This window comes from Dethiosulfovibrio russensis (assembly GCF_021568855.1).
Taxonomy (GTDB): Bacteria; Synergistota; Synergistia; order Synergistales; family Dethiosulfovibrionaceae; genus Dethiosulfovibrio; species Dethiosulfovibrio russensis.
In genome coordinates this window covers 1-57671 of sequence record NZ_JAKGUG010000006.1, presented here as the reverse complement: position 1 = coordinate 57671, position 57671 = coordinate 1, and the positions used below count along the sequence as shown (strand labels likewise).

Below are 57671 nucleotides of genomic sequence, written 5' to 3'. Positions count from 1 at the left end.
ACAGGGTCACCGAAGATGGAAGGCCCTCCAACCCCGTGAGGTTCTCCACTATCACCATACCGGCCCCTAGAAAGACCCTGTGGTTCGGAAGATCCAACGAATCCACGGGATCGACCGATATGGCGTCTACACCTATACCCTTTATCCCTTTATCCACAATCCATTCACAGGCCTCAGTGGACAAAACAGGAAATCCCTCGAAGTACCCCGCGTCCCCCCACATATCGGACCATCCGGTACGGTAGAGGAAAAAATCGCACCCCTCCAGATCATCGCCATAACGCTCTAGTTCGGAAAGCCCTATGGTCCCGGACAGTCCTGAAAAATCCGCCACCACGGCCCTTCCGACGAAGCGATCCGCCGAGATCTGGTCCAGGGTCGGCCCATCCTTCAGTATGTGGGCGGGAGCGTCCATATGGGTTCCGGTATGACTGAACATGGTTATGAGCTTCTCAGCGAACCCCTCCTTTTCCACCGTTGTAGCCTGGGCTATCTTTGGCGATTCGGTACCGGGATAGACCGGCATACCTTCCCTTATGACCTGAGTAAGATCCACGACGTTCAAAACGATCACTCCAATACAAAACTATATCAAGGGTTGAGGAGCTGCAAAACTTGTTCGGAAGAGACGTTGGCCTGTTGCAAAATCGACGTCGCTGCTTGAGTTAAGATATTCGCTCTGGAAAAAGAAAGCATCTCTTTGGCCATATCCAGATCTCTTATTTTAGATTCAGACGCCACCGTGTTTTCGTAGGAAACGGTAAGATTGGATATCGAATGTTCCAGGCGATTCTGATAGGCACCGAGCCGTCCTCTTTGCCTGGACACCAGGTCGATGGCCTGATCGACACGGCCTATCGTATCCACTGCCGCCTCTCTTGTAGCCAGAGACGGCTTAGGAGGAAAGAGATTAAGGCCCTTCGACCCCATATCGCCTAGGAAAATAGACATATCCTCCCCTTCGTTGGCGCCGTTTTGCAAAACCGTAGCGTTATCGGAAAGATGAACCATTACATCGGCTTCTTTCTCTTCGAAAATGAAAAGCTTGGACTGATCGTTCCACCGTCTGCCGATAGCGGTCGATGGATCTATAGAGATATCGATATTTGGATTAACCGCTCCTACAAGTAAATTGCCAGCGAACGAAAGCCCCGAATCTACGGTCTTGCCCGAATGAGCATCGGTGACGGACACAGTTCTCACCGGCTCTCTGGACTCCTGCAACCGGGAAAAACCCAGAGCCTGCAGGAGCTCCTCGCTTCCGGAAAACTCTATCTCGCCATCCTCACCAGGAACGGAAGACCTGAGTATCAAGGGAGCCGAAAGGGAGTAGTCATCGGAAAACTCCGGAGATTTTTTTATCTCCGTCCAGCTCCCGGTTATATTGAACGCTCCCGATCCCGTAACGAAGACCAATAAATCCTCCGGAGCCTCATCTATAGAAAAATATTCGTTAAGGTTGCCTCCTCCGGGATTGTCCGATCCCGAATAGGAAACGGTCGCACCGTCGTACACAACCTGGTTATACGGAGCAACGTCGGTATAAGGAGGATTCACCAAAGGGCCGGTAGGCTGAAAAACCGCTGTAGTCAGGAAACCGTTGGCCTCAGTCATGGGTATCGGAACCTCCGGAGGGTTGACTCCCGCTATCAAGACCCCATCCCTTGTGAAAACCTGTATCGAATCGGGCATGCCAATATCATTTATATGAAGGGATACATCCGTAGATCCCTCCGTTATGGAAGCAAAGGCGACAGCACCGGAACTGAATCCCTGGGGAACTCCGTTGGTCAATATCTCGTCTATAGGCTTAACACAAGACTTACAGCTTCCGGTCTCGGTATGGATCGACTCCACCGTCCCGGAAGCTCCGGAAGAAACGGTGGCGAGAAAATCCGCTACGCCAGAGGTATTTTCGACTCCTCCACTTTCGGCCATAGCCTGACCGAGCTTCTCCTTTAACCCCTCCACGGTATCCTGACCGTCTATCGATATATCGACGAAATCACCTCCGCCCTGTCGGATGCGCAACCTTTGAGCAGGATCCAGAATAGGCTTTCCACCATCTTGGAAATAGGAAATATCGTTCAACGTAAGTTCCTCGTTTCCAACCCGGATAGGAAATACATGTGACTTCAAAACTTCCGCTTGACCGGAATCCTTGGTGGATATGTGTACGTTGAAATTCCCCTCCCCTGAGATATCGTTGCCCATACAATCCAAAGACTTGAGTGGCCCCCTGACGATAACCTCCGCCCCGGGGGTATCTACCGACCAAAGCACGGAGGAGCTCCCATCTAGCAGTCTTTTACCGTTGAAGGTCGTCCCTGTGGCGATTCCGTCGATTTCATCCATAAGTTGATCTATCTCACCTTGGAGATGTTCTCTATCCTGTTGGGTCAATGTATCGTTAGCCGCCTGTATCGAAAGCTCCCTCATCCTCTGGAGAATAGAGTGAGACTCGTTCAGACCGCCCTCCGCGGTCTGAATCATGGAGATCCCGTCCTGCGAGTTACGCCTAGCCTGATCCAGCCCCTTGATCTGACCTCTCATTTTTTCCGATATGCTCAGCCCCGACGCATCGTCAGAAGCTCCGTTGATTCTAAGGCCGGACCCCAACCTCTTTAACGACTTAGACAAAATGCCGCTACTTCTAATTAGTGAATTTTTAGACAATAAAGCGGATAAATTATGATTTATGATCATACGCCAGCATAGATCTAAAGAAATCGAGATCTATGCATCTATCCTCCCTTTCTATCATGTAATATCTCTTCGACACTTCGATCTTATAGCTAAAACATACAGGATTCAACCTAAAGAGGGCCCCGCTTAAATCAGCAGGGCCCTCTTAGATATCGAGTTTACACGTATAAAATTCTTATCTTATTCTCCGATCACTCTGGGGTCGTCCATCTCGCAGTAGAAACGGAACTGACCGTCCTTGATTATCTGGGCGACTGGTGCCTTGATGACCTCGCCGGTCTCGGTGAATTTTGCAGTTCCCGTAAGTCCTTCCACCTCGGACTTGGCTATGGCATCTTTGACCTTGTCTCCGTCGGTGGTCCCGGCGGTCTTTATACCGTTGACCAGGACCATGAATGCATCGTAGGCAGAGGCTCCGACCATGCAGGTATCCACCTCGAAACGCTCCTTATACTCCTTGAGATACTTCTGAACGAAGGGACGAGGGTCGTCTCTGTTCAGATTGGTGGCTATTATGAAGCCCTCGGCGGCATCTCCGGCGATCTTGGGAGTTTCCGGCGAGTCTGCCCCTTCCTCTCCAACGAACTGGGCGGTGATGCCCATCTCCCTAGCCTGTTTGAGCATGGGCCCGGCCTGGAAGAAATATCCGCTGGCTATGACTACGTCGGGATTCTCCTCCTTGATCTTGGAGAGATAGGCCTTGTAGTCCTTCTCACCGAAGGGATATGCCTGATCGGACAGCACCTTCACGTCAGGAGCGTACTTCTCGAGATACTCCATGGTTCCGGTGGAAAGGGTCCTGCCGAAATCGTTGTCGGCATGGATCAACGACACCGTCTTGGCTCCCAGCTTCTCCACCGCAAGATAGGCGCATCCACGGCCCTCAAGCTCTCCGAGGAATCCTACCCGGAAGCAGTAATCGCCGGCGGCGGTAACGTCGGGATGAAGAGCATAGGCGGCTACGAAGGGGATCTCCTCCTCCTGAAAAATGGGAGCCACCGCTCTGGTCGGGAAACTATATGAACCTCCGACAACTCCGACGACCTCGTCTCTCTCGATCAGTTTGTAGGCCAATCCCACAGCCTCTTTGGGTTCGTTGCGATCGTCGTAGTAGACCAGCTCGACCTTCTTTCCGAGAAGTCCACCGGAGGCGTTCAGTTCCTCCACCGCCATGACGACGGAGTTCTTGACGTTTATCCCGTCATCGGCACCTTTTCCGGTCAGAGGAGCGAGAAGACCGATCTTTATGGTGTCCTCCGCAAAGACGGATCCCACTAACAGGGAAAGGACAAATACGACCGACAACCCCAATTTCAACAGCTTATTCATGGTACGCACCACCTCCAAGGTAGATATGACCGCTCCCAGGAGCAGCCTGACGCTTTATAGGTATCAGAGACCCAGATAGGCCTCTCGAACCCCGGAATCTTCCATCAGATCCTCGGCGGATCCCTCCATAACCAGGTTCCCCGCCTCCAGCACGTAGCCCCTGTGAGAGATCTCCAAAGAGGCCAGGGCGTTCTGTTCAACTATCAGGATGGTGAGGCCATATTCGCGATTGAGATGTTGTAAAACCTCGAAAACCTTGTCCACCAAGATAGGCATCAACCCCATGGACACCTCGTCCACGAGCAATATACGGGGCTCCGAGACCAGCGCCCTGGCGATGGAAAGCTGTTGCTGCTCCCCTCCGGACAGGGTAACAGCTGCCTGATCCCTTCGTTCCTCCAGGACGGGGAAGAAGCTGTATATCCAACTCAGCTTCTCCTCCAGGTTTATCTTATCCCTCATGCCGTATATGCCGGTCTGAAGATTCTCGTAGACCGAAAGCCAAGGAAAAACCCTCGCCCTCTCAGGAACGATCCTTATGCCCTCTCTGGCCCTCATGTGAGAGGGCATGGACGAAAGATCCCGATCTTCCAAGGACACCGCTCCGGACGAACTGGGTACAATACCCATCACTGCGTTAAGGATGGACGTCTTACCGGCGCCGTTGGCCCCTATTATGGAGACCAGCTCCCCCTCCTCCACGTGGAAGGAGACTCCGTGAACCGCCCGGACCTGACCGTAGGATATGTGAAGATCCTCAATTCGAAGCAACATCGCCGGATCCCCCCTTTCCCAGATAGGCCTCTATGACATTGGGATCTTTGACCACTTCCTGAGGCTCTCCCTCGGCCAGCTTTCTGCCATGATCGAGGATGACAATCCGTCGGCTCAGCTTCATGGCCACCTTCATGTTGTGCTCTATCAAGAGTATAGAGATGCCGTCGGAGGCGAGATCCATAACCAGATCCTCCATCCGTCCGATCTGTTCGTGTCGAAGTCCGGAAAAAGACTCGTCCAAGAGAAGCAACCGGGGCTCCAGGGCCAGAGCTCTGGCTATCTCCAGTCTACGATGGTCTCCGAGAGGCAGAACGGAGGCCTTTCTATCGGCATGACCTCCCAGGTTGACCCTCTCCAGAATCTCCATCGCTCTATCTCTCACCGACCTGCTACCCCATAGACCCAAGGTCTTGGATAGGCTACGATAACGTCTCATACCCAAGGCCACTACTACGTTTTCCAGCACTGTAAGGCCGGAAAAGGGCTTAACTATCTGAAAGGTCCGGCCTATTCCCAGACCTGCCATATCGTGAGGGGCCTTTCCGTCGGTACGCTCTCCGTCGAAGGTAATACTTCCTCCGGTGGGAGGGTACACCCCGGAAATCATGTTGAAACAGGTGGTCTTTCCCGCCCCGTTGGGCCCCAGCAGCCCTAGGATCTCCCCTTTTTCAAGCTCGAAGGAAACCTGATCCACCGCCTTCAACCCTCCGAAATGCTTGGAAAGTTCGGACACGGATAGAAGGACATCGCTCATGATCTGTCACCTCCGACATGTCTGCCGATTATCCTGGAGACCACGCTCTCCTCACCGAGCAATCCCTGAGGCTGAAAGCGGATCATCCCCAAAAGCAACAGACTGTAAATCAACATCCTGTACTCCATCAGAGGACGGGCCAGTTCAGGCAGGGACCCCAGTATGATCGCCCCTACCAGAGGTCCCCAGAAAGTACCCATACCTCCTAAGACGATGAGAGACAAAAGCATGACGGAAACGGGGAAACCGAAATCGGAGGGAGCGATAAATCTCATCTGATGAGCGTAGAGAGCCCCTCCTATGCCGGCTATCACCGACCCCAAAACGAAGGCCACCAGTTTGAACTTCACGGGAGAGACCCCCATGCTGGAAGCGGCGGTCTCCTCCTCCCTCAGTGAAATGCAGGCCAGCCCCATCCAGCTTCTGGAAAACCACCAGGACAGGAACATAACCGAAGCCAGGAAAAGCAGACAAAGGGTAAGGAACTCGCCTCCCTTGAGCTTATTGCCCAGAAAGACCACTCTGGGAATCCCTCCCAAACCGAGAGCTCCCCCGAAAAAGGGCACATAGAGAAACAACGACTCGACGATAAAGTTTATGCCTATGGTGGTTATGGCTAAAAAATCCGCCTTTAGACGAAGACTGGGAAGACCGCAGATTATCCCTATGACCGCACATATGGCCACCACAAGAGGCAAAGCGGCCCAAAAAGACAGACCGGCCTTCGTGGCCAACAATCCGGCGCTGTAGGCACCTATTCCGAAAAAGGCGGCGTGTCCCAGAGATATCTGTCCGGCGTATCCTACTATTATGTTCAATCCATAGGCCACTATGGCCTGAATGGAGATGAAAGTGGCGACGGTAATTATATAGCTCATGACGACACCCCCCTAACCCCGTTTTCCCAACAAACCCTGAGGACGCCACATAAGGACGACTATCATGGCTATGAAGGCAAGGGCATCTCTTGGAAGGGGAATACCGGCGTAGCCTATTAGAAGGGTCTCCGCCACTCCCAGGGAGAGGGAGGCCACCACCGCCCCTGGAACGGACCCGAGACCACCGACTACGATGAGGGCCAAAGCCTTGTATGCCGGTATGGCTCCCATATCAGGAGAGACGGTATTGTAATATATCCCCACCAAGATCCCCGCCAGGGCGGCCACGGCCGAACTGACGAAGAAACTGAAATCGACCATGAAACGGCTATCTATGCCCATCGCGCCGGCTATAGGCATATCCTGAGAGGCGGCCCTCATGGCCAGACCGGTCTCGGTCTTGGTGGTAATGAACCACAGAATAAAGAAGACTACTGCGGTTATGACATATATCCCCATAAGGTTGGACGAAACGTGAATTCCTCCCAGATCGAAACTCGGGAAGGGAAGCTCCAAAGAAAATGTCTGCACCGAAGGACCGGCTACCAGACGGACGAGCTCCTCCATGCCGGTAAATATAGCGATACTGCTGATGAGAGGAACATAAGGCGGGTATTTTAAAAGAGGAAAATAAACCAGCCGCTCTATAGCGACTCCGATGAAACCGCATACTATCATGCTGACGACCATCGCCAGCCATATGTTGCCCGTGACGGAATATACCCCTATTCCGATGTAGGCTCCAGCCATATAGACCCCGGCGTGGGCCACGTGAAGGACCCCTAAAACGCCGTAGACCAAAGCCAGGCCCAGTGAAATCAAGGCGTAAGTCGCCCCCGTAGCCAGGCCGTTCAATAATTGTTCCGCGAAAAGATACATTATCCCCCTCCTCAAGCTCACAAACCCCAATATTTTGACAAGCCGCAAAACCCCAATAAAACATATTATAGAGACATAGCCACTCTTCTTCAATAAACGCCGAGGCGTCCCATTAATGGGACGCCTCGGCGTTTATTGAACTAAAGATTCTCTAAGAAAGATATCGCTCCATAAATGAGGGATCCTCCATGAGCTCCAGACAGGCATCCACGACCTTTGGGTCGTAGCCGGACCCTCTGTTGAGCTTCAATTCCAGAACGGCCTCCTCTATGCCTAGGCCGGGCCTGTAAGGACGATGAGAGGATATCGCCTCCACAACGTCTGCGACGGCAAGACACCGGGCCCCCATCAATATCTCGTCTCCGGACAACCCCTTGGGATATCCCGAACCGTCCAACCTCTCGTGATGCTGCCTCACCATGTCGGCAACCGGCCAAGGGAAGACTATTGATCGAAGCATATCGAAACCTGCCTCGGGATGGGTTTGAACCATCTTGAACTCAAGTTTGTTCAACTTGGCCGGTTTCGTAAGGATCTCCGCAGGAATGGCGATCTTGCCTATATCGTGGACCAACCCGGCTATCCGGACACCCTCGGCCTCGTCCTCCGACATTCCGACCATCCCGGCCAAAGTGGAGGCGATGGAGGCAACCCGCCTCTGATGTCCCGCCGTATAGGGATCTCTGGACTCCACTATCTTTCCCATGGCGTCGACGACACCGATCACCGTATCCCCTAAACGAGCGTTGGCATCAGCCAGTTCGGAGGTTCGAAGCTGAACCAAACGTTCCAGATCTTCCTTGTAGAGGGTAAGCTCCCTCTCCGACTTGGTCAGTTCCTCGACCTTTAATTCCAGATCTTCATTTAGACCTCTGACCATGGAGAAAAGCTCCAGATATTGAAGAACGCTGGCGGCGGAATTCAACACGACCGTAACGAAATAAAGATGGGAATCCAGAAGAGCCCCTCTGTCGGAGTTCATGATTCCCAAAAACATCCCCATGGTCCTGGTGGAAGTCGACATAGCGTGAAGCAAAACGGTACTATCTCCGTCGGATGCCTTCAGTAAAACCGGTTTATTGCGGTTAAGGGCCCAGGCGAAACTGCCATCCTTTAACAGTATCTTCCTCTCCGCCTCCAGCCTTCCTCCGTCTCCCTCGAACCGAGCCAAAGAAAAAGCCGCCTCGTCGTCCACCAGATAGAACCCAGCGGAAGAACACTCGAAAAGCCTCTTCACTCTACGCAAAGTCTCGCCCAGGACTACCTCTCTGGAAACGGTAGATCCCGACACGAAGGAAAAATCGTTGAGCCTCAAAACTATGTCGAGCACCTTATCGACGAAACGATGACGTTCCTTCAACGAGGCCAGTTGATACTCAAGATCGTCGGAAACGCCTCTATACCTCATCCTCCGATTCCCCCTAGAAAAACGTCCACTATCTCGGATCTCTGCCTGTCGAACTGCTTCAGCACAAAAACGAGCTCGTTGTAGGACAGTCCAAGAGACTCCACCACACCATCGTCGAGGACGGGTACGAAATAATCACCGGCAAAACCGGAACCGAAAGCACAGGCCATGGCCTCGGCAAGACGAAAGACCGTGCTCTCCGACTCGCAGCAGTCGTGGAAAAGCCGCGACTCTGTCACCGACCAGGCCAGCTCGGGAGGCAAGCACCATCTGGACAGGAGAACGGCAGTCACCTGAGGAGAGCTGTAACCGAAAACCTCCCTCTCCGCATCTACGGTCGTCCTACCACCATAAGCGTAGGACAGGGCTCCACAAAAAGCCCCAGGCATCCGTTCCATCATCACCATCCGCCCCAGGTTCATCAACATACCGCCGATGAAATAGCGAGAATCGTCTCCTCTGAACCGACGACCGGCGAGCAACCTGGCGAAGATGGCACAGCAGATCGAATGCTCCCAAAAATGGGCCATGTCCAAAATGGGATAGTCTATACCTCTAAAATGAGTTATGGAGGCCACCTGTATAGCCAAAGACATGAGGTCACCGCTGCCTACTATGGCGACCGCCTGTTCTATCGACGTTATTGTTCTCGGAAATCCGTAGAGAGGGCTGTTGACGAGACGAAGCAATTTTGCGGAAAGGGCGGAATCCTGCTCCACCACGTAGGCCACGTGGGATGCGGAACTCCGGGGAGATTCTATGACGTCTATTATCTGTCCCAGGACAGGAGAATAAGAAACCAAACCGGGCTCCTGAGAGATAAGGGACTCCAGAGACAAGATATCCGACTCCCCTTCCATATCTATAGGAGGCGAGTTTTTCGGACTGGAAATTACATTTCGTTCACCGGCCAGATCGACGAACCAGCTTCTCAAAGCCCCAGGAGACAGATACCGAAAGGGACTCTCAAGACCGTCTTCCCCTGGCACAGGAACGGAAGGCATCTCTCCCGGAGGGACATGGTCGTCGCGAACATCGGCCTCGACGATACCCCAGGACCGGAGTATGTCCAGACATCTATCGTTCACGATCGTACCCTCGGCGAGAATGAAGCGGCCGTTAGGGGCAAAGAGATCTCTTTTAAGAACACGCCCTTCAAGGGCATCTATACCGATAATCGCCATTGACACCCCTCCATGTGAAACTCCTATTCCCCATGGAAAAGTTTACCACATAGGCGTTATCTTCACTAGCGTGGAAGCCCCAACTACAGCGTTACCGGGACCTCCTGGGACGAGGGCACCCTGACCCATCGTCCCGACTCATCCTTGTCCCACACGAGAGAATCAACGGACCGACAGGCCGAAAAGACCTTTGAACCGTCCATATACCAATTTCCGCAGCTGTCTTTTTCCCACATACAGGCCACCTCCAGGAAGTTCTTGCATTCGAGTGCATTATACAACCGGTTGCATAAACTTGCAACCATAAAAACACCTCCTGACGATGACCTCGAGTTGACATACGGACCCTACGGGTGTACAAGTTGTGTTGGAACTGGGGGAGTCGGTGTCCCGGCTGAGAGGAGGCGTTAAGCCTCGACCCCTGGAACCTGATCCGGATCATGCCGGCGCAGGGAAGTTGCTCCTTTCTATCACACCCCCTCTCAAAAGGCGGACCTTCCCTCCTCCGGCAACATAATCTAGAGGAGGACTCACCCATGAAAGGCAACACCCGAATACTCGTAGAAGGAGCCCTGGCGGCGTCTTTGGCCCTGGCTTTATCCTACGTGAAGCTCTTCCGAATGCCTCAAGGAGGTTCCATAACCCTCGAGAACGTTCCTCTCCTGATATTCGCCCTGCGATACGGCATCAAAGCCGGTTTCGGAGCCGGAGCTGTGGCCGGACTTCTTCAGCTCATACTGGGAGGCTACGTAGCCCATCCAATACAGGCCCTGCTGGACTACCCCATCGCTTTCGGCGCCCTTGCTCTGGCCGGAGCGACTCCCAGACGACACTGGATCGGCATAACCGCCGGAACCTTGGCCAGACTGGCCTGCCACGTCGCCTCCGGAGTTGTCTTCTTCGCCAGCTACGCGCCGGAAGGACAAAACCCTCTCCTATACTCACTGGTCTATAACGGCAGCTATATGGTCCCTAACCTCCTGATATCCATACTGCTCATAGAGGCCCTCTGGAAGAGGCTCTCAACTCCTGTCGGACGATGACTTTGCTCTCCGTCTCGAAACTGAGAAAAAGCTTCGAGGGACTGTTGGTGCTTTCCGATCTGGACCTCGAGGTAGAACCAGGAGAGTTCGTTTCCCTGATAGGTCCATCCGGCTGCGGCAAAAGCACCCTTTTCGACCTCCTAACCGGATCGGTATCACCCGACGAGGGAGCGATCACATGGAATGGAGCTCCGGTCGAAGACCTGTCTTCTCTGGCGGCCTGGATGTCCCAATCGGACCTCCTGCTTCCCTGGCTGACCCTGAGGGAAAACGCCATGCTCCCGATCCGGCACCCCACGGAAAAAGACAAAAAAAGGGGGGACTCCCTGCTGATAAGACTCGGACTCCGAGGTTTCGAAAACTATCTTCCGGGAAAAGTCTCGGGAGGAATGAGACAAAGATGCGCCCTGGCCAGGACCATACTCTTCGAAAGAGAGCTGATACTTTTAGACGAACCTCTGTCCGCCCTGGACGCCCTTACCAGACAGGGACTACAGGGAATGCTGGTTACCCTCCAGAAAGAGTTCGGCAAGACCATCGTCATGATCACCCACGACGTAGAGGAGGCATTGGTCACCTCGGACAGACTGGTCACACTGTCTCAAGCGCCGATGAAGATCACCGGCAACTATAACCTCCAAGGATATAAGCCCAGACACAGAGACGATCCTTACGTTGTGAAACTTCGAGGAGCCATCATGGACGTCCTACAGGGGAGGGCGTCATGAACCGATGGAGCTCCCTCCTGGCCGGGGCGGCCCTGGTCCTACTGTGGGAGATGGGTTGCGTGATCTCCGAAGTGCCTAGCTACATACTTCCCCGTCCCAGCTCGGTCGTACTGACGGCGGTAGTTCAGACTCCGATACTGGCTCGACACGGAGCGGTCACGGCATTGGAGATAATCCTGGGGCTGACCCTGGCACTGGCATTGGCGGTACCTCTCTCCACAGCCATGTTCGCCAAACCCTACCTTGAGAGGGCCCTCTCTCCTTTTCTGGTCGCCTCCCAAGCCATACCTGTCTTCGCTCTGGCCCCGGTACTGGTGGTATGGTTCGGCTACGGCATAACCAGCAAGGTGGTAATGGCCACGGTAATCATATTCTTTCCCGTCACGGTGAACCTGCTGGAGGGATTCAAGAGCTGCGACAGAAGATATCGTCAGATGTTCAGACTCATGGGATACCCCTTCAGAGACACCATGGTGAAGCTCTACTGGCCCTGGGCCCTGCCCTACTTCTTCGCAGGACTCAAGGTAGCAGTATCGGTCGCCACGATAGGAGCCGTGATAGGCGAATGGGTGGGAGCCCAGAGCGGGCTGGGTTATCTGATGATACAGTCCAACGCCAGGCTCAAAACCGACATGGTATTCGCGGCGATACTCTGGCTCTCAGTGATGGGACTGGCCCTCTGGTGGCTCGTGGGGAAACTGGCCGAAAGATACGCTCCGTGGAACGACGGAGACGAAAAAATCTGAACTTAAATAAAAAGGAGAAACAAGACATGAAAAAGACTCTGATATGTACGATCGCCTGTATAACGGTCATGACGGCGGTCCTCCAGGCTGGAGCGGCGGAGAAACTGACCTTGATGCTCGACTGGTTCCCCAACGTGGACCACCTGCCTATATACGTGGCGCAGGAGAAGGGATACTTCGAAGAAGCCGGGTTGGACGTGAAGATAATGAGCCCCTCCGACACCTCCGACTCCCTGAAGCTGGCGATGGCCCAAACGGTCGACCTGGCTGTGGGATACCAGCCTCAGACCGTCATGGCAGCGGCGGAAGGTCTGAATCCCAGGGTGGTAGGACGGCTGGTAGGACACCCTCTCACCACCCTGCTCTACATGAAGGACAAGGGTATATCATATCCAGAAGATCTAGAGGGCAAGAAGATCGGCTACACCGTCCCGGGAATGATGGACCTCCTCATGGCCGCCTTTGCGGAGAAAAACGGCATAGAAAGCTACGAGGCGATCAACATCGGCTTCACCATAATACCGGCACTGGTATCCGGAAAGGTCAACGCCGTCATGGGTCCCTTCAAGACCTACGAGGTAGTGGAGATGAAACACCAGGGAATCGAGGCCGAGTACTTCGAGCTGGAAAAACACGGCATACCGGACTACGACGAACTGATCTTCCTGGCATCCCCACAGACCGTTGAAAAACGCGAAGGAGCGATCACTGCCTTCTCCGATGCAGTTCAAAAAGGCATAGACTTCGCCAGGGCAAACCCGAAAGAGACGCTGGATCTCTACTTCAAGGCCCTGCCCGAGGCCGACAGGAGGATGGAGACCGACGCTTTCGAGGCAACCCTGCCCTACTTCGCGAAAAACCAGGAAAACGACCGGTCACGGTGGGAAACCTTCGCCGATTTCGCCTTGGAGGCGGGGCTCATAGAAAAAGCGGTAGACATTTCGCCACTGCTGACCAGATAAAAAAGAGGAGGACCTAAAAATGACCCACGAAAAGGCCTCAACCAGTTCAATCGCCCTAAGACGGCTCACCGTCGCTGGACTGCTCACCGCCACCGCACTGCTGCTTTCGGGAGTATCGGTTCCCTTCGGCCCGACCAAATGCTTTCCCTTTCAGCATGCGGTAAACGCCATAGCAGGGGTTCTGTTGGGCCCCTGGTGGGCTGCGGGGGCGGCCCTGGTGACCAGCATACTGCGAGTTGCCATGGGAACGGGAACCCTCTTCGCATTCCCTGGCAGCATACCAGGAGCCCTGGCGGTGGGATTGGCCTACCGATTCATCCGCAAAGACTGGTGCGCCCTAGCGGAACCCCTCGGCACCGGTCCAATAGGAGCGACCCTATCGGCACTGCTGATAGCTCCCGCCATGGGGAAATCGGTCGGACTGTGGGCTCTCCAGGGAGCGTTCCTGACAAGCGCCATCCCGGGGTGTATCATAGGATATGCCGTCATATTGGGCCTGAGAAAATCGGGCATAAGGGTGGAATAGCAAGTGAGGCGGCCTTTCGGCCGCCTCACTTATATCGGGAACCACAAGACAGGAGGGCTTCCTTGAAACCGGCATCTTTAGCTTCTTTCGTTGCGATAGGGACCTATGGCTGCTCCGTCGCCGTACGCCGCATGGGCCTTCCGGCCGTCTGGAACAAGGGGGTCGCCTTCTCGTCGCTGGAGAACGGCTCGACATGGGCCTCCGCTGTCGGCTTCGCCGTTCTTCTGGCGGTAACGGCTATGGCGGACAAAAAACCGGCCTCGACGAGAAACGGACTGATCCTTCTATGGGGAGGGGCCATGGGCAACATGATAGACCGTTTGCTCTACGGAGCGGTCATGGACTACATACCGGTGCCGTTCTGGCCCGGAGGGCTCTATCTTAACGTCGCCGATCTGGCCCTGATCGGAGGCGCTCTGTCGATATTATGGGGCACGTTTAAAGCAAAGACCCAGGAAGAAACACAGAAGGAGGGAAAACCATGATCCGTCGCATAGAAAGCGAAAAAGCACCGAAACCGGCGGGATGCTACTCCCAGGCAACGAGGGTGGGAAATCTCATCTTCACGGCGGGGCAGCTACCGGTGGACCCTACGACGGGAAAAGCCCTCAAGGGGGCATCTCCTGCCGAACAGACCAGGAGGATACTTAAAAACATAGCGGCATTGCTGGAGGAAAACGGATCCTCGCTGGAAAAGGTCGCCAAAGCCACGGTCCTCATCAGGGACGTCACACTGTGGGACGAGGTGAACAAGGCATACTCCGAGTTCTTCACCGGTCCGGTCCCCCCGGCCAGAACCGTAGCAAGCGGAATAGACATCCACAACGGTCTGGACGTGGAGATAGACGTGATAGCCGAGATCGGAGACAGCTGATGCTCAAGTGCCTAAGATGCAAGGCCTCCTACGGAGACGACGAACCGATCTGGAGATGCCCAGACTGCGGAGCCCATCTCGACCACATAACGGAAAAACTCTTATCCATATCGCCGGAGGAGATAAAGAGAGGCCCCCTATCCATGTGGAGATATGGCAGAACCATACCGGTGAGATCGCCGGAAAAGGCCGTGACTATGGGAGAGGGACTCACCCCCTTGATCCCGGTGGAACTGGACGGGATCAAGCATCTGGCCAAGATGGACTTCCTCTGCCCCACAGGTTCCTACAAGGACAGGGGAATATCGGTGTTGGTCAGCCGACTCAGGGAGCTGGGAATAACCTCCCTTATAGAGGACTCGTCGGGCAACGCAGGAGCGGCCATGGCCGCATACTGCGCCGCAGGGGGACTGAACTGCTCGGTCTACGTACCGGACTACACCTCGGCGGGAAAATGCGTTCAGATAGAGGCCTACGGCGCCGAGCTGATCAGGGTTCCCGGAACCAGAGAGGACACCACCGATGCCGCCATGACGGCGGCACGAGAAACCTACTACGGCAGCCACAACTGGAGCCCATGGTTCGTAGAGGGCGTCAAGACCTTCGCCTACGAGATATGGGAACAGCTGGGCTGGACCGCCCCGGACCACCTGGTCCTGCCCCTGGGCCAGGGAAGCCTCGTTCTCGGAGCCTACAGGGCATTCTCTGAACTCCGTAAGATGGATCTGATAGACCATATCCCTAAAATTCACGGAGTCCAATCGGCCAACTGCGCCCCTCTGGCGAAGGCCTACGAATCTGGGCTGAACGTGCCGGAAAACATAACCAAGGTGGAGACCGTGGCGGAGGGCATCAGCTCGGCCACCCCTCTCAGAGGCGCCGAGGTCCTGGAGGCGGTAAAGCGGTCGGAGGGATCCATAGTGGCTGTGGACGAGAAACCCATAGTTGATGGAATCTTCGCCCTGGCCTCAAGAGGAATCTACGTGGAACCCACCAGTGCGGTGGTGGTTCCGGCACTGAAGAAACTCCGCATCGAGGGGACATTATCGGACCAGGACGTTACTGTAGCCTTTCTGTCCGGATCGGGACTCAAGGCCACCGATAAAATATTACATCTGAAGGAGCAGCCATGAAGATAGTTCTCACCGAAAACAACGGAAAACTACAGGAGCTCATCGACGAAGAGATAAAGCCCGAACTGGAAGGATGCGACTTCGTTTTCTGTCGGTCCGAGGAGGAAATAAGGAAAAACCTGCCGGATGCTGAGGTCCTTTTGACCTCCAGCAGGGGTATATCAAGAGAAGATCTGAAAATCGCCGAAAAGTTGAGGCTAGTTCAGTTCGTAGGGGTGGGATACGATAGCGCGGACCTGGAGGCCTGCTCCGAATTTGACGTAAAGGTGGCCAACGTTCCGTCCTGGAGGTCGGGAAACGCCGAAAGCGTTGCGGAGACGGCCATAATGCATATGCTGATACTGGCGAAGAGGACCCATCTATTCGAGGAGACATTCAGGGCCAGAAGGATTTTCGCCCCCTTCAGCACCGCCCTCTGGAAAAAGAGAGTCCTCGTCGTGGGACTAGGCGGCGTAGGACACGCCATCGTCGAAAGACTGACAGGCCTGGGAATGGAGGTCGTAGGAGCCAACAGGACCATACGTCCTCAATTCTCTCAGTGGGGATTGAAGGAGGTATTTCCCCTCTCCCGGCTGGACGAAGCGATCAGAGGATGTCGATTCGTCGTGCTGGCCCTACCGAGCAATCCCGAAACCGACGGCATAATAGACGGAAAGATCCTTCAGGCGATGGACCCCGACAGCTGGCTGATAAACGTGGCCCGGCCCAGCCTGGTGGATAGAGAGGATTTCCTCAAGGCGCTGAACGAGAACCAAATCGCCGGGGCAGGTCTGGACGTCATATGGGAAGAACCGGCCGACCCGAACGACCCGCTGTTCAAGGACCCCAGACTGTCCCTCTCCCCACACACAGGAGGGGTCACCGACGAATTCTACAAAGGGGCTATCGCGGGAATAAAGGAGAATCTATCTCGACAGAGGGACGACAGAGAGATACTGAACGTGGTCAACGAAACCTCAAAGAAAAGACGAGAGAAAAACGATGGGAACCTTTCTGGATAGGACACTGCCGATACTACAGGGCGACGGGCTCGAGGAGCTGTCACGACCGCTGATATCCATTGCGGGACTCGGCGGCGTCGGAGGAGGGACCTTCCTAAACCTGGTGCGCTGCGGGGTAAAGCGCTTCAGGCTGGCGGAGAACGGCGTTTTCGACCCACCTGACATGAACCGGCAGATCGCCGCCTTCGCCTCCACCATGGACCGTCCCAAGATAGAGGTCTACGCCGAACTGGCGAGAGAGATAAATCCGAATGTAGAGCTCGACCTGTACCCCGAGGGAACCACGGTGGACAACATCGAGGCGTTTCTAGACGGATCGAACGTATACGTGGGGGTCATCGACGCCGAAAAAGGACAGGACGTTAAAGCGATGTCCTCCGGCCTGATCGAGAAATTTCACGTTCCACTGTTCACCGCCGGAGCGATAGGGTTCGGCGCCATAATGGTGGCCCATGAGCCCGAAGGGATGATGCCAGGCGAATTCTGGGCCAAGGTCGCGGAAAAATCCAGGGACGACGGAGGGCTTCTTCCGTCCTTCATAGCCGACCACTTCGACGAGACCGTCATGACCAGGATAAAGGAAGCCTTGAAATCCGGAAAAGTACCCACCACGGGAGTAGGAGGCGCGCTGTCCGGAACAATTCTGGCATCGGAGGTACTCTGCTATCTTTTAAAGGACACCAATCTGGTAAAGCGGGAGGTCGTCTTCGCCCCTAAATTCACCGTGGTCGACCTGCTGAAACCTGCACTGGAGATACTTGACGTAAATCTATAGCGGGATCGATCGAATAAATATGGCGGCCTCCGATGAAAGGAGACCGCCATATTTAGGATCGAAAGTCTATTCGTACCCGCCCAGATTCAACATCCTGGTCCATCCGGCTCCGTCGTTGTCGATCGCCATCCAGATATCGCCATCGAACAGACATAGGCTTTCGGCCTTTTCCAACAACAACCCGTGAGATTCCACGATATCCTTTACCAGTCTTTTATCCAAAACCGATCCGTTGGAAAATCCCCTCAGATCCACGGAGCACACCCGTTTGACCTTAGCGTGGTCTCCCTTGCCTTTGTCCCTCTCCAGAACGAGCAGTTTATCGTTCTTTACGAGACACAGATCGGACAGCCCCATCCAGTATTTCTTCGAATCCACCGGGTTATCGTCCAGAGGATACCAGGCAACCTCCCACCTTCCGTCGGATGGCGAAAAACGGAGTATCGCCGCCCGTTTATCGTCGTGATCGAACCCCCTTTGCATCGCCACGTACAGAAAAGATCCATCGGAGGAAGCAGCCACTCCCTCGAAGCCGAACTTGCCGGGATCTCCGTATTCGTCTATCAGCTCCTGAGGAAGGGGATGCTCCTCTCTGACCTTCCCGTCGTGATCGACGAAGATCAACAGGTTCTCCGAGGCATTCTTACCCTCGCCGGCAAGCCAAAAACCGTCCTTCGTCCAGCAGATGCCCTCCAGATCGTAGGCAGCGGGGGTCCCCTCTTTGGTTATGGGGATCATCCCATCTATATCTGCCACGCCGTCCACCGTCCTCGACATGCTTATTCTCCATATTCTAGAGGGGCTCCAGGCGTTGTCTGGAACCGCATATATATGTTTCCCGTCGGAAGAGAAGCCGGACAGGGCGCTCCAAGGCTCGGATCTGGAAGACAGAGTCAGGTCGGAGGGATCGCCTGGGACGTCCTTATCGCTGACCGAATACAGGTTGACTGTCCCATCTCCCTCGTTGGCGCTGACTATCAGCTGTTTTCCGTCCTGTCTTCCCGTGATAGCTATAACCCCTTCGGGGCTGCTTCCTGTAGGAAGTATCTTTATCAGCTCCGGGGCAAATACGTCCCTGACCCTGTAGACGGCCAGAAAGGACCCCCTCTCCGACGCAGCTATCAACAGATCGTCGCCGAACATCCTCGTCGAAGCGACCCCCTCGATCTCCGCTCCCTTCTTGCTTGAACGTCCATCGGGGTAGTGACCGACCAGCGATGCGGCTATGTCGAGCTCGACGCCAGAATCCCACAGGACTTTGCCGTCCGTGTCGTGGAGGCTTATTCCCCGACCGCCGGGGTAGATCCCGTCGCCGAAGGTCTCAAGGCCGGTATCTCCCTCGTTGGCCAAAGCTATGTAACTCTTTCCCCCTACGGATAAATAGGTCAAGCCATCCGGCTCCCTGCGTCCCTTGAAGTTATCGGAAAAGCTTATCCAACCGTCCTTCTTCAAGTCCACCTTTCTCTCCACCGTTCCGGCACAGAACACCTTTTTTATCGATGGCTTCGCCGGATCGGATATGTCTATCACGGCGACACCGTTGCTCTCCTGGATCGACACGGCAGCCTCAGTGCCCGACGACGAGATCGCCACGAACTCCGGCTGAGGATCCGCCGGGTAGTTAATCCCCTCCACCGATCCGAGCAGTTCCCGGCCAAGTTCCACCGAGGCAATATTGGAGGATGGAACGTCAGAGGGGTTCACGGTCACCACGTCGACCCTTCCGGGACGCTTCCCTCCGAGGGTGGCCTCTCCCTCCTCGTCGCTCTCCTCGTCCTCTATGGCAACGACCACGACCATCTTTCCCTCTATCTCGGAACAGGCCACCGAATCCGGGCCGACACCGATTGTAACATCGCCCAGATGGCGGGGCTTATCGGGAAGGGATATATCGTATATACCCAGAGTGCCCGGCGCCGCTGTATTCAGGTTATCGCCGTTTCGAACCGCCACGGCCAGGTAACGCCCGTCGACGCTGACAGCTGCCGAGGTCGGCTCTCCCGAAACCTCGATAGACCCCTCACCCCTCGGGCGGGCGGGGTCGGATATATCCAGTATGCCCACCTTCTCGCCGGATGCGTTGGTGTAGAAGAGGCTCATCCCGTCCGGGGTGGCTGTCACTATCTCCGCGACCTGTCCTCCCGGCACGGCATAATGATTCTCAAGCGCAAAGGATCTTACCTCAGCCTCCGACGACGGAGGGCTCAAAAGGGTAAAGACCGACAGGGACGCGGCGATCCCCAAGGATTTAAGCTTCATCTGCACGACACTCACCTTCCTGTATGCGAATATGGTAGTTGAAAGGCTACCACCGTTTCGCAACGGAACCGTTTCGAAAAGGTAAGGGATATGTATCGCGACGGGACCTCGAATAACGGCAACGAAACCTTGACCTATCCGCAACCCCTCCGTTATCGCGGTGAAACACGAAAAAGCTATATTGGCCCTGAAAGCAACCAAGATGTCTCGATCTATACCGAAAGACAAGAGGAGGTTCCACGACATGAAAGGCAAAAGACTTATCGCACTAGCTCCTTTCGCACTGTGTCTCGCCATAGGAGGACAGGCATGGGGAGACGACGTCAAACAGGTTCCCGCCGTACTGGCAGGCCACGCGGTTTTACCGGCATCCTCGACGGTAGAGGTTCCCGAAGACGCTCCATCTGACCTTCGTGTCGCCGGAAAATACACTACCGGCAAGAGGGTCACCGAGCTTGGAGCTGTCATGGGTAAATCCGCCAATCGAGAGACGGGGAAGACCCTCCCCATCAAAGGACAGTCCAGACAAGGACACTCCGGAATCAAGAGGATGGCCGACGGAAGCTACTGGGTTCTGACGGACAACGGCTTCGGAAGCAAGGCAAACTCCCCCGACTCCATGCTCTTCCTGACCAAGTACGAGATAGACTTCGCCACGGGGAAGGTCAAACCGGCCAAGACGATATTTCTCCACGATCCGGACCATAACGTCCCGTTCCACATCGTCAACGAGAGTACCGAGAGACGATACCTCACAGGAAGCGACTTCGACACAGAGAGCTTTCAGTTCGCAGGAGGTTATCTCTGGATAGGCGACGAATTCGGCCCCTACCTCATAAAGGCAGATGCGGACGGCAAGGTGTTGGAGATTTTCGAGACCAAGGTGAACGGCAAGGTGGTCAAATCCCCGGACAACCCGACTCAGCCCTCCCCTGGGAAGCCCCACGGAGCCACCGGTTTTCAGGTCTCACGCTCTAAGGGCTTCGAGGGCATGGCATCTTCCCCGGACGGCAAAAAGCTCTATCCTCTTCTGGAGGGAGCCCTCTGGAACGAAGAAAAAAGCGATTACGAGAGGATCGACGGCGCTGGATATCTCAGGATACTCGAGTTCGACGTCGAGAAGGAAGACTGGACCGGAAGAAGCTGGAAGTTCGTACTGGAAGACGACGCCCATGCCATAGGAGACTTCAACATGATAGACGAAACCCACGGCCTCATCATAGAGAGGGACAACGGAGAGGGAACGTCGGACAAAACCTGTGCCGTGGGAGCCTCCGATACGACTCACTGTTTCTCCAACCCCGCGGTGTTCAAAAGGATATACCGTGTGGCGCTGAGCGATTCCAACGCAGGAGGCCCGGTGGAAAAGCAGTCCTACGTGGACCTTATGTCCATAGAGGACCCCAAAAAGCTAGCCCGAAAGCCTCTCACGAACGGCAAGCTGACCTTCCCGTTCTTCACCATAGAGAACGTAGATGTAGTCGATAAAGAGCACATCATAGTGGGAAACGACAACAACTACCCCTTTTCCTCGAGTCGAGAGCCAAACATCGCAGACGACAACGAGTTTATCCTGTTATCCGTGCCCGACCTGCTGAAACCCTGAGGCCACCTTCCCCCCATAAAAGGAGGCCCCTCAAAACAAACGAGGAGCCTCCTTTCAAAGCAAAACGACAAACACCTATGCCTCACTCGCCATCTGAATCTCGAAAGACTGCCTTATCAATCCCGTTACGTAAGGGATCTCTTCCTTAGACGAAAGGGTCAACTCCACGTCACCGTTGCCCCATCGTCCGACATCGGTGATGTCTCTACAAACCCCCTTAACGTCGACCAAATCCCTGAACTTCATGTTTAAGGACAAACGAAGTCCTCTCTTCTGGGGAACTATATCCACGAAATTCGTATCGGCCTTGTAGGCGACGTAAAGCTTTAAAAAATGCTCCGTAACACAGGGGTCTATGGCCAGTATCTCGGTCCTTAAAGAATCGAAAAGCTCCCTTATACCCGGGACATAATCCCCGCTTTCGACATAAAGATAGGGATGATTCTCTATCCCGTAACCGTTTCCATTTATAGACGATGTTTTTTCGTTGATCTCGGCAAATTCAGGAGGAACCTCCAGAGATGGCCAGACCTTCAAGGCCAGATAACTTAAGGCCTCGCCCCGACTTTTTATGGCGTCCTCGTTCCACCGCTCCACCTGGCCTAGTCCATCGTTTAGCTTTAGCGGGCTGGAACGGAAACCGCCCTCCATATCCCTCTTCTCGCAAAAAGGCCTGTCGCTGTACTCCGAGTTATAGCCCGTCAAGGTGAGGTTCCCGATGGTATGCAGCCAGGTTCCATGAATCCTTTCCCAATCGGGCCCCAGATCGTCCTTCCATGGACCGGACAGGTCCTTGTTCTGAGGCATTATGTGTTCTATAGAGTACTCGTTCGGTCCGATTTTCTCCTTCCGCCTGTGATTTTCCAACTTTCTAAGACAGTAGCTACGGGTACGAACCTTGCTGTACAGATCGACGGAAAGCAGATTTTTACCGAACTCTTCGTCATCGGGAAATCTTTTATAGGAAGAAAACGTGCAAAATCGGACAGCCAAGGAATCCATCAGATTCTCTCCGTTGGAATCTCTCACATGTAGAGCAAAATCGGCAAAGGTCTTGTTAAGGGAGTTCGTCGGGATAGAACAAATCACCCTTCGGAAGACGTAGGACTCTACCATGCGAACTATAGAGAGGAACTCCTCTTTTTCAAGTAAATCATTATCGTAGCGATCATAAAGCCCCAACAAAAAGGGATATGCAACGTCCACCTTCAAGCTTCTAAGATCGTAAAAGGCCTCTTTCAAGCTCGGATCAGGCTCCAACCCCAACGCCATTGCGCAGAAATAACGAGAATAACGTCTTATATCCGATAGCAAAGAGTCTATACCAGCTGCTACCGTCTTCGTGTTTATGGAGTATTTTTTAAATGCCTCGTATACCGCGTTTTTATTGGGGATCTCTCCAGCGATCAATGTTAGATAATGACGCATGAAATCATCGAAAGACTGAGAATAAGCTTCCTGTCCGAAGGAAAGCTCCATAGGACGCCAATATTTCCTGTAAAGATCCGTCTGAGCTCCATTCTCCAATCCCATAAGGACGAAATTTCTTATCAGATCGGCCTGACTCAGCTCTTTTCCGGTGGAATTCATGCTCTCGAATATAAGCTGAGGGTTATCGTAGTTTCTATCCAGTTCTACATCTACGACCATGAGCTTGGACAATCCCTTACAGAGAGGCACTATAACATCGGGATTCCCAAAAATACGGTCACTGAAAAACTTGAAATTATCCGCGACACGTACCGAATGATCTTCAGGCAAAGCGTCCTCGGAAACGATGGACATCAGAGATTCCTTGTCCGTCTGGGTAAGGATCAGCTTGTACCGTTTTTCGCCCTCCTCCTCCCTGTTCAGAAGGTAATAATAGAGCAGTTTATTGGGGGAAAAACCCTCCACGAGCTCGGCCTGATCGTCCGGAAGGGACTTAAGGAATCCCACTAAAGCGGCGATCAAGAGGGTCAAGGTCGTCAGCCGCTGCTGGCCGTCTATCACCAGCAACGATGACGGAGCCGTCACCGTTCCTCCACGAGTGGGGGCGATATACACTATCGAGCCCATGAAATGGGACGGAACGTCGTCTTTTGCCCCGGCGTTGACGACGTCGTCCCAGAGCTGCAAACATTCCTTCGTCGTCCAGGAGTAGGTTCTCTGGTATATGGGAATGGAAAACTGCGAGGCATTCTTTATGAGTTGCAGAATGCTGGCTTCATTGGCTCTCATGGCAACCTCCCGATATCTTTTTTATCTCTAAATATATCACATCTTTCAGCTAAATAAAATCAATGCCGAGAGAGCCCTTAAGGATATCGACCTAAAAGAGGACTGCCATCTGTCCTGTATTTGCCGGACCGATGGCAATTTCCCTAGGTAGCCGCTATTTATTTACGAGTTTCATCAAACTGTCATAGCTGTCCACAACATCGTATTTGACGTCCTCCGCCGTTCCTATGGTCCCTACTTCACGGAAAAACTTCCTGGCGCAGTCTATCTTTATCTGTTCTATTTTCTTGAGATCCATGGATGACATGGACCCCTTGGTCTCCGCCACGAAGTATATGTGCCTGACAGACCCCTCTTTGAAGGCTATCGCCCAATCGGGGTTGTAGTCTCCCACCGGCGTGGGGATGAAAAACGCCTTGGGCAGCTTAGCGTAAACCACAACCTCGGAGCTAACGTCCAGATCCTTGGCGAAACGACGCTCCGTATCGGAGTCGGTGACGACGTAATCGTAGATGTGACGCTCAAGGGGGCCCTCCGCACCGCTGAGATCCTGTCCTACCTGAGCTTTGGTAAAAATATCCACATCGTAACTATCGTCCAACTCGTCATAGACCAGATGATCGACTATGGCGGTGGCTTTCTGCTCGTTTATCAACCTTACCGATTCGGATATAAAGGCCTCGGGGTTGGCCCTGAACTGATCGAACACCGCTTTTTCGACACCGTAGAGAATTGCCACCACCGTTTTTCTGGTCAGTTTGGTCCCTCGGGCGATGTCGCCGATAAGATCGTACCTAACCGTGGTGTAGACCGCAGAGCTGCTTCTCTTTCTCTCCTTACGTGCGACCTTGAAGCTACCGGAAGACACCATATCGTCGTAGGTAAGCTGATCCTTCTGATCTCCCGAAACGACGTCGTATTCGAGGGGAGATATCCTTAGTTCTTGATCCAGAGCGACTATGCATTTATCGATCAACTCGGTGGAATCGAACTCCACTCCGTAGACCACCTTTTTGTTTATCCTGTTCCAGAGCTCCAGAAACTCCTTTTTCTTAAAATTCTCATTTAACGAATTCGTCTTTTTACCTCTATCGTTGGAGATTTGTGGTCCCGCGCCCTCGCTGAAGACCCCGTCGATCAGTACAAAGATAGCCTCCGACATCGGCTTAAGATCCTCCGGAAGCTCAGCCAGTTTTCCCTGCTCCTTACGGTCGTGATAAGCCTGGGTTATATGCATCGACTCGTCCACATATCCCTGCTTTATCAGATAAAATTCTATCTTTCTCGCCATCTCGGAGGACAAGGTAAGCGGACCTGATTCGGTCGAGACGAATTTCCCCTTAAAATAGGCCATATCCGCCATCTTTGGTCTTGAGGATAGAGTCTCTCTGATATCTTTTTGGAGGCCCGAGACGAAGTCCCTATAGCTTTCGCTGGCGACCACGGTCAAGACGTTTGTATTATGTACCGTATTGGGATCATCCTGTCTCTCTCCATTCCGGTCCACGCAAAGCCTGAGCCCGCGGCCGACCTCCTGTCGACGGGATACGGTGTTGTCGCTGTGTTTCAAAGCGCATATGACGAACACATTGGGATTGTCCCATCCCTCCCTGAGGGCGGAGTGGGAAAATATAAAGCGAACCGGCTCGTCGATGGACAGAAGCCTCTCTTTGTCCTTCAATATGAGATCGTATGCGTCGGTGTCGAAGGATAGCTCTTCCTTTTGTCCGGTAAACTCGTTTTTGACTTTTTTGATAGACGGATCGATCAATTGCTTGGACTTTTTGTCTATGGAAAAGTAGCCATCATGGGTTTTTTCTACGCCGATACCCTCAAGATATTCTTTATAATCCTTGTTTGATCCAATATCCAAAGTGGACATCGCCTCGTCGACGCAGGCCCGGTACTCGTCCTCGAAGATCTTTCCGTATTCGCCCCGCTTCTTGTGACCGTTTTCGTAGACTCGATACTTTGCCACCTCGTCCACGAAAAAAAGCGACAGCACCTTTATGCCAAGAGGGAAAAGCCGTCTCTCCTTTTCAAGATGGGCACCGATAGCCTCCCTTATCTGGATGCGACGGAGCTCCATTTCATTGACCTCGCCGACCGCCTCCCCCGACTCCAGGACCAGGCCGTTGGTGAAGCTCACAATATCCCTGCCCCAGTCGATCTCCGATATGGTGTAGCCCTTATATTGGCTAAGGCCGTTGGACAGGACGTACAGATCGTCTCCGACGGAGACCTTTCTGATCTGCCTTTTGATGCCGTTGCCCTGCTTTACCTCCATCTCCAGCCTGGCGACGGGGTTTTTTCGGGATATCTGGATCGATTCGAGATAGAGATAGCCGTAGGTTCCAGCAAGGCCCTTTACGGATATTCCCCTGACGGAGATCTTCTTTACCAGCTTCTGGTTGTAGGCGTCCAGGGCGTCCAGCCTGTAGACCTTGTTGTGCTGGGTCTTATGGGTTGCCGAGTATCGAAGGATCATCAAGGGGTCGAAGTTTCCCAGAGATTCCAGGGTCTTTTTGCCCTCCATCTTCTGGGGCTCGTCAAGGATCAATATAGGACGGTTGGCCTTGATCACGTCTATGGGCTTTCTGCTCTGAAAGTCGTCAAGACACTCGTAGATCCTCCTGTTGGCCTTGCCCCTGGCGTTGAAGGCCTGGATGTTTATGACCATTACGTTGATACCTGCATCGGACGAATAATTCAGCAGCTCGTGAGGTCTGGAGGAATCGTAGACGAAAAACTTTATCCTTTTGCCGTACTCCTCGAGAAAGTGATCGGAGGTTATCTCCAGGGACTTTTTGACGCCCTCCCTTATGGCGATGCTGGGGACCACCACGATAAACTTGCTCCATCCGTACTCTCTGTTCATCTCGAAAAACGTCTTGATGTAGCAGTAGGTCTTTCCCGTTCCGGTCTCCATCTCCACGTCCAGATTTATGGAGCTTATCTTGTCCTTGACCAGCTCCGTTGATATAGGGAGATTCTGCCGTCTTTGGACCTCTTGGATGTTTTCAAGCAGGGCGCCGTCCGACAGGGCTATGGGTGCGTTGCCGAATCCCTTATGTTCCAGCAGTTTGTCTTCGGTTTTCTGTCTGTCCAGGTCATTTTCAACGCCTGGGTCTATCCTATGGGAAACTGAGGAGATTCTCGGCTGTCCCTTAAAACAGTCCACCACCGCTTTGACGGCCATGGACTGATATTCCTGTTTTTTAAACTTCAGTTTCAGAGGATGAGCGGTCATCGTCCGAACCTCCCTCAATGCCTTTGACCATTCTGTCGAAGTCGCTCTCGAAGAGCCGATCCTGTTCAATCCGATATTTCTCAAACTCGTCGGTAGCTTTGGCCTTGGCGGTGTCCATGGCCACCTTTCCCGCTCCCTGCAAAACCTGCCTTTCGTCGAACTCCAGGAACCGGTCCAGCCGTTTAGCCCAGTCCTCCATGGTCATCGGTATCTTTCGCTTAGCTCTCTCCTCCGCGAGGTCCAGATAGGCGTTGACGATCCGCCCGAGGGAATGGAGCTCGTCTTTAGTGAGATAGTTTTTCGCCACCGATACATCGGACTTCAGTATCTTTCCCTCCGGGGCGTTCTTCCAGGAGGTAAGCCCCATTCTCTCTTTCGAGCTGTCCGCCCGTTCCATAATCAGCTCCGCCGCGGTGTGGCCGTGGATGGCGAAGTGGAGCTTGTTCTGGACCTTGGCGAAGAACTCCCTTGTGGCTGGAGCGTTTTTATCGTAGTCCACGCTGGTGGCGTAGATGTCGGTGATTTTTTGATAGAACCGTCTCTCGCTGAGGCGGATCTCCCTGATCTCCTCCAGGAGATGCTCGAAATAGTCCTCCCCTAGGAAAGAACCGTTTTCCATCCTCTCTCTGTCGATGACGTATCCTCTCAGTGCGAACCGACGGAGAACGTCTGTGGCCCAGCGGCGAAACTGGGTTGCCCTGAGGGAGTTGACCCTGTAGCCGACGGAGATGATGGCGTCGAGATTGTAAAACTGGGTGAGGTATTTTTTCCCGTCCGAGGCAGTTATCCGGAATTTCCGGATAACTGATGCCTCCTGCAACTCCCCACTTTGGAAGATATTCTTTAGATGCTCACTTACGGTTCGGACGTCCACGTCGAAAAGGGTCGCCATCAACTTCTGGGTCAACCAGACGGTCTCCTCTTCGTATCTGACCTCTATGCCGTCCCCCTTGGTCTGAGAGGAGAAGATGAGAAACTCCGCCGTGCTGTTTCGTATAATCCTGCTTCGGCTTTTATCGGTCATATGGTCCTCACCTCGGTTTTTGGGGAGAGAGCTTTGAATATCTGTTCCACGTTTATCTTGACCCCGTCGTCCTCGAAGCCGCCGTCGTGGAATACCACTCGAAGGGGATGACGGGCCGCCAGCTCTCTGACGAAGGGTTCGGTTATGCCGCCGGACCGGTCGAAACAGGCGGCGATGGCGTCGTCGTCCACGAAGTAGACCTCTTTGCCCCCGATCTCCTCAACCTTTATGGGGAGGGAGAGCTCCAGCCCCCAGTCGAGCATCACCTGAAACAGCAGATCCTCGGAGGTCCGCTCCTCCTTGACGTTGTCGTCCATCAGAAGAAGCTGTTCCCTGTCCATCTCCTCCGGGGCGTAATAGACGTCGGCCATGTTGGAGGAGTCCACCTTCAGGACACGGAAGCCTACGTCCTTATTCCAATCCTGATGACACTCTCCCTCAAGGATCTTCTTTCCGGCCCGGCGGATCCGCTCCTTTGAGAGTTCTGAAATTGTCAGAGGCAGTCCGATCTTCTCTAACATTTTTATCGCCGCTTGGCTCGTTTTCTTAGCAGATCCAGAAATAGTTCCACACTGGAGTGGCTCAGGTAATTGCACCATGATAAATCGGTGGTTCGTACCACAATTACTGTTTATCTTTAAAATTGATTCGGCAGTACTGGCTGATCCAGCAAAAAAATCAAGTATTATTGATTTTTTATCATTTGGTGTGGTGTATTCAATTAATCTTGAAATTTCCTCATGATCTTTGGGGTTGTTAAATACTTTAGCTCCCATAATGTCCCTGAGGTGTTTGACCGCAACCTGAGACTGCTTATAAAAGTATGAGCCACGAACCTGATTGGCAAACCCAATGTCGTCATATTCCTCTCCTATCTCATAGTCATCCTCACAGGAAATTTCTAAGACCTCCCCCGGAATTGGACGGATATGAGCCTTTCGAAAAGGCGGCTCTGTATGATCAGAACGAAACGCCACCAAACCAAGCTTGATCTGACGTTGCATTTCCTCTGGAGATGAATATCTCCAGCCTGCTTCTGGTATCGTGCATGGCTGTTTTGTACTTGGATGTAGAACTTCGTATCTAGGCCCGTCTCCTCCTGGCCAGGAAATATCTCTATCTCTCCAAGGGCCAAACTGATCCACACGTCTATATCGAGACCATTTTTTTGCTGGGTGGCTTTTGGGTAAGTTTGAATACCATTTACCTAAATCTGCCTCGATATTATCGTAGTTATCTCCATGAATATTCTTAAGTCTTAAAAATTCATCCCAGATGTCCCTAGCTCCTGGTTTTTCCTCGCGCCAGATCTCACCTTTTTCTCTAATAGAGAGGAGGTTTCTTGCATAAACTAGGATATATTCATGACCAACAGAAAAGAATTTTGCATCGTTTTTACGACCCTTTTCCCATATAACTTGAGCTATAAAATTCTGCTCTCCAAACACCTCGTCGCATATTTTTCGCAGGTTATGGGCTTCGTTATCGTCTATGCTTATAAAAATAACCCCGTCCTCCCTCAGCAAATTCCTGGCCAGCTTGAGCCTGGGGTACATCATGCTCAGCCAGTCCGAGTGGTATCTGCCGTTGGAGTCGGAGTTCTTCTGCCATTTTTCCTCGTCGAAGAGGACGTTGCCTTCGTCGTCTTTGACTCCGCTCCTTCTGTCGTGCTCCTCTTTGTCCGTGGAGAAGCTGTCGTTGTAGATGAAATCGTTTCCGGTGTTGTAGGGAGGGTCGATGTAGATCATCTTGACCTTGCCCAGATAGTTCTCCTGTAGTAGCTTGAGGGCCTCCAGGTTGTCGCCCTCTATAAACAGGTTTTCGGTGTCGTCGAAATCGACGCTTTCCTCTCGACAGGGACGAAGGGTGTTTTTTGTCGGGGTGTTGGCTGTCAGTATAGACTGTCTTTTGCCCGGCCAGTCCAGGCGATACCTCTCCCTAGGGCCCTCCACTGCGTGGTCGGACAGCTCCTGTCTCAAAAGGTCTAGGTCGACGGACATACCGTTCGGGCCTTCTGTGACGCAGTTGGGAAATATCTCCGCCAGTTTCGCCACGTTTTCGTCGGTTATGTTGGGGCTGTGCATCTTAAGCTTATTCACGGCAATTCTCCTCTATTTTCTTGATCAGCGAATTGAGTTCCCTGTTCATGTCCACCTTTCGGTTGAACTGTCTCTCCCTATCGATCTTGACGTTCAAGAGGGCAGCTTCCCTCTTTAGGGATGCCACCCTCTCGGCCCTCTTCACTAGATGGTCCATGGTCTCACCGGGCCTTCTGGCAAGGCCGATCAGGTTTTCCAGCAGGCGGTGATATAGGGCCTCCAGGTTCAGTGCCACCGGCATGGGCCGAGCGGTCGAGCCCTCGGAGAACCGACCGGAGAAGAAGGGTTTGCTTATAACCAGCTCCGATCGGTCGGAACGGCTTTGCCTTTTGTAGGCTGAGGCGTATTCGACCTCCCCTTGTCCCCTTATGACGTAGAGGATAGGGGACGGTATGGACCTGTCCACTACATTGAGCACCTCTTCGTCCAGGTATTGCCCTTTGAGCTGTACGTTAAAAACCTGGAGCTCTTTCACCGTCTCCCCTTGAGGCAGGTTTGCCGTCTCGGTGGACAGTTTATAGGCCCAGGTTATGCTGTCCACCTGAGCGACGAACAGCTCTTTTTGTCTTTTCGTCGGGCTACTGTGGGCGTAGATGGCGGTTTTAGGGACGTTTTTGTCCAGCCTCGCCCTGTCGGGAAAGATCAGGAGAAAGTCCATCACACATCCTCCTTGATCACCAAAAAAGCGATAAGCTCGAAGTCGTCAAGCCCTCCGATGGTCTCGGTAAGGGCGGTGGTGGTGAAGCCGGAGAAGAGGCTGTCTATGTCCCTTTCCTCCTTGACCTCCGCCATGGACCTGACCGCTCCGTCCAGGAGGCGGGAATAGGTTTCCATGTCTCTTCCGTCGTCGGTCTCTCTGTTGAAGCAGTCGCAGAGGGTTATCACCGGCTGATCCTTTCCCTTGCATCCCGTTCGGATCAGGTCGAGTATCCTTTTAACCTCGGTTTGGTCGGCCAGTATGTCCCCTTTGTCCGATATGTAGACCATGTAGAAGGGGTAGAGCCTGTTTTGCCCGTCCCTGGAGGCTTTGCCCAGGGCCTTTAAAACGAACACCACCCCCGAGGTGAGCCCCCTTTGGGGATCCGCCGGCACTACTGCGTGCATTCCGTTTGGGATCGCCGATAGGTCTCCTTTTTCCCTGATGTGGTTTATAAGGTCCATCCGAAAGTCGTTCAGCCCCATGTCGGTGATGTTGACCCCTGTTTTCAGGTCCTCCAGGTCGAGAACCTCCTCCTGGAGTCGCCTTAGCTGTTCTTTTCGGTACATGACGTCGTTTGCCCGGGCGGACAGGACGTCGTCGTCTCCGGTGGCGGTGACGTCAACTATGACCATCCGGTTCTCGACCCTTTCTTTCAGGTTTATGTACTCGTCAAGGCTTATGTCGGGCCAGTAGTTCACCAGCTGTATCGTCTCGTTAGGCGAGCCGATACGGTCGATTCGCCCAAATCTCTGAATTATCCTAACGGGGTTCCAGTGGATATCGTAGTTGATCAGATAGTCGCAGTCCTGGAGGTTTTGCCCCTCGGAGATGCAGTCGGTGGCTATGAGGACGTCTATTTCCTCCGGCTCTTGAGGCATCAAGGTTGCTTTTTCCTTGGATATCGGCGAGAACAAAGTTAGTATACCCTGAAAATCGTGGCCTCGGCCGACGGTAGTTTTAGGGCTGTCCTTTCCGGTTATCCGTCCTGTGTGGACCTGAAGCCTTTCCCAAAGCTCTGGGGCAAGGTTTTCGTAAAGATAGTTCACCGTATCGGCGAAGGCGGAGAATATTAGAACCTTTTTGTTGCCGCTGTTTATGGGGTTGGCTATCTTTTGGGCTATAAGTCTTTTGAGGTGGTCGAGTTTGGCGTCTTTCTCTGGACCGATTTTATCCATCTCCGAAAGAAGCCCCTCGATTATCACGACGTCTCCTCTAAGGTCGTTCTCCCATGAGAGCAGATCCATATCGCCCATGTCTATTTTGACCTTCCCCTCGATAACCCCCTCTAGTTCCATATCCAGCAAATCGTCGTCCTCCGGGTCCAACCGTTCCAGTCCCTCCGAGAGAGATTCGACGGAGGAGCCTTTTCCCAGGGATCTGAAGGTCTCTATCTTGGCCAGAATAGAGTCGTGTTTACCCTTAAGGGCGATCAGGGAAAGGCGAAAGGAGGACACCGAGCTTTCCAGCCTTTTTAGGAGGTTGGCGGTCATGAGGCTCTGAAGGCTTCTCTCTCGGTCTATCTGCCTAAACCTTACCTTTCCACCTTGGGCGGAGGTGTCGTAAAGCTCTTCGTATTTGGATAGCCTGCTGGGTAAAACGTAGCTGGTCGGGGCATAGACCGATAGGTTAAGCATAGAGAGACGCTCGAATATCTCGTCGAACTCTATTACGTCGTTTTTCAGGGACATCGGACACCGGAAGGAGAGGGGCGGTCTCCTTTTGGGAAAGGGGCCGATGTCTTTGGTGTCGTAAAAGGTCTCTATGTGTTTTCTGGACCTGGCTATGGTCACGCTGTCTAAAAGCTCAAAGAAGTCGAACTCCAGAGAGTCCAGTATGGCCTGGGCGGTGCGGTCCTCCGGCGGAAGTTTGCTCCACTGGTTGAAGGCCATCTGAGCACGTCTGAAGATGTCGTCTATGTCCTTGTCGGTTTTTAGCTTTTCCGTGAGGTTGTCCGAGTTGCCCTCGTAGGCCAGGGCGAGCTGGTTTTTTAGGTCGTTAAAGCGGTTGTTTACCGGGGTTGCGGATAGCATGAGGACTTTGGTCTTTACTCCGTCCCTTATAACCGAGTTCATGAGCCTCTGATACCTGGTCTCCCTGTCCTTGAATGCGTCGTTATTGCGAAAGTTATGGGATTCGTCTATGACCACAAGGTCGTAGTTTCCCCAGTTGACCCGGTCCAAGGGCATACCTAGAGATTCCCCTTTTGTCCGCTGTAAGTCGGTGTGACAGAGGACGTCGTAGTTAAGTCGATCGGCGGCCAGGACGTTGGTCTTGAGGTTGCGGTTGTAGTTCAGCCAGTTGTCCGCCAGTTTCTTAGGGCACAGCACCAAAACGGAACGGTTTCTCAGCTCGTAATATTTTATGACCGCAAGGGCGGTGAAGGTTTTCCCCAGGCCTACGCTGTCCGCCAGTATACATCCGTTGTAGGTCTCCAGCTTGTTTATGATGCCGATCGCCGCGTCTCTTTGAAAGTTGAAAAGCTTGTTCCATACAACGCTGTCTTTGTAGCCTGTAAGCTCCTTTGGGAGGACATCTTCGTCTAGGTCCTCCAGAAACTCCCGAAAGAGGTTATGTAGGATGAAAAAGTAGATCCTCTCCGGGGAGTTTTCCTGATAGACCGATTCTATATGGGAGCAAAGGACGTCGGTTACGTCCTTGAGCTTGTCGTTGTCCTGCCAGAGCTGGTCGAAGAGCTGGAGGTAGGATTGGGCCATGGGGGCTTCGTCCATACAGTTGATGAAGTTGGATACCGCATCGCTGGACTGATATCCCAAGTCTACGGCGGTAAACCCCTGTATAGGCGTATATACCGCCTCTTGCTTTCCCTTTAGACAGGCGAACTGCTGCATCGGCGATTTTGTACCGTTGGAGCGGAAACGGGCCTTAGCCCTTATCCATCGGGCGCATTCTTTGGCTATGGCTCTCTGGTTGAGTTTGTTTCTGAGCTGTATCTCAAACTCGCTTCCGTAAAGGCTTTTCTCCCGTCTCTCCTTGGGAATGAAGAACTCTCGTCGCTGTTTGGATAACTTGTCGCTGACCTCGTCGGGCACAAAGGTCGGTGCGGTGAAGATAAACTCGAGGCCCTCTATGTCCTGAAACTCCTCTTTTAGTGCTTCGTATGCATATATGGAAAAGCAGGAGGCGGCGATCTTCAGCCTGACTCCTGGGGCCAGTTTTTTCTTAAGGTCATCTCCCCAAAGGGACGTCAGGTTGTTAAGTATCTCCAAGATGCTCCTCCTTCTTTTAGCGGTTGTATCAGGGACTATCGTTACACCCCCAGCTCACGATACCTTTCCGCCACCTCGTCACCGAAGGCCACCAGATACACCTTCTCCAGACTGTCGTCGTCTTTAAGGAAGTCAGTTATTGTCTTCAATGCAACCGAGCAGGCCTGTTCCACCGGGTAGCCGTAGACGCCGCAGCTTATGGCGGGAAAGGCCACGGTCTTGCAGTCGTGGTCCCTGGCAAGCTCCAGGCTTCTTCTGTAGCAGGAAGCCAGAAGCTCCGCCTCGCCGTGTTGTCCTCCGTGCCACACCGGGCCGGGGGTGTGTATGACGTATCTGGCAGGGAGTCCGTAACCCATGGTTATCTTGGCGTCTCCGGTGGCGCAGCCGCCCAGAGGTCGACAGGCCTCGAGCAGCTCCGGTCCGGCCGCCCTGTGGATGGCCCCGTCCACCCCGCCTCCGCCCAGAAGAGACGTGTTGGCGGCGTTGACTACGGCGTCAACGTCCATCTCGGTTATGTCGCCCCTTACCAGGACGATGCGATCTAAAACCATCTATCTCGCTCTCCCTTCCGTCTCCAACCGCCGTCAAAAGTCGTCTGTCCGAACACCCCTACTCCGTTGCCTCCCGCCTTTTTCACCATATACATGGCATGATCGGCGTTTTTTGCCAGCTCTATTTCGTCTTTTCCGTGATCCGGATAGACCGCTATGCCGACGCTACAGGATATCTCGATAGATCGTCCGTCCACATCGAAGGGCCTTTCCAGAGCGAGTCTTATGTCCTCTCCCACGGACCCTGCCCGTTTTTCTCCGAAGGGAAGGAGTACCACGAACTCGTCGCCGCCGATCCTGCCTAAGGTTCCTTCGCTCCCCACGTTTTTTGCCATTCTCTCCGTCACCTGGCAGAGCACGACGTCGCCTACGGCGTGGCCGAAGTCGTCGTTCACCGGCTTAAAACCGTCGAGGTCCAAAAACATGAGGGACAGCTTTTCTTCCTCAGACGATGCCTCTTCCATGGCTCGATCGACCTCTTCGGAGAAGGCCGCTCGGTTCAACAGCCCCGTCAGTGGATCGGTTTGGGCCATTTTCGCTATCTGCAGCTCCATCTTTCTCTGTTCCGTGACGTCCATTATCGTGGAGAGCAACACTCCCTCTCCGTTCACCGACACCAGGTCGACGAAAAGAGATCCTATCATGTCGCTCCCCTTGGAACGTCTCAGCCTGACGTCCACGGCCTTGATCGATTCATTAGACTTTATGCCGTCTATTATGCGAGACCTTTCCTCGGAGGATCCCCAAAAACCAAGCTCTACGGTGTTTCTTCCAAGTATCTGCCCCTCTTCCAGTTCAAGAAGCCTGGAAAACTCCCGATTGAAATCGATAACCATGCCGTCGAACCGTCTGGTAAGAGCTATCGCGTGAGGAGCCCCGTCGAATATGGACGAAAACTTAACCCTTTCCCTATCGAGCTCCGCCATCAGCCTGCTATTCACCATGAGTGTGAGTCCATAGGCCCAGAGCACTACCAGGGCATGCTGGGAGTAGCCCAGGAGCACCTCCAGTGTTCCCGAAGGGAGCTCCAGAGAATGGAGATCACGATATAGAAAGATGGCCGCTCCGATCCTCGAAAGCCCCAGGATCAGGAATCCCGTGAAGGCCACTCCGATCCCGAAGGTCGTCTTTCTGGTGGAACTGTCGACATCTATGATGGATGTTTTTATGTATCGCCAGGAAAAATAGACCAAGACTACGGAAAAGCAGATAATCCTTTTAGGGGTACTGGGATCGACGTAGGCAAAGTAGGCTATGAAAGACACGAACAGGGCCCAGATAGCTAGGTCTCTCCGATGGGAGCGGTAGATTTCCAGGAACCTTTCCAGCCCGACCAGACCGGCGATGATCCCCAACACAAGGAGCCCGTTGACCACCACGACCGATATGAAGGGGCAGATACGTCCCCTAAGAAACATAAGGGCCAGTCCTGTCGATATCAGTATGAATCCTACAAAAGAATGCCCCAGTCCGTCGAATCTACTTCTGGTCTGTCGCCATAGAGAGCCCACCAGCAGGGTACAGACGCAAAACAGTATCACCCCGCCTAAGACTACGGTCCTGAAATCGAGGTTCACCGCGAATCATCCCCTCCGTGCAGGTCGTCCAGGCAACGACTCTGTCACGGTTTTGTCGTCAGTTTTAGAAGCTCCACCGTCGATGAGGTGGGATCGGGGGTTCCAACGACGGCGGAGACCACCGCGACGCCCGAGGCCCCGGTCGCCATGACCTCACGAACCGAGGAGGAGCCTATGCCGCCTATCGCCACCACCGGCAGAGAGGTAAACTCCACCACTGTTTTCAGCCCCTCTACACCTATGACAGAGGCGTCGTCCTTGGTTCCGGTTGGATAGACCGCCCCGACTCCCAGATAGTCCGCCCCTTCCTCCAAGGCTATACGGGCCTGTTCAACGGTCCTGGCGGATCGGCCGAGAAGAAAGGGCCTCGGGGCCAGTTTTCTGGCGGCGGCCAAAGGCAGATCGGACTGACCTAGGTGGCATCCGTCCGCCCCGGCCGCCAGGGCCACGTCCAGGCGGTCGTTGACGAAAAGCTTGGCCCCTTTTTTCCGGCACATCTCGGTCATTCGGGAGGCAAGATCGGTCAGTTCCCGAGCGCTCAGATCCTTGTCTCTAAGCTGTATGGCTGTGGCTCCCCCTTCGAGAGCGGCGAAGGTCTGCTCCAATATGGAACAAGGGGCTCCCAGCCGCCTGTCGGGAATCACGTAAAGAGTGAGGATTTTAGGATCCATGGCTAACCGGCAATCCTGTCCTGAAGCCTGAGCCGTCCCTCTATCTCGCCGAGGCCGGTCTTGGACATTCCGTATAGCTGATCTATTATGGAGGTTTTGAAGCTTCCCGGACCGGCTTCCATGGCCCTCTCGGAGGCGACCCCCATGGCGATCAGTCCGGCTATAGCGGCAGCCAAGGCGTCTCCACTGGCTCCGAGTATTGCTGCCAGAAGGGAGCCGACGGCACAGCCTCCTGCGGTGATCTTTTCCATCATATCGCTACCTCCGTGGACCTCCAGAACTTTGTTCCCGTCGCTGACGTAGTCCACCTTTCCCGTGGCTGCCACGACCGTGCCGTACTTCCTTGCCAGTCGAAACACGGCGTTGTCTGAACGACACATTCCGGTGGCGTCCACTCCTCTGAGTCCACCGTGACATCCGGCCATCAGAGCTATCTCCGCCGAGTTTCCCTTAACTATGGCCACTGGATAACGCTGGAGGATCTCGTCTACCAGGGCTATCCTCCTGGCGGTGGCTCCGTAGCCCACCGGATCGAGAACGACCGGGGTTCCGGTGTCGGCGGCGGTTTTCATGGCTGTTCGAATCGTCTCCATCGACTGGATCGTGGGGGTTCCTATGTTCACCAGGACCACGTCGGCGGCCTGTACCATCTCGCTGGCCTCCTCCTCGGAGGGGGCCATTATGGGAGAGGCCCCTATGGCCAGGCACAGATCGGCCTGATAGGGAGCGGCCACGAAGTTCGTAACGTGGTAGACCAGGGGCTTTCTCTGGGCTACCTTGCTCCAGCAATGGTTCAGTCTTTCCGGTACGTTCATGCTCTACTCTCCTTTCTTAACCCAATCGGGGGTCACGGCGTGACCGGTGGGGCCGTATCCCTTGCCGGGCTTGAAGCCCCTCTCCAGGGCCATCATGAGATAGGCCCGACCTCTTTCCACCGCCAGATCCAGCTCGCATCCGGCAGCAAGTTCGGCGGCTATGGCGGCGCTGAGGGTGCAGCCGGTTCCGTGGTTGTTTTCCGTGTCTATTCTGGGAGACTCGAACTTGATCGGTTTACCCGAGGTCCACAGTACGTCGACCACCTTCTCGCCCTCCAGATGACCTCCCTTTACCAACACGGCCTGAGGTCCCATTCCTGCTATGGCGGAGGCCGCTGCGATCATGCCCTCCACGTCGGGGACCTCCAGTCCGCTTAGTCTCTCCGCCTCCGGGACGTTGGGGGTCACCAGGGTGGCCAGAGGCAGCAGTTCCTCCTTTATAGCCGATACCGCGTCGTCCTGGATGAGAGAGTCGCCGCTCTGGGCTATCATCACCGGATCCACCACCAGCTTATGGACGGAGAAATCCCTTACGGCCCGACAGACCGCTCCTATGGCATCCGTTTTTCCCAACATGCCGGTCTTGACCGCCCCTACGGAGAAGTCGGACAAGACCGATTTCATCTGCTCGTATACAATCTCAGACGGTATATCGTGTATGGCCTGAACTCCCAGGCTGTTTTGAGCCGTAACGGCGGTCAAAGCGGAGGTTCCGAAGACCCTCAGGGCCGCAAAGGTCTTGAGGTCCGCCTGGATCCCCGCTCCACCTCCCGAATCGCTGCCCGCCACGGTCATGGCGAGCCCTCTGTAAATGGACAATAAATACACCTCCTGAAGTATCGCTACCATAGACAAGATAACCCTTTCTACCCCATTTTTCCAGACCTTTGCTGTATTATGTAAGATCGATACGGTTCGACTAATACGGAGGCGATTTTAAGATATGAAACTATCTCACCAGGAGATCCTGGCCAAGGAGCTCCGCATACCCCGAAAGAACGTCGAGGCCACGGCGGCCTTGTTGGAGGAAGGATGCACCGTTCCCTTCATAGCCCGTTATCGCAAGGAGGCGACTGGAAGCCTGGACGAGGTCGCCATAGCGGGAATAAGGGACGGTCTGGAGAGGCTCGCCGAGACGGACAAACGTCGGGCATCCATGGTGAGCTCCCTGGAGGAGAGAGGCCTTCTAACGGAGGAGCTTAAGGCCAAGCTGGATAAGGCGGGAACCATGACCGCCCTGGAGGACATATACCTGCCCTTCCGACCCAAGAGACGGACGAAGGCGACGGTAGCCAGGGAGAAGGGTCTGGAGCCTCTGGCTCGGATCATAATGTCTCAGGAGGGCGCCGACCTCGAGGCGGAGGCATCCCGCTTTCTGGACGAGGAAAAGGGGGTGAACTCGATCCAGGAGGCTCTCGAGGGAGCGAGAAACATCATCTCCGAGGAGATAAGCGAGAACGGAGAGGCCAGGATGGAGATGAGGGCCCTTTTCGTCCGACGAGGAACCCTGAAGGCCAAGATGAAACCGGGCAAGGAGGAGGAAGGGGCTCGTTTCGCCGACTGGAGCGACTGGGAGGAGCCCATGGCGAAGGCCCCGTCCCACCGGATACTGGCGATGTTCAGAGGCGAATCTGAGGGAGTTCTCTCCGTGTCTGTCCGTCCTCCTCAGGAGGCGGCCATCCACAGACTGGAGAGCCGATTCGTCAAGGGCGAAAAAGCCGATTCCAATCAGGTGAAAGAGGCGGTGGAGGACGGCTACAAGAGACTGCTGGAGTCCTCTATGGAGACAGAGGCCAGAAAGGCCCTGAAAAGCAAGGCCGACAGAGAAGCTATCTCCGTTTTCGTCAAGAACGTCAGGGAGGTTCTGATGGCCCCTCCTCTGGGACAGAAAAGGGTGATGGCCCTGGATCCGGGGTTCAGGACGGGATGCAAGCTGGTCTGTCTGGACGAGACCGGAGAGATGGTCCATCACGAAACGGTCTTCCCCCACACTTCTCAGGCCAGACGAGAGCAGGCTATGGAAAGCGTGGCCAAGTTGTTCGTCCAATACGGCATAGAAGCGGTCGCGGTGGGCAACGGAACGGCCGGAAGGGAGACGGAGTCGTTCCTGAAGGACTGTCTGCCCGAGGGAGCCGAGATATACTCGGTCAACGAGAGCGGAGCTTCCATATATTCGGCTTCCGCCCTGGCTAGAGAGGAATTTCCCGACCTCGACGTTTCCTATAGGGGGGCGGTCTCCATCGGCAGGCGGCTGATGGATCCTCTGGCGGAGCTGGTGAAGGTGGACCCGAAATCCATCGGGGTGGGCCAGTATCAGCACGACGTGGACCAGAAGGAACTGAAGAAGGCACTGGACGACGTCGTGGCGTCCTGCGTCAACTCCGTAGGGGTGGAGGTCAATACCGCCAGCCCTCAGCTTCTTTCCTTCGTCTCCGGACTGAGCCTCAAGCTGGCCAAGTCTGTGGTCGAGAGAAGACGAAAGGAAGGTCCCTTCAAGACCAGAAAGGATCTGTTGAAGGTATCCGGCCTGGGACCAAAGACCTACCAACAGGCGGCGGGATTTCTCAGGATCAGGGGAGGTTCCCATCCTCTTGACGACAGCGCCGTCCACCCCGAGAGATACGACCTGGTCAACTCCATGGCCGAAGATCTGGGCAGGTCCATCTCGGACCTTCTGGAGGACAGGGAACTGCGAAAATCCATAGATCCCGGTCGCTACGTCGGAGGAGACGTGGGACTGCCTACGGTGAACGACATACTGTCAGAGCTGGCTAAGCCCGGTAGGGATCCTAGGGAAAGGCTTCAGCTCTTCTCCTTCGATCCTTCCGTGTCGGAGCTGTCGGACCTTAAGGCCGGTATGGTGCTGCCGGGGATAGTGACCAACGTAACCGACTTCGGAGCCTTCGTGGACGTCGGAGTTCACCAGGACGGCCTGGTCCACGTCAGTCGCCTGTCCGATCGTTTCGTAAAGGACCCCCATCAGGCGGCCAAGCCGGGACAGACGGTGGAGGTAGCGGTGTTGGACGTAGACCTGAAGAGAAAGAGGCTATCCCTATCGATGAAGAAGAAGGACTTTCCCAAAACGGACGAAAAATAAAAAAGAGGAGAGGCAACCCAGCTGGGTCGCCTCTCCTCTTTTGATTTAAAGATCAGCAGCAGCACCCGTAGGGGTTCATCGAGTCCCGGTAGATCCTCTCAATGACGTCCGCTCCGGCAGGAATAGGAGCCATGGAGAGCAGTCCGTCCAGCGACGGGGTGGTCTGAGCCAGTTTGACCAACTTGGGGACGTCCGCGTCGGTGTAGCCCTCGTCGGAGAGCTTGGAGGTGACTCCCATGTCGTAGAGCCAACGCTCGACCTTGCGAGCCACCATGTCGGCCTCGGCGGGAATGCCCTTGAGGTCCGATACTATAGGGGCGTAGAGCTCCGCCAGGACCTCGGGCTGAGCCACGTATATCTGGCGCAGCACGGCGGGGAGGATCATGGCGAGACCCAGACCGTGGGCCAGATCGGGCTTCACTCCGCTCAGAGGATGCTCCAGGGCGTGGGTGAAGTGAAGCAAGCCGTTGTCGAAGCATATCCCCGCTATAAGAGAGGCGTAAAGCAGATAATAGCGGGCGGTGAGGTCGTCGGGATTCTGGAGAGCCTGAGGCAGGTACTTAGCCACCAGACGCACCACCTCCTTGGCCAGAAGGACGGTGTAGGGAGTGGCGACCTTGGTCGTGGCGGCCTCCGTGACGTGATTGACCGCGTCTATGGCGGTAAAGCGGGTCTGAGCGGCGGACAGACCGGTCATGAGTGCAGGGTCGTCTATCGCATAGGCGGGATAGATGCAGTCGTAGGCGATGGCCGGCTTGTATTCCTTCTCCGGTATGGTCACGACGGCGAAACGGTCCGCCTCTGTTCCGGTTCCGTGGGTCAGGTTTATGGCCACGATGGGAGCGGCCTTCTCCGGGGTGAACTTGAACTCGTAGAGACTCCTGGCATCCTGGTCCTTATACTCCATGAGGATGGCGGCGCTCTTTCCCGCGTCTATGGGGCTTCCTCCGCCTATGGCTACCACCGCCTGTGCGCCGAAGTCGCGGCCCATCTTCGCAGCTGCGTCGACGTCGTCGGCCTCGGGATTGGGACGAATCTTGTCGAATAGAACGTGCTCGACTCCGTACTTCTGGAAGGCGGCGGTGACGTGATCCCAGGCACCGGTCTTCTTATAGGACCCTCTCCCGGTAACGCAGAGTACCTTCTCGATTCCCTTTCCCTTGAGCTCCCCCACGATGTCGTCTATCTTGGCGATGGCTCCAACTCCAAGGTAGACTGTGGTCTTGGCCCTTATCTCTCGTATCTCGTGAATAGGCATCTTGGCATCCCACATAGGTCATTCCTCCTCTTCTCTATAGACCAAATTCGGCCTCGGTTCTACTTTGTGACAAGATTAGCAATATACATTATACAGGTCAAGGGGCAGAAAGAGAAGAAGAAAAAGAACATATTGTTTAACCACTGGATTTCCTCGGGGTGATGGTATGATAACATCACGAAGTTATCGGGAGGGGTTTTTAAAGTGCAATTAGAGAAATTCGACGTCATAGTCGTAGGAGGCGGACCGGCAGGGATGATGGCAGCCGGGAAGGCAGCCGAGATCGGCGCCTCTGTGGCCTTGGTGGAGAAAAACGACAGGCTCGGCGTCAAGCTTGCAATAACCGGCAAGGGACGATGCAACCTGACCCACATGGAAAAAGATCCTCTGAAGCTGGTGGAGCCATTCGGCAGAAACGGCCGTTTTCTGCTTTCATCTCTCAGTCGTTTCGGAGTGGAGGATACCCTGGAGTTCTTCCGGTCCAGAGGGGTGGCAACCAAGGTCGAGAGAGGATCCAGGGTCTTCCCCGAAACCGGACTGAACAGCGAGGACGTCGTAAACGCCCTGAGCGACTTCATGTTCGAGGGGAAGGTCAAGATATTCACCGTGACCACCGCCCGGGGGTTGACCGTCTCCGACGGCGAGGTCACCGGGATAATTACCGATAGAGGAACTATGTCGGCTTCCTCGGTGATAGTGACCACCGGAGGAATGTCCTATCCCGGCACCGGATCCACCGGCGACGGCTATCGCTGGGCGAAGGAGACGGGACACCGCATAGTAGGACCAGAGCCGGCCATATGCCCGGTGAAGACCGAGGAGAGATGGTGCTCCGAGCTACAGGGGCTCACATTGAGAAACGTGTCTATCTCCCTGTGGAGGGGAGGGAAGAGGGTATCCGACCGTTTCGGAGAGATGCTGTTCACCCATTTCGGCATAAGCGGACCTATCGTGATGGACATGGCCAAGGAGATAGGGACGTCCTTGTCCAAGGGATCCTCCGCTTTGTTTTTAGATCTAAAGCCCGCATTGGACAAGGGCAAGCTGGACGCCAGGATCCTTAGGGACCTGGAGGCCCACAGGAGAGAGCTGTTGAAGAACGGCCTGAAGGATCTGCTGCCACGAGCCATAATCCCGGTGATAATGGAGGCCGCTGGGATCCCGGCGGAGACAAGGGTGGACGAGGTCACCAAGGATCAAAGAAAGGACCTCATCGAGGCGTTAAAATCCCTTCCCATAACCCCTACAGGCCTTTTAGGATATCGATGGTCCGTCATAACCTCCGGAGGAGTCTCGTTGAAGGACGTGGATCCCAAGACTATGGCATCTAAAAAGACTGCCGGGCTTTTCTTCGCCGGGGAGATTCTGGATCTGGACGGCCCCACCGGAGGCTACAATCTACAGGTCTGTTGGTCCACCGGCTACGTGGCCGGGAACGAGGCAGGCCTCTATGCGAAGGGCGGCTCGGAGAAGAATCCCTCCTCTGCCAGCTGAAAACAGGCGTCCACAACGTCCGAATCGTAAAGGACGTCTCTGTTTTTCCTCAACTCGTTTAAGGCGACGTCCAACCCTAGGCTGGGCCTGTAGGGACGGTGGGAGCACATAGCCTCCACCACGTCGGCGACGCCCAGTATCCTGGCATCCAGGGATATGGCGTCGCCTGCGAGTCCCTGAGGATAGCCGGACCCGTCCAGCCTTTCGTGATGCTGAAGCACCGCCTCGGCTATGGGCCACGGAAAGTGGACGTCGCCAAGGATGTCCCTTCCTATCTCCGGGTGCCTTTGAACCAGCTGATACTCCAGAGCCGAGAGGGGGCCTGGCTTGTTCAGTATCTCGGCAGGCACGTTTATCTTGCCTATATCGTGGAGCAACCCGGCGATCCTGATCCCCTCGGCCCGATAGGGATCGAAGCCTAGTTTAACCCCTATGGCCTCAGCCAGGGAGGACACCCTTTTCTGATGTCCCGAGGTAAACAGATCCCTCTGCTCCACCGCCCGGGAGAGCACCTCTATGCTGCTGTTCATGGTCTTTCTGAGCCGGGCCTCCCCTTCTCTCTTGACCATGGCCTGGCTCAAGACATCGCAGAAGGTCTCCAGCAACACGAGATCCTCCGGAGTCCAGTTTCGGGAATCCCAGACGTCGTCGAAACCCAGATAACCTTTCAGTTGCCCCGAGACGAAGAAGGGAACCACCACGAATGACTTCAGCCCCTGTCTCTGCAGAAGCTCCCTCTGGAGGCCCCATTCGTCTCCCATTGCCGGTACATCGTCTATGACGATAGGATCGCCTGCCTCGAGACGACCTACGAAATATTCGAATTTATCGCTCGGGAAATCCTGAAAATCGGATCGATCCACAGTTCCTTTTAACTTCTCCCAACAGTGGGTCATACAACGTCTGGCCCCTCGATCGAAGAATTGGAAGAGATAACATGATCGCGCACCGGAAAAATTCCCCAAACCAGCCAAGGCAAATTCGATAGCTTCGTCAAGATCTTCCTTCAAAAGCACCCTGGACGACAGACTGGAGATCAATTTCTCGAACTCCAGACGACGAAGCAGGGCCCGCTCCTGTTTTTTTCTATCGGAGATGTCCCTTACAATACAAAGGCAGGAGCTCAACCCAGCGACGGAGACCCTCTCCAAGGAGATCTCCACCTCCAACCGACTTCCATCTCCTCTCCTCGCTAATCCTTCGAAAGAAAACATCGGGCTGCCCTTTTCGAGAAGCAGTTGATTCACCCTCAAGAGAGTCTCTTCGTCCGTAAGATCTCTCAGAGAAAGGTCCTCCAACTCTTCCTTGGAAAAACCCCACAGAGAACTGGCCGCATGGTTCGCCTCTATTACATCCAACGTATACGGCGACAGAAAGAGGATGGGGTCTATGGTTCTACTGAAAAGAAGATCGTATCGTCCCTTGAGATTAACCGCGGGAAAGGAACTCTTTTCGTCCTGCTCCATACAGGGAAAAGACATGTGTGAATGAGATTGGAGCCACCTATCGTCATGAAGTTCGAGAAACATCGTTTTTCTGAAACGAGGAATCAGTATATGTCCGTCTACCAGGCTGGCGTGCATTCGACCTCGAACAAAAGCACAGGCGCTCTTTCCGTCTCTGGATACCCTGCTCCAAAGGTCCTCTATGACTATCTTCATGGAAGACGTACTGTTAATATCACGTTCCATCATGGCTCGGATTCCCTCTATGCCTGCTCCGCATTCATCTACTCCCGTTCCGACATAATACCCTTCATCTGGGAGAAAGCATTTCAATATACCTTCCAGATCTCTGACGCTGTATCGGTCGAAAAAAAGGTATACCGCCTCTTCAACCGACTTTTTAGAGGAATCCAAAATCGACTCACCTCCGGCTTTTCAAGAAGATTCTCTCCGGGAATTATACCCGACATCTTACAAAAGAGAGGGCCGTTGTTATAATGGGTCCCTGAAGGTCGCATCGAACGAGGTGATATGACATGGACGATAGAGATAGAATAGTCTCCTTCACGGAAAGCGAGGAGGAGAAAAAGGTCTGCGAGACGATGGAGACCCTTTACAGCTCGATCCATCTTTTCAGGCAGAAGATACACGACGAACTGGGAACCAGGGATAAAAGCATAGAGACCTTAAAGGACAATCTTCTATCCTTGGAGAGAGAGTTCCGAGACACGAACCAGAGGCTCGAGATGGTCCAACAGGACAAAGACTCCCTCGAGACGGGCAAGGAAAACTGCGAGAAAAAGCTTCAGCGCTCCGAACAGGAGTGCAGGGACCTCAGGGAAGAGCTGGACCGTACCAAGAACTCTCTGAGAGCCATGGAGGTGCAGCGAAAGGAAAACGAGTCGCTCAAGGAGGAGAAATACGTCCTGCTCCAGGAGATAGAGTCGCTTAGAAGCGAGATAAAGAAGATAGAAGGACTCCACGCAGGCAAAATCGAGGATATGAACAACCAGTTCCAGCAGGAGAAGAACAAACTACAGGATATCCAATGCTCCCTGGAGGACAGGATTCGTAACCTTACCGACCTCAACTCGGAGGAGTCGGCGGCGAGGGAACGACTTAACAGGGAGAAGAGGGCCATAGTCGAGGAGATGGACCGGGTCAATTCTGAAAAGAAGGAGATCCGAGAGCATTTCGCCAGACAGATAGCCTCACTGAAGGACCAGCTAAAGGTCATGGAGAGAAGGGCCCAGGACGACCTTAGGGATCTGGAGCAGAGAGCCAGAAAAGAACTGATGGATCTGGAGAGGGAAAAGAGCTCCCGGATCACCGCCCTCGAGAAGGAACTGGGGCAGAAACAGAGGGAGATGTCCCTGAAGGACCACAGGTTAGCCCAGCTGGAATCGGAGCACGCCAGGAAACTGGAGCTTGCCAAGAAAGAGTTCGAGAGCCGCATGGCCCTGGAGCTGGACGAGATGAAACGGAAGTACTATCTCGAGCTGGAGAAGGCTAGAAGCGGCGGGCGCTGGAGCGGCGGAGAAGAAAAGGACTCATGATCGACATAGGTAATCTCAGGCTCACCCTGGGAGGGAAGCTTCTATACGACGACCTTTCATGGCGGATACTGGACGGAAGCAAGGTCGGCCTGGTGGGAGCCAACGGATCGGGCAAGACCACCCTGCTCAAGGTTTTGATGGGGCTTATAGAGCCCGACGGCGGGACAGTGACCATGCCCTCGAAGGCCAAGGTGGGCTACCTGCCTCAGGACCTGCACGAGCTACCGAACGTATCCGTCATGTCCTATATAAAGGAAAGCGCCGGCATAGACGAGCTGGAAAGCTCTCTCAGAAAGACAGAGGACGAGCTAGGAAACACCGTCCCGGACAGCCCGGAGCAGAAGAGAGCCCTGGAGAGATACGAAAGGGCCATGGAGGCCTTCGAGAGAGCTGGCGGATACTCTTTCGATGCCATGGCGAAGAAAGCCATAAAGGGATTGGGCTTTTCCCCAGCCGACGGAGACAGACCTACGTACGAGTTCTCCGGAGGCTGGAAGATGAGGATCTCCCTGGCGGCGGCCCTTATGTCCAGACCGGACGTGCTTCTACTGGACGAGCCGACGAACCACCTGGACACCGAGAGCATGGAATGGCTGGAGGGATGGCTGATGAGCTATCCCGGAACGGTGGTGGCCATCTCCCACGACAGACGCTTCATGGACAGGATCATGGGGTCCATAGCGGAGCTGTCCAACCGCAGGATATGCGAATACAAAGGCAACTTCTCCCAGTATCTTGAGGAAAGCGCCAGAAGACTGGAACAGCTGGAGAAAGAGCGGCTTAAACAACAGGAGGAGATAGAGAAAACCCGTCAGTTCATAGACCGCTTCCGATACAAGGCCACGAAGGCCGCCCAGGTTCAAAGCAGGATAAGGAAACTGGAGCGAATGGAAGAGGTAAGGATAGACGGACCGGGTAAGACCGTGTCCATACGCTTCCCTAAATGTCCAAGAAGCGGCCATTCTGTGTTGGAGGCGGCGGAACTTTCCAAATCCTACGGAGACCTCTCCGTTTTCGACGATCTGGAGTTCCAGCTCACCAGAGGAGAAAAGGTGGCCCTGGTGGGCGTCAACGGTGCCGGTAAATCGACTCTCTCGAGGCTGATCGCAGGAAGGGAGTTGCCCGACGAGGGCTTCATCGAGCTGGGACACAACGTATCCATGGGATTCTTCTCCCAGGAGAGCAGTCAGAACCTGGACTACGACAACACCATCTGGGAGGAGATAGACCGATCCTCCGACAGGCTTTCCCCCGAGGGGAAGAGGACCCTGCTGGGAGCGTTCCTCTTTTCCGGAGAGGACATACACAAGAGGATATCGGTCCTGTCCGGCGGTGAAAAGTCCAGGGTCGCCCTGGTCAAGCTTCTGCTTCAGGAGACGAATTTTCTGGTGCTGGACGAACCGACCAACCATCTGGACATGTCCACCAAAGAGCTGTTTCAAAGGGCTTTGTTGGAATACGACGGAACGATGATAATCGTATCCCACGATCGCTATTTTCTGGACAATCTGGTCGAAAGGGTACTTGAAATTCGGGGAGGAAGACTGTACGATTACCCCGGAAATTACAGCTATTTTATCGAAAAAAGAGATCAGACCATTCTGGAAGAGACTGAGTCGACCTCCGGGAAAAACGACGAACCCCCTTCGCTGAAGGACAGAAAACGGGCGGAGGCGGAGCTGCGTAACAGGATCTACCGTGAGAAGAGAAGATTCGTGGAGGAACTTGCTCCTCTGGAAAAGACCATATCCGACCTGGAGACGAAGAAAGAGACCATACACGAGGGTCTATGCGACCCGAAAACCCTCGAGGACTCCTCCAAGGTGCGGAACCTCATGGTGGACCTGAAGAACGTCGAGGACGAGCTCGACCGGGCTATGGCCCGGTGGGAAGAGCTCATGGAGGCAATAGAGAGCGTCGAGGCTCAGCCCTGACGAAAAGATAGGAAAGGATTTTTGCCAATGACAAAGACAACCGCAGGATGCCACGTCAAGGTCCACTACACCGGAACGACGAATGACGGAACCGTTTTCGATTCCTCCCTCGAGAGGGATCCCCTGGCCTTCACGGTGGGAGCCGGACAGATGATAGCGGGTTTCGACGAGGGAGTCCTGGGAATGTCCGAGGGCGAGGAAAAGACGATAGTGCTTCCTCCCGAGAAGGCCTACGGCCCGAGGAACGAGGAGCTCCTCTTCGCCGTCGGACGAGAGCAGCTTCCAGAGGGGTACGAGCCCTCGATAGGAGATCAGCTTTCGGTTACCTCCGCAGAGGGAGGGGTCTTCCCCGTCACCATAGCGGGACTGGACGAGGACGTCGTAACGCTGGACGGCAACCATCGTCTGGCCGGAGAGGAACTGACCTTCAAGATAACCATGGTCGAGGTTACTCCAGCCTGATAAATGCTAGCAAACACAAGACTCCGTCGATATATCGACGGAGTCTTGTGTTTGCTAGCCCTGACATCTCGTAGTACAATACCTTACGATTGTGACACTAATGACGAGGAGGAGGGCAAGGTGAGAAGAGACATTAAACACCTCGCCGGAGGAGTGGTTTTTCCCGCGGCAATACTTTTACTTTGGTGGCTCGGATCGGACCAAAATATCTGGAACGCTTACGTTATTCCGGCTCCTTGCAAGGTTATAAAAGCCCTCAAAGACATGGCTATAGACGGAAGCCTTATCCACCATATGGGAGCCAGCTTTTTCAGGGTCTTTACGGGATTCGCCATTTCGGTGATCACAGCCGTTCCCATGGGGTTTTTGATGGGACTTTCGTCGAGATCTAGAAGGTGGTTCGACCCTACGCTGGACTTTCTGCGACACGTTCCTCCCCTCGCTGTGATGCCCATGTTGATATTATGGTTCGGCATAGGGGAGATATCCAAGATAGTCGTAGTAGTAATGGCAACCTTTTTCCCTATTCTCCTAAACACCCAGGAAGGGGTCGTTTCATGCGACGAAAGCCTCCTGGAAGTGGGACGAGTCTTCCGAATGTCGCGGAGACGGCGTTTCAGGGAGATCCTGGTACCGTCCGCTCTTCCATCGATTCTGGTGGGCATGAGACTTGGGCTTGGATACAGCTGGCGCTCGCTGATAGGAGCGGAACTGATAGCAGCATCGTCCGGAATAGGCTACATGATACATGATGCGGAACAGCTTTCGCGATCGGATGTGATCGTAGCGGGAGTTATCCTCATGGGAGTGATAGGTAGCTTATCAGACTGGGGCTTTCTAAAGCTATCAAACAAATTGCTCTCATGGAAGGAGGGATCCTAAAATTAAATTTAAGCTTAAATCCATATACAAGAGATTTTCGGTACCTGGTCGATCCGAAATAACAGCACTGAAAAACGTCTCCATCGAGTTCCCTATAGGATCCTTCACGGTAGTCCTAGGTAAAAGCGGATGCGGAAAGACAACCATGTTGAGGTTAATGGCCGGACTGGCTCCTCCATCGTCCGGAAAAATCGTGATGAAAGGGGGGCGTTCCGTAGGGGTAGTCTTCCAAGAACCAAGACTAATGCCATGGCTATCGGTAAGAAAAAACGTCGAACTCGTGCTCGACAAAGCCACCGAGAATACCGGTAGAATCGAAGAGATACTGAGACAGGTCGGATTGTCATATTTCGAGAATGCCATGCCAAGTCAACTTTCCGGCGGAATGTCACAAAGAGTCGCTCTAGCGAGAGCATTGGCATACGAGCCGGAAATATTGTTGATGGACGAACCCTTCGGAGCACTGGATTATTTCACCAGGAGGAAACTACAACAGGATCTATCCCTTTTGGTAGAAAAAAGGGGATTGACCGTCGTTCTGGTTACACACGACGTCGAGGAGGCCATTTTTCTGGCTTCCAGAATAGTCGTAATGGGAAAAGGCAGAATCCTGTCGGTAATGGAGGACGTGAACTCAAAATCCATGAACCTACAGGAAAGGGAGACACTAAAAGCAGGGATCCTCGCATCCCTCGACGATGACGGGGGATCGTCGCGATGATCGACCCTGTCGAAAGGAGATTGACTCTGGATTGAAGAGAATGGCCATAACCGTAGTAGCAGCAGTCATACTGGCATCCACTGTCGTACAAACGACGGCGAAGGAAAAGGAACTCAGCGTGACGTACGTAAAGGCCCCGCTCAACATACCGTCTATCTTACAGAAGAGGCTTAAGCTCGTAGAAAAAGCCTTCCCGGGCTTCGTAGTATCGCATCCCGAATTGACCGCCGGGCCCAAGCAGACCGCCGGCCTGGCCTCTGGATCGGTAGACGTGGCCAACTGTCTCGGTGGAACATCGGCGATTCTAGCCTATGCCAACGGAGTCGATCTTAAGGTGGTAGGCATATTCGCCCGTTCACCCAAGGCCTTTACAGTACTGGCAAAGGACAAAGACATCGCGTCAATCTCCGATCTCAAGGGTAAGAAGATCGCAGGTCCTAAAGGGACTATACTTCATCAACTGCTGGTAGCAGCTCTGAAAAGAGAGGAGTTATCGGTAAACGACGTTCAGTTCCTCGGAATGGGGCTAGCCGACGGGGTTACGGCGATGATGAACGGCAGTGTAGACGCCTGTCTGGCCGCCGGACCCGCTGTACTGAGATCAACCGAACAAGGTGCTAGGATAATAACGACGGGGGAAGGCCTGGTGGACGCCACCACCGTTATCGCTGTCAGAGGAGAGCTTCTCAGGGACGACCCCGATCTGGTTCGACGTTTTATGAAGGTGGACGAGGAAAGCGTCACTCTCCTGGATAGCGACAGGACGAGGGCCATAGATATAACAGCGGAAGAAACGGGCCTTTCGATCGACGACGTAAAGACCATGCTTCCCCTCTACGACTTCGACTCGACGATTCGCCCTTCCGACGTGGAGGAACTGAAGAGAACCCAGGATTTTCTGTTCGACAACGGGATGTTGCCCCATAAGATCGATATAGAAAAAATGGTTAAGACAATATAGGGATACCGAAAAGGCCGCTCTATCAAGAGCGGCCTTTTCGATATCGTATCGTTTATGCCTATCTGCGAAGTACCATCAAAGGAGCCAGGAGAAACAAGGAGGCGAGGGAAAAGGAGGAAACGGAACAACCACCGGAACTTCCGTCTCCATTTTGGTCAGGATCGGATTCACCGCTATCCTTGACCGACTGGATTACGTAAACCTTGGCCTTGACACCGTCTCCAGAATCGAGATCGAAATCATCTCCGTTATTAATCTTGAAGCTAAAACCATCGTTTTCCTTCGATCTTAAGGAGGAGCTCCCGGCGACTTCGGTGGTGGGAAGCATATCGAGTTCCCCATCGGATTTTTCCGCCACGAAGAAAGTATCGAGAGTTCCGGAAGGTTTCACCGAAACCGTGCCCTTCAACACAGTCCCGGAGGTGCTGGGCTCATAGAGAAGGCCTCTTCTGCACTTACCCACTCCCTTCAGACTGGATATTTTCTCGAGCTCCTCCTCGGAGGTCTTCTTAGGAGTTATCCTTTTATCCCCTACCTGGAGAGTCGGAAGGGAATCCGCCTCGGCCGACTCCGGTTCCTCCACCGAGATTCTGCCGACGAAGGGAGAGCTACAGACGTTGTTCACCGTCTTGGCCCTAAGTTCCTTCATCCTCTTCGTCTGACCCGCCGTCGCCTTCTTCTGTTTGAAAAGAGCCCTAAGATCAAGAAAATCCGAGACATAGAGATCCGAATTTCCTCGGAAGAGATAAGTCTCTCCGCTAGATTTTATAGTCACCTTGTACCAACAGTCGGAAAGAGACAAGCGATCTCCCGACGTAGCGGAACCGGAAATTACGACATCGTCGGCACTCATACCCATCTGATCCACCCAGAACTCTATGGGACCGTCGGTGTTCCAACCGGTCTCAACAGAGATGTCCTCGGGACGGAACACCCCATCGGCCCAACGAGAGGATATCATCTGAGACACACGGAAGGCCACAGCCTGGCACAGACATATCTTTGTTCCACCGGAGCCGTTGTCCTCTTTAGCCGCGTCGGGAAGATCCATGCTCCTCACCACATTGTCGGAGAGAACGTAATAAAGAGTCGAGGTTGGGACCACGTCGCACAGGCATCTTGTGGTGTCCGCCACTCTCACCTCGAAACCGCCGTAGAATGGATTAACCTGAATGGAGTTCCAAAGCTCCATCTTTCTGGCGGCAAGTGCCTTTTTATCCTCGGCGGATCCATCTCCTCCCTTGACCTTCCGTCTGAGGGTCAGAAAATCCTCCGTCAAGATATTTTCAGTTCCCCTGAAGATAAAGGTTTTACCCAACGATTTTATGGAAATTTTATACCAACAATCCAAAAGGGTCATATCGCCGGGCTTAGTTACAGAGCCGTCCACTCCATAGGTCACGGAATCCACACCAAGGAGGTCACAGAAGAACTCCTCCGCTCCGTCGGAGTTCCATCCCGTAGCCACCGTGACATCCTCGGGGTGGAAGATTCCGTCGCTCCAGGCTTCCGAAACTATCTGACCTACCCTATAGGCCATGGCCATGCACAGACAAGCGTGGCGGGAATCGCCCTCGCCTTCCATGCAGGACTCCGCCATGGAAAGAGTTTTTACGGTACCGTCCTTGTCTTTATAGGAGAGGGAGCCATCCTTAAGATAGCAGGATAACCCACAACCGTCGGAAAGGGTTTTGGAGGAAAAATCCTCCTCGTTTCCGGATAGAACCGCGTTCTGTATGTTAGCGGCGTAGAGGTTTATCAGATCGTTCAACGAGTTTTCCTCATCCGTCAGGACGTCTCCGCTGACCAGCTTCGGGTAAACCCGCTCGTACCAGTCTTCGTAGACCTGGAAATAGTCTTGGGAAACCGCATTCTCTGCCAAGGAGACCTGCCAGACCTTTCCGGTTGATCTGCTGGCGGCCCTTACACTGTAAAAAGACGAAGGGGTTCGATCTCCGGAAAGAGGAGATGCATCCACAGAATAGTCGTAGCCATGGAAGATCCCGGGAACGACCTCATAGTCACCGGAAATTCCCTGAGCCGGGATCTTGTACTCTCCAAAGATCCTGGCGGCACATCCAAAAGCCCATCCGGTCTTGAAATCAAGATCGTAGGTCCTGAACGTTCCGTCGGGACACTGTCTCTCCCCCAAGGCCTGTATCAGCCTAAAGGTCATACCTCTATTGGTGCAGGTACGTCCTCCCATGGATTGGGGAGGGTCCAACCAGAAATAGGACTGTGCCACATCCTCGAAAGTCCAGTCCTTATTTTCTCCTTCAAACGATATCGACGTGGTCACCGGATCCCCGGCGGACCAGGCGGAGGCGGAAGAAACCTCTAGGGAAAAAACCGAAGCCGCCACCAAAGCGACGACCAAGGCAAAAAGGGAAAAACGCAAAACTCGCTTCATCACACACTGCTCCTCTCAGTTTATAAACTTAGTTTTACGACACTAACTCGATCGATAGGATACACCTATTCCACCGCTACGGTCAAGCGCAGGTATACAAAAAGTCTTGCCCTTTTAGCGACTATGGAACAAAATACGAGAAATGCTTTGGACTAAACGGAAAGGAGAAATCGCTTTGAATCGGGTCAAGAAAGCAAACAAATACGACGAGGTAGAGAGGTTTCATGGCCATCGATGTCCTGGACTGGCCATAGGGATAAGGGCTTCGGAGCTGGCTTTGAAGGAGTTGGGAGAAGGCGACGGAGACGAGGAACTGGTATGCATATCCGAGACCGATATGTGCGGAATTGACGCCATCCAATACATGACCAACTGTACTTTGGGAAAGGGGAACCTAGTACTCCACCATTACGGAAAAGTGGCCTTCACCTTCTACCGACGTAGGGACGGCAAGGGAATCAGGATGGTCCTGAAACCGAATCTGAACAAAGAGATGGAGAAGGAAGAATATAGGATGTATCTTCTGGAAGCCCCATTGGAAGAAATCTTTGAATTAGGGACTCCGAGAGAGGAACTTCCCCCGAAGGCCTTCAGGGAGAACACCCTTATCTGCGCCGGATGCGGCGAGGGGACCATGGAATCCATGACCAGAAACATGGATGGAGAGGTTTACTGCCTTCCATGTTACAGAGAGAGACACGGAGAAAGATGAATTAGGGGCCGGAAAAGGCGATCGGAATTTCCCGTAAAAAGATCGGGAAATTACCGATTGCCTTTTTGTGTTTTTCCCTCTAGTCTAAACAAAACGACTTCGGGAGGGATAATCACGATGGCATTCAACTTGAAAGACGACGAACGGCTGGCAGAGCTCATAGAGGCTGAGGGAAACAGACAGATAGACCAACTCGATATGGTCGCATCTCAGAGTATAGCCCCTCAAGCCATTCTGGAGATCTCCGGCAGCTGTCTCTCCAATCGGACCATAGAGGGGTATCCCGGCAGAAGGTACTACGCCGGGGGGATCTATCTGGACGAGATAGAGACCTTGGCTATAGAGAGGGCGAAAGCCCTGTTCGGAGCGGAACACGTAAACGTCCAGCCTCATTGCGGTACGAACACCAACCTGGCGGTGTATCAGGCGGTGCTGGAACCAGGGGACACGGTGCTCTCCATGGACATGTCTTCGGGAGGGCATCTCTCTCACGGTCACAAAAGAAACATCGCCAGCAGACTTTACCGATTCGTGCATTACGGGGTGAGAAAGGACGACGAGCTCATAGACATGGGACAGCTCCGAGACATGGCCATGAGACACAGACCGAAACTGATAGTTGGAGGAGGCAGCAGCTACCCCAGAGAGATCGACTGGAAGGCCTTCAGGGAAATAGCGGACGAATCGGGGGCGATGCTTCTGGCCGACGTTGCCCATACGGCAGGCCTGATCGCCGCGGGAATTCACGTAAATCCCGTTCCTTTTTGCGACTTCGTGACCTTCTCCCTCTACAAAACCCTGCCAGGTCCCAGAGGCGGCTGCATCCTCTGCCGTGAAAAATACGCCAAGGAGATCGACCTAGCCATATTTCCCGGCCACCAGGGATCGATGATAACCTCTCTGGTAGCGGCAAAGGCGGCCTGCTTCGCCATAGCTGCGACAAAGGAATTCAAGGTCTTGGCCGGACGCATCGTGGACGACGCGAGGGCCCTGGCCTCGGGGCTGACGAGACGGGGGCTCCGAACCGTGACGGGAGGAACCGACAGTCACATAGTCCTGTTGGACCTGAGGAACCTTAACATCACAGGCAAGGAGGGCGAAGGGCTTCTGGAGAACTCGGGAATCACGGTCAACAGAAACGGTATTCCCTTCGACCCCCTCCAGCCATGGATAGCCAGCGGCGTAAGGATAGGGACCACGGTTGCGGCCATGAGGGGGATGGGACCATCGGAGATGGAGATCGTCGCCGCCCTCATATCCAGAGCTCTCTCGGGAGAAAACGTATCGGAGGAGACCGCCGAATTATGTCGCCGATTTCCATCCTCCGTTCTGTGAAACCATCGCATTCAGGGAGGTCGAATCTATGAACAAAAAAGACGATGCTCTTAGATCGTTGAAAGAGACAAAGCCCATGGCCTGGGAAAACGACAGACTAGGTCCCTCCGAGGACGTATTGAGAGAGCTCCCCTTGACCATGTCGGACGTGGCCGACGCCGACGGAAGACTTCATCGCTTCGCACCCTATCTGGCCTCCCGTTTTCCGAAGACGGCGAACGGGATCATAGAATCGCCCCTATCCGAGGCGAAAAATCTGAAAAAAACGTTGGAAAAATCCTACGGGACCACCCTCCCGAGACTGCTGCTAAAGAAAGACAACGACCTGCCTGTGGCAGGCTCCATAAAGGCCAGAGGTGGAATCCACGAGATACTCGCCCTCGCGGAGGCCATCGCTCTGAGATCGGGGAAACTCGAGATAGACCGAGACTATAGGATTCTGAAAGAACCGGAGTTCAAGGAACTGTTCTCCCGTCACTCTGTAGCGGTAGGATCCACGGGAAACCTGGGGATCAGCATAGGGGTGATGTCCGCCGAGCTGGGCTTTAACGTGACGGTACATATGTCCCGAGACGCCAAGGGCTGGAAAAAGGAACTATTGAGATCCAAGGGAGTAAAGGTGGTAGAGCACGACGACGATTACAGCGCCGCCGTATCGGAAGGCCGAAGGATTTGCCGTGAGGACAAAACCTGTCACTTCGTGGACGACGAGAACTCTCGACTACTGTTCGTAGGATACGCTGTGGCCGCTCTCAGGCTTAGAAATCAACTCAAGGAAATGAAGGTCATCGTCGACAAGACACACCCCCTTAGGGTATATTTACCTTGCGGAGTCGGAGGAGCTCCCGGAGGAATAGCCTTCGGGCTCAAACAGCTTTACGGAGACTCTGTCAAATGTTGGTTCGTAGAGCCGACCCACGCTCCCTGTATGGCTCTGGCCATGGTACAGGACACCCCGGATATCACCGTCTCGGATTACGGCATAGACGGGATCACCGAGGCGGACGGCCTTGCCGTCGGAGCCCCTTCGAAACTGGTATGGTCCATCTGCCGCAAACTTATAGACGGGGTTATGACCGTGGAGGACGACCGCCTTTACGAGCTTCAATATCTGATGGACCGTTCCGAGTCGGTCAAGGCAGAACCCTCGGCGGCGGCAGGACTACAGGGTCCGTTGCTGCTCTCTCCGCTTCCCGGCGAGACGGCGATATCCTGGCTTACAGGAGGAAGCTTTCTGCCGGACGAAATATACGAGGACATGTTAAAAAAAGGGCGAACACTCTTGGAAGACCCCGTTTTGCCGGATGAGACGGACTTGTGATCGATCGAGATGTGAGGTAAGATCTTTGAAGAGCAAAAAAGGGACAGAGCGTCCCAAAAACGAGACAAAAGAGTGAGGAGGAGTTCTTACATGGCATTTCTCTCGGACATCGAGATAGCTCAGCAGGCTAAGATGAAACCCATAACGGAGGTGGCCGCCCAACTCGGCATAGAGGAGGACGACCTGGAGCACTACGGCAAGTACAAGGCCAAGGTGTCCTACGATCTGTGGAACCGTATCAAGGACGAGGAGGACGGCAAGCTCATCCTGGTGACGGCCATCACCCCCACCCCGGCGGGAGAGGGAAAGACCACCACGTCGGTAGGTCTCGCCCAGGCCCTGGCCAAACTGGGAAAGAAGACCACTCTGGCCCTCAGAGAA

The 57671-nt window shown here is 54.0% G+C and carries 48 protein-coding genes and 1 riboswitch (1 of these 49 running past the window's edge); of the genes, 23 read left to right on the top strand and 25 right to left on the bottom strand.

The features are described 5' to 3' along the window. The 10 genes from L2W48_RS08170 to L2W48_RS08120 form a co-directional block, all read right to left on the bottom strand. Positions 1-556, bottom strand: partial view of a cyclase family protein gene (locus L2W48_RS08170; RefSeq protein WP_236100031.1) — the 5' portion only. It extends 71 nt beyond the left edge of the window; the window shows 556 of its 627 coding nt (coding positions 1-556); it begins with the start codon at positions 554-556; its stop codon lies beyond the left edge, outside the window. A 35-nt stretch (positions 557-591) separates the two neighbouring features. Further along, positions 592-2706, bottom strand: a complete 2115-nt coding sequence (locus L2W48_RS13110; RefSeq protein WP_329604262.1) for a flagellin N-terminal helical domain-containing protein — start codon at positions 2704-2706, stop codon at positions 592-594. A 180-nt stretch (positions 2707-2886) separates the two neighbouring features. After that, complete coding sequence (locus tag L2W48_RS08155) at positions 2887-4035, bottom strand: ABC transporter substrate-binding protein (protein ID WP_236100013.1); 1149 nt, start codon at positions 4033-4035, stop codon at positions 2887-2889. Positions 4036-4098: 63 nt separating this feature from the next. Beyond that, positions 4099-4809 (bottom strand): ABC transporter ATP-binding protein, encoded by a 711-nt coding sequence (locus L2W48_RS08150; RefSeq protein WP_236100012.1) that lies wholly within the window; start codon positions 4807-4809, stop codon positions 4099-4101. After that, positions 4793-5566, bottom strand: a complete 774-nt coding sequence (locus tag L2W48_RS08145) for an ABC transporter ATP-binding protein (RefSeq protein ID WP_236100011.1) — start codon at positions 5564-5566, stop codon at positions 4793-4795. The genes L2W48_RS08150 and L2W48_RS08145 overlap by 17 nt, the downstream gene beginning before the upstream one ends. Then, positions 5563-6444 (bottom strand): branched-chain amino acid ABC transporter permease, encoded by an 882-nt coding sequence (locus tag L2W48_RS08140; protein WP_236100010.1) that lies wholly within the window; start codon positions 6442-6444, stop codon positions 5563-5565. Before L2W48_RS08140 ends, L2W48_RS08145 begins: the two co-directional genes overlap by 4 nt. 12 nt (positions 6445-6456) lie before the next feature. Next, positions 6457-7323 carry a branched-chain amino acid ABC transporter permease gene (locus L2W48_RS08135; protein WP_236100009.1) on the bottom strand — a complete coding sequence of 289 codons (867 nt, stop codon included), beginning with the start codon at positions 7321-7323 and terminating at the stop codon, positions 6457-6459. Between the two features lie 151 nt (positions 7324-7474). Next, entirely contained in the window at positions 7475-8731 is a 1257-nt protein-coding gene (locus L2W48_RS08130; protein ID WP_236100008.1) for an HD-GYP domain-containing protein, read from the bottom strand. After that, positions 8728-9915: an HDOD domain-containing protein gene (locus tag L2W48_RS08125; protein ID WP_236100007.1), complete on the bottom strand. Its 1188-nt coding sequence runs from the start codon at positions 9913-9915 to the stop codon at positions 8728-8730. The genes L2W48_RS08130 and L2W48_RS08125 overlap by 4 nt, the downstream gene beginning before the upstream one ends. An 83-nt stretch (positions 9916-9998) precedes the next feature. Continuing rightward, a complete protein-coding gene (locus L2W48_RS08120) occupies positions 9999-10220 on the bottom strand; it encodes a hypothetical protein (RefSeq protein ID WP_236100006.1) in 222 nt (73 codons plus the stop codon). 60 nt (positions 10221-10280) lie between these two features. Next, positions 10281-10387: riboswitch (TPP riboswitch) on the top strand. Between the two features lie 64 nt (positions 10388-10451). Between L2W48_RS08120 and thiT the strand changes: the two genes are divergently transcribed. The 10 genes from thiT to L2W48_RS08070 all read left to right on the top strand — a co-directional run bounded on the left by thiT (position 10452) and on the right by L2W48_RS08070 (position 17703). After that, positions 10452-10958: an energy-coupled thiamine transporter ThiT gene (thiT, locus tag L2W48_RS08115; protein ID WP_236100005.1), complete on the top strand. Its 507-nt coding sequence runs from the start codon at positions 10452-10454 to the stop codon at positions 10956-10958. Then, entirely contained in the window at positions 10955-11686 is a 732-nt protein-coding gene (locus L2W48_RS08110; protein WP_236100004.1) for an ABC transporter ATP-binding protein, read from the top strand. Before thiT ends, L2W48_RS08110 begins: the two co-directional genes overlap by 4 nt. Further along, the gene (locus tag L2W48_RS08105) at positions 11683-12432 is read left to right on the top strand and encodes an ABC transporter permease (RefSeq protein WP_236100003.1); all 750 of its coding nucleotides are present in this window, start codon (positions 11683-11685) and stop codon (positions 12430-12432) included. Before L2W48_RS08110 ends, L2W48_RS08105 begins: the two co-directional genes overlap by 4 nt. Before the next feature lie 26 nt (positions 12433-12458). Continuing rightward, on the top strand, positions 12459-13394 hold the full coding sequence (locus tag L2W48_RS08100; protein WP_236100002.1) for an ABC transporter substrate-binding protein: 936 nt from the start codon (positions 12459-12461) through the stop codon (positions 13392-13394). Between the two features lie 19 nt (positions 13395-13413). Continuing rightward, the gene (gene thiW, locus L2W48_RS08095) at positions 13414-13920 is read left to right on the top strand and encodes an energy coupling factor transporter S component ThiW (RefSeq protein WP_236100001.1); all 507 of its coding nucleotides are present in this window, start codon (positions 13414-13416) and stop codon (positions 13918-13920) included. Between the two features lie 62 nt (positions 13921-13982). Next, the gene (locus L2W48_RS08090; protein WP_236100000.1) at positions 13983-14405 is read left to right on the top strand and encodes a signal peptidase II; all 423 of its coding nucleotides are present in this window, start codon (positions 13983-13985) and stop codon (positions 14403-14405) included. Next, the gene (locus L2W48_RS08085; protein WP_236099999.1) at positions 14402-14794 is read left to right on the top strand and encodes a RidA family protein; all 393 of its coding nucleotides are present in this window, start codon (positions 14402-14404) and stop codon (positions 14792-14794) included. Before L2W48_RS08090 ends, L2W48_RS08085 begins: the two co-directional genes overlap by 4 nt. Further along, complete coding sequence (locus L2W48_RS08080) at positions 14794-15927, top strand: threonine synthase (protein ID WP_236099998.1); 1134 nt, start codon at positions 14794-14796, stop codon at positions 15925-15927. Before L2W48_RS08085 ends, L2W48_RS08080 begins: the two co-directional genes overlap by 1 nt. Further along, complete coding sequence (locus L2W48_RS08075; protein WP_236099997.1) at positions 15924-16928, top strand: 2-hydroxyacid dehydrogenase; 1005 nt, start codon at positions 15924-15926, stop codon at positions 16926-16928. The genes L2W48_RS08080 and L2W48_RS08075 overlap by 4 nt, the downstream gene beginning before the upstream one ends. Next, complete coding sequence (locus L2W48_RS08070) at positions 16909-17703, top strand: ThiF family adenylyltransferase (protein WP_236099996.1); 795 nt, start codon at positions 16909-16911, stop codon at positions 17701-17703. Before L2W48_RS08075 ends, L2W48_RS08070 begins: the two co-directional genes overlap by 20 nt. A gap of 66 nt (positions 17704-17769) precedes the next feature. Here L2W48_RS08070 and L2W48_RS08065 read toward each other — a convergent pair whose 3' ends face one another. Next, the gene (locus L2W48_RS08065; protein WP_236099995.1) at positions 17770-19962 is read right to left on the bottom strand and encodes an esterase-like activity of phytase family protein; all 2193 of its coding nucleotides are present in this window, start codon (positions 19960-19962) and stop codon (positions 17770-17772) included. A 244-nt stretch (positions 19963-20206) separates the two neighbouring features. Between L2W48_RS08065 and L2W48_RS08060 the strand changes: the two genes are divergently transcribed. Continuing rightward, on the top strand, positions 20207-21568 hold the full coding sequence (locus L2W48_RS08060) for an esterase-like activity of phytase family protein (RefSeq protein ID WP_236099994.1): 1362 nt from the start codon (positions 20207-20209) through the stop codon (positions 21566-21568). 75 nt (positions 21569-21643) lie between these two features. Here L2W48_RS08060 and L2W48_RS08055 read toward each other — a convergent pair whose 3' ends face one another. The 11 genes from L2W48_RS08055 to thiD form a co-directional block, all read right to left on the bottom strand. Then, the gene (locus L2W48_RS08055) at positions 21644-23788 is read right to left on the bottom strand and encodes a GmrSD restriction endonuclease domain-containing protein (RefSeq protein ID WP_236099993.1); all 2145 of its coding nucleotides are present in this window, start codon (positions 23786-23788) and stop codon (positions 21644-21646) included. Between the two features lie 154 nt (positions 23789-23942). Then, entirely contained in the window at positions 23943-27038 is a 3096-nt protein-coding gene (locus L2W48_RS08050; protein WP_236099992.1) for a type III restriction-modification system endonuclease, read from the bottom strand. Next, positions 27007-28062, bottom strand: a complete 1056-nt coding sequence (locus tag L2W48_RS08045; RefSeq protein ID WP_236099991.1) for a virulence RhuM family protein — start codon at positions 28060-28062, stop codon at positions 27007-27009. Before L2W48_RS08045 ends, L2W48_RS08050 begins: the two co-directional genes overlap by 32 nt. Beyond that, positions 28059-30161, bottom strand: a complete 2103-nt coding sequence (locus L2W48_RS08040) for a site-specific DNA-methyltransferase (protein ID WP_236099990.1) — start codon at positions 30159-30161, stop codon at positions 28059-28061. Before L2W48_RS08040 ends, L2W48_RS08045 begins: the two co-directional genes overlap by 4 nt. Beyond that, on the bottom strand, positions 30154-30819 hold the full coding sequence (locus L2W48_RS08035) for a DUF4391 domain-containing protein (protein WP_236099989.1): 666 nt from the start codon (positions 30817-30819) through the stop codon (positions 30154-30156). The genes L2W48_RS08040 and L2W48_RS08035 overlap by 8 nt, the downstream gene beginning before the upstream one ends. Next, the gene (locus L2W48_RS08030) at positions 30819-34088 is read right to left on the bottom strand and encodes a helicase-related protein (RefSeq protein WP_236099988.1); all 3270 of its coding nucleotides are present in this window, start codon (positions 34086-34088) and stop codon (positions 30819-30821) included. Before L2W48_RS08030 ends, L2W48_RS08035 begins: the two co-directional genes overlap by 1 nt. A 41-nt stretch (positions 34089-34129) precedes the next feature. Further along, positions 34130-34639, bottom strand: a complete 510-nt coding sequence (locus L2W48_RS08025; protein WP_236099987.1) for an O-acetyl-ADP-ribose deacetylase — start codon at positions 34637-34639, stop codon at positions 34130-34132. Then, positions 34630-36216 carry a sensor domain-containing diguanylate cyclase gene (locus tag L2W48_RS13105; RefSeq protein ID WP_236099986.1) on the bottom strand — a complete coding sequence of 529 codons (1587 nt, stop codon included), beginning with the start codon at positions 36214-36216 and terminating at the stop codon, positions 34630-34632. The genes L2W48_RS08025 and L2W48_RS13105 overlap by 10 nt, the downstream gene beginning before the upstream one ends. Positions 36217-36260: 44 nt before the next feature. Beyond that, positions 36261-36887, bottom strand: coding sequence for a thiamine phosphate synthase (gene thiE, locus L2W48_RS08015; RefSeq protein ID WP_236099985.1), 627 nt, complete (start codon positions 36885-36887; stop codon positions 36261-36263). A 2-nt stretch (positions 36888-36889) separates the two neighbouring features. Continuing rightward, complete coding sequence (gene thiM, locus L2W48_RS08010; RefSeq protein WP_236099984.1) at positions 36890-37702, bottom strand: hydroxyethylthiazole kinase; 813 nt, start codon at positions 37700-37702, stop codon at positions 36890-36892. Between the two features lie 3 nt (positions 37703-37705). Further along, positions 37706-38521: a bifunctional hydroxymethylpyrimidine kinase/phosphomethylpyrimidine kinase gene (gene thiD / locus L2W48_RS08005; protein WP_236099983.1), complete on the bottom strand. Its 816-nt coding sequence runs from the start codon at positions 38519-38521 to the stop codon at positions 37706-37708. Positions 38522-38645: 124 nt separating this feature from the next. On the opposite strand from thiD, the gene L2W48_RS08000 reads away from it, so the two are divergent. Beyond that, a complete protein-coding gene (locus L2W48_RS08000) occupies positions 38646-40799 on the top strand; it encodes a Tex family protein (RefSeq protein WP_236099982.1) in 2154 nt (717 codons plus the stop codon). Positions 40800-40851: 52 nt separating this feature from the next. Here L2W48_RS08000 and L2W48_RS07995 read toward each other — a convergent pair whose 3' ends face one another. Then, positions 40852-42072, bottom strand: coding sequence for an iron-containing alcohol dehydrogenase (locus L2W48_RS07995; RefSeq protein WP_236099981.1), 1221 nt, complete (start codon positions 42070-42072; stop codon positions 40852-40854). Between the two features lie 189 nt (positions 42073-42261). On the opposite strand from L2W48_RS07995, the gene L2W48_RS07990 reads away from it, so the two are divergent. Continuing rightward, positions 42262-43551, top strand: coding sequence for a BaiN/RdsA family NAD(P)/FAD-dependent oxidoreductase (locus L2W48_RS07990; protein WP_329604261.1), 1290 nt, complete (start codon positions 42262-42264; stop codon positions 43549-43551). Here L2W48_RS07990 and L2W48_RS07985 read toward each other — a convergent pair. Beyond that, positions 43506-45410, bottom strand: coding sequence for an HD domain-containing phosphohydrolase (locus tag L2W48_RS07985; RefSeq protein WP_236099980.1), 1905 nt, complete (start codon positions 45408-45410; stop codon positions 43506-43508). The two genes, L2W48_RS07990 and L2W48_RS07985, sit on opposite strands and share 46 nt — an antisense overlap. 122 nt (positions 45411-45532) lie before the next feature. Between L2W48_RS07985 and L2W48_RS07980 the strand changes: the two genes are divergently transcribed. From L2W48_RS07980 to L2W48_RS07955, 6 genes are all read left to right on the top strand, one after another. Then, complete coding sequence (locus L2W48_RS07980) at positions 45533-46552, top strand: coiled-coil domain-containing protein (RefSeq protein ID WP_236099979.1); 1020 nt, start codon at positions 45533-45535, stop codon at positions 46550-46552. Further along, positions 46549-48486: an ABC-F family ATP-binding cassette domain-containing protein gene (locus L2W48_RS07975; protein ID WP_236099978.1), complete on the top strand. Its 1938-nt coding sequence runs from the start codon at positions 46549-46551 to the stop codon at positions 48484-48486. The genes L2W48_RS07980 and L2W48_RS07975 overlap by 4 nt, the downstream gene beginning before the upstream one ends. Positions 48487-48513: 27 nt before the next feature. Next, the gene (locus L2W48_RS07970; RefSeq protein ID WP_236099977.1) at positions 48514-48948 is read left to right on the top strand and encodes an FKBP-type peptidyl-prolyl cis-trans isomerase; all 435 of its coding nucleotides are present in this window, start codon (positions 48514-48516) and stop codon (positions 48946-48948) included. A 120-nt stretch (positions 48949-49068) separates the two neighbouring features. Then, on the top strand, positions 49069-49830 hold the full coding sequence (locus tag L2W48_RS07965) for an ABC transporter permease (protein ID WP_236099976.1): 762 nt from the start codon (positions 49069-49071) through the stop codon (positions 49828-49830). Position 49831: 1 nt separating this feature from the next. Continuing rightward, positions 49832-50551, top strand: a complete 720-nt coding sequence (locus L2W48_RS07960; protein ID WP_329604263.1) for an ABC transporter ATP-binding protein — start codon at positions 49832-49834, stop codon at positions 50549-50551. 40 nt (positions 50552-50591) lie between these two features. Beyond that, positions 50592-51512 carry an NrtA/SsuA/CpmA family ABC transporter substrate-binding protein gene (locus L2W48_RS07955; RefSeq protein ID WP_236099975.1) on the top strand — a complete coding sequence of 307 codons (921 nt, stop codon included), beginning with the start codon at positions 50592-50594 and terminating at the stop codon, positions 51510-51512. Positions 51513-51570: 58 nt separating this feature from the next. On the opposite strand, the gene L2W48_RS07950 is transcribed toward L2W48_RS07955, so the two are convergent. After that, positions 51571-53922 (bottom strand): hypothetical protein, encoded by a 2352-nt coding sequence (locus tag L2W48_RS07950; protein ID WP_236099974.1) that lies wholly within the window; start codon positions 53920-53922, stop codon positions 51571-51573. A gap of 175 nt (positions 53923-54097) precedes the next feature. On the opposite strand from L2W48_RS07950, the gene L2W48_RS07945 reads away from it, so the two are divergent. From L2W48_RS07945 to L2W48_RS07930, 4 genes are all read left to right on the top strand, one after another. Beyond that, on the top strand, positions 54098-54634 hold the full coding sequence (locus tag L2W48_RS07945; RefSeq protein WP_236099973.1) for an FmdE family protein: 537 nt from the start codon (positions 54098-54100) through the stop codon (positions 54632-54634). Between the two features lie 117 nt (positions 54635-54751). Continuing rightward, positions 54752-55969: a serine hydroxymethyltransferase gene (glyA, locus tag L2W48_RS07940; RefSeq protein ID WP_236099972.1), complete on the top strand. Its 1218-nt coding sequence runs from the start codon at positions 54752-54754 to the stop codon at positions 55967-55969. A 28-nt stretch (positions 55970-55997) separates the two neighbouring features. Continuing rightward, complete coding sequence (gene dsdA, locus L2W48_RS07935) at positions 55998-57290, top strand: D-serine ammonia-lyase (RefSeq protein ID WP_236099971.1); 1293 nt, start codon at positions 55998-56000, stop codon at positions 57288-57290. Between the two features lie 90 nt (positions 57291-57380). Further along, a partial coding sequence (locus tag L2W48_RS07930; RefSeq protein ID WP_236099970.1) for a formate--tetrahydrofolate ligase occupies positions 57381-57671 on the top strand: 291 nt, incomplete at its 3' end.

Excerpts from the sequence above, each read along its gene's own strand:
- L2W48_RS08130 (WP_236100008.1), bottom strand. The coding sequence starts at position 8,731 with ATGAGGTATAGAGGCGTTTCCGACGATCTTGAGTATCAACTGGCCTCG.
- thiE (WP_236099985.1), bottom strand. The coding sequence starts at position 36,887 with ATGGATCCTAAAATCCTCACTCTTTACGTGATTCCCGACAGGCGGCTG.
- thiW (WP_236100001.1), top strand. The coding sequence starts at position 13,414 with ATGACCCACGAAAAGGCCTCAACCAGTTCAATCGCCCTAAGACGGCTC.
- dsdA (WP_236099971.1), top strand. The coding sequence starts at position 55,998 with ATGAACAAAAAAGACGATGCTCTTAGATCGTTGAAAGAGACAAAGCCC.
- L2W48_RS07995 (WP_236099981.1), bottom strand. The coding sequence starts at position 42,072 with ATGTGGGATGCCAAGATGCCTATTCACGAGATACGAGAGATAAGGGCC.
- L2W48_RS08145 (WP_236100011.1), bottom strand. The coding sequence starts at position 5,566 with ATGAGCGATGTCCTTCTATCCGTGTCCGAACTTTCCAAGCATTTCGGA.
- L2W48_RS08075 (WP_236099997.1), top strand. The coding sequence starts at position 15,924 with ATGAAGATAGTTCTCACCGAAAACAACGGAAAACTACAGGAGCTCATC.
- L2W48_RS08065 (WP_236099995.1), bottom strand. The coding sequence starts at position 19,962 with ATGAAGCTTAAATCCTTGGGGATCGCCGCGTCCCTGTCGGTCTTTACC.
- L2W48_RS08035 (WP_236099989.1), bottom strand. The coding sequence starts at position 30,819 with ATGGACTTTCTCCTGATCTTTCCCGACAGGGCGAGGCTGGACAAAAAC.
- L2W48_RS07955 (WP_236099975.1), top strand. The coding sequence starts at position 50,592 with ATGGCCATAACCGTAGTAGCAGCAGTCATACTGGCATCCACTGTCGTA.
- thiT (WP_236100005.1), top strand. The coding sequence starts at position 10,452 with ATGAAAGGCAACACCCGAATACTCGTAGAAGGAGCCCTGGCGGCGTCT.
- thiM (WP_236099984.1), bottom strand. The coding sequence starts at position 37,702 with ATGAACGTACCGGAAAGACTGAACCATTGCTGGAGCAAGGTAGCCCAG.
- L2W48_RS08060 (WP_236099994.1), top strand. The coding sequence starts at position 20,207 with ATGAAAGGCAAAAGACTTATCGCACTAGCTCCTTTCGCACTGTGTCTC.
- L2W48_RS08110 (WP_236100004.1), top strand. The coding sequence starts at position 10,955 with ATGACTTTGCTCTCCGTCTCGAAACTGAGAAAAAGCTTCGAGGGACTG.
- L2W48_RS07970 (WP_236099977.1), top strand. The coding sequence starts at position 48,514 with ATGACAAAGACAACCGCAGGATGCCACGTCAAGGTCCACTACACCGGA.
- L2W48_RS08080 (WP_236099998.1), top strand. The coding sequence starts at position 14,794 with ATGCTCAAGTGCCTAAGATGCAAGGCCTCCTACGGAGACGACGAACCG.
- L2W48_RS08105 (WP_236100003.1), top strand. The coding sequence starts at position 11,683 with ATGAACCGATGGAGCTCCCTCCTGGCCGGGGCGGCCCTGGTCCTACTG.
- L2W48_RS08140 (WP_236100010.1), bottom strand. The coding sequence starts at position 6,444 with ATGAGCTATATAATTACCGTCGCCACTTTCATCTCCATTCAGGCCATA.
- L2W48_RS08025 (WP_236099987.1), bottom strand. The coding sequence starts at position 34,639 with ATGGTTTTAGATCGCATCGTCCTGGTAAGGGGCGACATAACCGAGATG.
- L2W48_RS08070 (WP_236099996.1), top strand. The coding sequence starts at position 16,909 with ATGGGAACCTTTCTGGATAGGACACTGCCGATACTACAGGGCGACGGG.
- L2W48_RS08085 (WP_236099999.1), top strand. The coding sequence starts at position 14,402 with ATGATCCGTCGCATAGAAAGCGAAAAAGCACCGAAACCGGCGGGATGC.
- glyA (WP_236099972.1), top strand. The coding sequence starts at position 54,752 with ATGGCATTCAACTTGAAAGACGACGAACGGCTGGCAGAGCTCATAGAG.
- L2W48_RS08100 (WP_236100002.1), top strand. The coding sequence starts at position 12,459 with ATGAAAAAGACTCTGATATGTACGATCGCCTGTATAACGGTCATGACG.
- L2W48_RS08120 (WP_236100006.1), bottom strand. The coding sequence starts at position 10,220 with ATGGTTGCAAGTTTATGCAACCGGTTGTATAATGCACTCGAATGCAAG.
- L2W48_RS08050 (WP_236099992.1), bottom strand. The coding sequence starts at position 27,038 with ATGACCGCTCATCCTCTGAAACTGAAGTTTAAAAAACAGGAATATCAG.
- L2W48_RS07975 (WP_236099978.1), top strand. The coding sequence starts at position 46,549 with ATGATCGACATAGGTAATCTCAGGCTCACCCTGGGAGGGAAGCTTCTA.
- L2W48_RS08125 (WP_236100007.1), bottom strand. The coding sequence starts at position 9,915 with ATGGCGATTATCGGTATAGATGCCCTTGAAGGGCGTGTTCTTAAAAGA.
- L2W48_RS07980 (WP_236099979.1), top strand. The coding sequence starts at position 45,533 with ATGGACGATAGAGATAGAATAGTCTCCTTCACGGAAAGCGAGGAGGAG.
- L2W48_RS08150 (WP_236100012.1), bottom strand. The coding sequence starts at position 4,809 with ATGTTGCTTCGAATTGAGGATCTTCACATATCCTACGGTCAGGTCCGG.
- L2W48_RS08000 (WP_236099982.1), top strand. The coding sequence starts at position 38,646 with ATGAAACTATCTCACCAGGAGATCCTGGCCAAGGAGCTCCGCATACCC.
- L2W48_RS08155 (WP_236100013.1), bottom strand. The coding sequence starts at position 4,035 with ATGAATAAGCTGTTGAAATTGGGGTTGTCGGTCGTATTTGTCCTTTCC.
- L2W48_RS07950 (WP_236099974.1), bottom strand. The coding sequence starts at position 53,922 with ATGAAGCGAGTTTTGCGTTTTTCCCTTTTTGCCTTGGTCGTCGCTTTG.
- L2W48_RS08055 (WP_236099993.1), bottom strand. The coding sequence starts at position 23,788 with ATGAGAGCCAATGAAGCCAGCATTCTGCAACTCATAAAGAATGCCTCG.
- L2W48_RS13110 (WP_329604262.1), bottom strand. The coding sequence starts at position 2,706 with ATGATCATAAATCATAATTTATCCGCTTTATTGTCTAAAAATTCACTA.
- L2W48_RS08045 (WP_236099991.1), bottom strand. The coding sequence starts at position 28,062 with ATGACCGATAAAAGCCGAAGCAGGATTATACGAAACAGCACGGCGGAG.
- L2W48_RS08135 (WP_236100009.1), bottom strand. The coding sequence starts at position 7,323 with ATGTATCTTTTCGCGGAACAATTATTGAACGGCCTGGCTACGGGGGCG.